The following is a 40616-nucleotide window of genomic DNA, read 5'->3' as shown; positions in this document are numbered from 1 at the left end:
AGCGGCATCCTTTTTAGTTGCGACCGGAGCGAAGCGCAGGTCGTAACTAAAAAGATACAGCGGAAAGCTGGAAATAGCTTCAAATAAGAAATTATCTGCTAATTCGAAAGAAATCCTAATTTCTAAAAAAAGATTTTCGGGGAAACTGTTTTAAGTTTGAAATATTGCGCAATAAAAAACCCGAAATCTCTACGACTTCGGGTTTTGATATTTCATTGTACTGTTATTCTAAGAGTGTACCAAACCACGAAGCCTCGCCTTTGCAAAAGGCAATCCTACTGTTGAAAGCTGATTGGATATGAACATTGCTTCGTTGTTTTTAATGGTTAAACTTTATTTTACATTGCAAATATATACATTTTTCTGAATATCAAAATTATTTTTTAGTTTTTTTATTAAATCTGTAATTCTTTTTTAATCGAAACTCCTTTTTTCACCTATCTCTTTTTATGATCTAAAAGATAAACTGATAAAAAAGTAAATTTATTTTACTAAAATAAATAAAAAGGTATAATATTTGCCTATAAGATTTTACATCTTAACAAATAATATTATGAGAAATTTCATTAAACCTCTACTGTTTTCAGGAGTTGCTATGCTTAGTATTATCTCCTGCGATGACAATGATGACAACATGATGACTGAGAAAACAACTTATGAACTGGTTTCTTCAGACAGTAACTTAAGCAGTTTAAAAGCTGCCATTGACAAAGCAGGTCTTTCTGCTACTCTAAACCAAAGCGGAACGTTTACATTATTCGCCCCAACAAATGCCGCTTTTGCAACATTTTTACAAGCAAACGGATATGCAAGTCTTAATGACGTTCCTACAGATGCTCTGAAAACTCTGCTGATGAATCACGTTCTGAATTCTGAAGTAAAAGCTGCAGCAATTTCTACCGGCTATGTTTCTACTCTTGCTATGGGATCTGCTTCTTCCACAAGACCAATCAGTATGTTTATCAATACGAATGGCGGTGTAAAAATTAATGGGGTATCGAATGTTGTTGCCACAGATATTGATGCCAACAACGGAGTAATTCATAAAGTAGATGCGGTAATCGGTTTGCCAACAATCGTTACTCATGCAACGGCAAATCCTCAGTTTACGTCTTTGGTTTCTGCTCTTACAAGAAGTGATATGCCGAATTTTGTTGGAATTTTAAGCGGAACTGCCAATTCTCCGTTTACGGTTTTTGCGCCTACCAACAGTGCTTTCTCTTCTCTTCTTACTGAAATTGGAGCGGCTAATCTTGCAGCGATTCCAAAAACGACTTTGGAAAATACTTTGAAATACCACGTCGTTACTGGAGCCAATGTAGGATCTAATAATCTTACAAACAATATGATGGTTCCAACTTTCCAGGGTGGAAGTTTTAAGATTACCACAACGGGCGGTGCAAAAATTACAGATAACAACAACAGAGTTTCTAATATTATTGTAACCGACGTACAATGCAGCAACGGAATTATCCATGCAATTGATAAAGTTTTGCTACCCTAATTGTTTTTTTTCATATAATATTTAGCAAAATAGGCTGCCTCATTTGTGAAGCAGCCTATCTTATTTTTTAATTTTTATATTTAATCTTTAGATCCCAGATCATCCATCGGATCGTCCATTCCTTTGATGATATTGGAATGGTAAACTCTTTCTGATCCTAAGAAGTAAATATTGTGCCTTGCTTTTGCTATAATTCCGTTATACTCTTCTTCCGTCATTCCTTCAGGAATATCTGTTTTTTCTTCCGCAGGCTTTCTATATACCTGCAAAGCTCCGTTCTTATTCAGCACTGAATTTGCGGAAACCGCCTGTTCGAGATTATCGGCATAAACAATTACATTATTTTTTCCGATGCTGTGCTTTCTGTAAGCATTAAGCATATCATTGTCATGCGCAAAGGTATATTCAAAAAATCCTTTGGTCTGCTCATCTTCCTGATAATTGTCGGTTGACAGTCCGCTTTCAAGGTTTGATCTGGAAATAATGATATTTGCTTCATCAAAGCCGTTTTCTTTTAAATCTTTTTTAATTTCTTCTGTATCTACCGTTACAGGAAATACGGAAACTACTGTATAAGCCATAATACTTTGTTTTTTGATTATGGAATACAGTACAAAAGCTGTGCAACTTATCTGGTGAAAAGGTTAATTTAATTTAAAAATTTATCCAGAATATCTACTGCGCACTTTGGAAGATTGGTTCCCGGACCAAAAATAAAATCGGCTCCGTTTGCATACAGAAATTCATAATCCTGCTGAGGAATTACGCCTCCTACAACAATGGTAATATCATCTGCTCCGAGTTTTTTAAGTTCTTCAACCACCTGCGGAACCAGAGTTTTATGACCTGCCGCCAAAGAAGAAACTCCTAAAATATGAATATCATTTTCTACTGCCTGTTTTGCCACTTCTTCCGGAGTCTGAAATAATGGTGCCACATCCACATCAAATCCCATATCTGCAAATGCTGTTGCTACCACTTTTGCTCCTCTGTCGTGACCGTCCTGTCCCATTTTGGCAACCATTAATCGTGGACGGCGCCCTTCTTCCTCCTCAAATTTCTGAGTAAGGTGTAAGGCTTTTTCAAAATATTCGTTTTTCCCTGCGTTCATGGCATAAACTCCTGAAATTGTTCTGATGTTGGCTTTGTATCTTCCGAAGCTTTCTTCCATCGCATCGCTCATTTCTCCCAGCGTTACTCTCCTTCTCGCCGCTTCAATACATAAGGCTAAAAGATTTCCTTTTCCTGATTTGGCACTTTCACGGATTTCATCTAAAATCTGATGTACCGCTTCAGAATTTCTTTCTGCCTTTATTTTATTTAATCTTTCGATCTGCTTTCTGCGGACTTCCGTGTTATCGATGTCTAAAATTTCAATAGCATCTTGCTTTAATTCTGATCTGAAAGAATTAACCCCGATGATAAATTCTTCACCACTGTCAATTTTTGCCTGTTTTCTCGCTGCCGCTTCTTCAATTCTCATCTTTGGAATTCCAGCTTCAATGGCTTTTGTCATTCCGCCTTCCTGCTCTACCTCATCGATGTATTTCATCGCTTCTTCAATCATTTGCTGCGTTAAAGATTCAACCAGATTGCTTCCGCCCATCGGATCTACGACATCGCAGATTCCGCTTTCCTGCTGAAGAATAATCTGTGTATTTCTTGCAATTTTTGCTGAATAATCTGTAGGAAGTGCAATCGCTTCGTCCAAAGCATTGGTATGAAGAGACTGCGTTCCGCCCAACGCTGAAGATAATGCTTCAATCGCGGTTCTGGTAATATTATTGAAAGGTTCCTGTTCCGTTAAAGACCATCCTGAAGTCTGTGAGTGGGTTCTTAAAGCTAAAGATTTCGGATTCTGAGGGTTAAACTGCTTTAATAATTCTGCCCAAATATATCTTGCTGCCCTCATCTTTGCAATTTCCATGAAGTGATTCATCCCGATTGCCCAAAAAAATGAGAGTCTCGGTGCAAAATCATCAACATTCATTCCTGCTTTTATTCCTGTTCTTACGTATTCTAAACCATCTGCAAGTGTATAAGCCATTTCCAGAACCGGAGTGGCTCCGGCTTCCTGCATATGATAACCGGAAATTGAGATGGAATTAAACTTCGGAATATTCTGAGAAGTATATTCGAAAATATCTGCTATGATCTTCATGGAAGGTGCAGGCGGATAAATGTAGGTATTTCTCACCATGAATTCCTTCAAAATATCATTCTGGATGGTTCCTGAAAGCAAATCCTGAGAAACGCCCTGTTCTTCTGCCGCCACAATATAGAAGGAAAGAATCGGCAGAACGGCTCCGTTCATCGTCATGGAAACTGAAATCTGATCCAAAGGGATTTCATTGAATAAAATCTTCATATCCTCCACAGAATCAATCGCTACTCCCGCTTTTCCAACATCGCCCACAACTCTCGCGTGATCGGAATCATATCCTCTGTGTGTCGCCAGATCGAAGGCAACGGAAAGACCTTTTTGTCCCGCCGCCAGATTTCTTCTGTAAAAAGCATTGGATTCTTCTGCCGTGGAAAAACCCGCATACTGACGGATCGTCCATGGTTTCTGAACATACATTGTAGAATACGGACCTCTTAAATAAGGTGCAATTCCCGGAGAAGTCTGCGTTAATTCCTGATTTTTAACGTCTTCTGCCGTATAAGAAGATTTTAACTGTAAGCCGTCTTTCTCAAAAGGATAGACCTCTGTTTTCTTTTCGGTAATAGTGAATTGAGGAGTTTTATTCTGAACTGCCCTTCTCATAATTTCAGATTTAATAGATGGCTAAAATTACACATTTTTGAGGGAATATTTTTTAAATAAAAAAAGCGAAACTGCAAAACTGCAAAATTGCTTTTTATGTACTCACTAATCGTAATTTTTTAATATCAATTAAAGAAATAAGTACAAACTACAAACAACTGCTAAAACCTTCTTCTGAAATTTAATGAAGGAGAAAAACATTTCCCTTCTGCAATGGCGGTTTTCATATCTGTACATTATATTCTTCCAACTGTACATTACATTCTTGCAACTGAAAGTAATATTTTAGCACCTGTAAGTTATATTCTTGCGCCTGTAAGTTATATTCTTCCTACTGTAAATTACATTCTTGCAACTGAAAGAAGTATTTTAGCGCCTGTAAGTTATATTTTTATATCTGTAAACCATATTGAGATATACAGAAGTATGGTTTTCATTAGATTCTATATTATTTAATACACTTTTTTACATTTTCGGGAATGTCAGATAAAAAAATAATCCGGATAAAGTTTATCCGGATTATTTTGAATCTATGTTAAGAATATTACTTCTTGATTAACTTAGTACTGTAAGATTTCTCCCCATTTTTAATCGCAATTACATATACCCCTTTTACTAAACTGGATACATTAATAATCTGATTGCTAAGATCTCCCTGAAGCACCAGTCTTCCATCGGCACTGTAGATTTTATAATCTGCTTTACCTTTGATATTCTTCACCCCAACAAAGTCTTCTGCCGGATTCGGATATATAGAGATATCGGATTCTGCATTATTTTTAACCTCGTCCGTAGCAAGAACTGTATCGGTAATCTTCACTCTGAAGTCCATTGTTCCTCCTGCAGGACTTACAGAACCACAAGCTGAAGTAAGAGGCGTATTAAAATTACCCGCAACTCTCATTAAAGTCGTTTTATCTCCTGAATAAGCAGTTGTAGGAACTGTAAAGCTAACAGAAACCGCTCTTACACCGGAAGCATTAGGCGTACCACTGTTTGAAAGAACTTTTTCTGAAGCTTCGAATACACCATTTCTGTTATAATCGATCCAAACATTAAGTCCCATCGGATTACTAACATAATCTGAAGTAGACAAACCATATACTGCTACAGAATATGCTGTTCCTTTCACAAGATTAATTACATTGGCAGGAACCTCAGTAATATCTTTATAAGATCTGAAAGTAGCATCCACATAATTAACATTTGACAACTGAACACGCCCTATTGCTCCAAAGTAAGGAAGCGGACTGTTCAGTACACAATAATCATATCCTGTTCTAAGACCTTTTGTTTTGAAAGTATAAACTCCTGATAAAGTTCCGGGAACATTATTTACCACAGCAGAAACTCTTACTTCATAGCTGGTTTCATCTTCAAGGCCCGTTAAAGAAATTGAATTAACACTGCTTGAAGCTGTCATCCAGGTTGTATCGCCTACTTTTCTGTAGTTTACTGAATATGTTGCTCCGGGTACTGCATTCCATCCTACAATAGCTGATGTTCTCAGTACGTCCAGATCTCTTGTTTTCAAACCTGTAGGCGCATTCGTAGTAGAAGTCGGCGCAGCCGCCACTGTAATTTGTGGAGAAACCGCATAAAATACATTTCCAATTGCAGAAATTCTTAATTTAACAGCACCAGTTAAACTAGCAGGCATTTGCCCTATATAACTTCCAGTATTTGGTGTTGATGCAACCAAATCTGTCCATGTAGTTCCATTATCCGTTGTATAATCAATCTTTACATTTGATACATTATATGGTGCAGCATTTGTATTTACCGCATCCCATAAGATTGTATTTGAAGCGTTGTTGTAAAGTACTGTAGCATCAGTAATTCCATTAAATTTAAATGGCCCGTCGTTACCCACTGTAACTGTTGTTTCTGAAGAAGAAACCATTGGTCTTACCGGGTTTTCGTCTCTTACAGTAACTGCGTATTTTAAAACTCGGGGAATATAAGATACTGTTTCCCAATCAGTTTTATTAATTAAATTACCTGCCATTACAGTAGATAATTTAGGGAAATATCTTCTTCCGCTGGTTGTTCCAAAGTATGATCTTGTTAATGCTCCCACCGGATTGAATCCCCATCCGCTGTCTCCGGAAATAGAATTGGTTGTTCCTACAGTATCATACTGCTCCCAATTGTATTTAAACACATCATTCTGTGCATCAGTAGCTGAAGCTTCCAAATAATAAGCTGTTCCTTTAGGAATGGTGTAAGCTGTAAGAGGTGCAATAACCGGAGCGGTGTTTGTAGTGATCGTCTGTTCCGTACCACAAGCACTTTTGCTATCAAGATTTGTTAGAATCTGATCAATTGATGAATAGTGAAAATACGCATCAGAATTCAATTGAACGTTATCTGGGGTAATTCCCGCATATGCCATAATAGTTGTTCCTCCTCCGGGTTCAACATTTACAGCCGTTCCTTCTGTAATATTAGAAAACGTATGGTTTCCTCCAAGCTGATGTCCCATTTCGTGTGCAACATAGTCGATATCAAACGTATCTCCTACAGGATTTGTATTCTGAGTAAATGCTGATCCTTTTGCTAAAGTAGTGCTTGTTGCAGGATTTGTACAAATACATCCTATACAGCCTGCATTCCCATTTCCTCCTGCCGCATTGAAAACGTGACCGATGTCATAATTTGCATTCCCAACTTGGGAAGTTAGGGTTTGCTGTAAATTTAAATTTAAATTACCGGTATAAGGATCTGTCGTTGGATCTGTATAAATAATTCCCGGTAAATTCTGGACAAGTAATTTTATACCAAATTCTTTTTCGAAAACACCATTCACACGGGTCATTGTTGCATTCATTTGGGTTACTGTATTTGTAATTCCTCCTGAAGGGTCAAACAGTTTTGTATATTCTCCCGTTGTAGAAAGCGCCAAACGATACGTTCTGTATTTTGTAATAGAAGGTCTGTTTGTAATTCCTACACTAGAAAGATTTTTTTTTCCGTTTTCTAAAAGAGATTTAATATCCTTGATATTTTTTTCTTCTGTACCACATTCAAACCCTTGGTCGCTCTGTGTTCTCTTGGATTTATAAAAAACGCCGTATGTTTTTTTATCCTTAGTAATAGGTTCTATAAACTGAAATACACCATCTTTAATAATCATTGTCTGGATTTCAGTAGGCGATGTACTAAATCTAAGATATTTTGAAGGATCATCCACTCCTACACCTACGTAAGATCCAAGCCCGTAGGTATCTGCCATAGATTTTTCCATAACAGGATTGCTATATACCGCAAACTTTTCAACTTTACCCTCTACAGTCGGTAAAGAAATAATAACAGGTTTTGCTCCATTTCCTGTCTCAACAGCATCTTTCAAAAGGTTTCTAAGTGTTGGTAAGTCTACTTTGTAAGCATACTTCACTTCAACTTCTTTTCTAATTTCAGAAACTTTCTGAGAAGATGGCTCCCATCTTTGTGCATAAGCAGAGGTAGCAATACCCGCTAAAGCACAAACCAGTAAAATTCTTTTTTTCATAATAGCCAATTAATATTTTTAAATATTCTAAACAAATATAACTTGAATGGAAAATTACAAAAAAAATGGCTAACATTTAATATATCAGCCATTTTTAACATTTTGATTATTTTTTCAGGTTTTTAATCCCCATTTCATACAAGGCAAAAGAAATCAGATCTGCATTTTCTCCGATTACCTGTTCTGTAGATCTTCCGGCTCCGTGACCTGCGTTTTTCTCAATTCTTAGTAAAATCGGGTTGTTACAAGCCTGTTTTTCCTGTAATTCTGCACCAAATTTAAAAGAATGCGCCGGAACTACTCTGTCGTCGTGATCACTGGTGATAATCATGGTTGAAGGATAACACGTTCCTGCTTTTACATTATGAACCGGAGAATAAGATTTTAAATAGTCAAACATTTCTTTGTTGTCTTCCGCAGTTCCGTAATCGTAAGACCAGCCTGCTCCTGCGGTAAATTTATTATATCTCAACATATCCAAAACTCCCACTCCCGGAAAGGCAACTTTGGCTAAATCCGGACGCATCGTCATCGTAGCTCCTACCAGCAAACCGCCGTTTGATCTTCCTGAAAGTGCCATAAACTGTTTGGAAGTATAGCCTTTGCTCTGTAAATATTCTCCTGCTGCGATGAAATCTTCAAAAACATTTTTTTTCTGCATCTTCGTTCCTGCATCATGCCATTTTTTACCGTATTCTCCGCCACCACGAATGTTCGGAACGGCATAGATTCCGCCATTTTCCATCCAGATCGCATTTACAACAGAAAACGCAGGCTGTAAACTGATGTTGAATCCTCCGTAAGAATAAAGTATCGTAGGATTTTTACCGTTAAGTTTTGTTCCTTTCTTATAATTAATCATCATCGGAATTTTAGTTCCGTCTTTTGAAGTGTAGAAAACCTGTTCAGAAACATAATCTTCGGGATTGAATTTCACTTTTGGCTTCTGATACACTTCAGATTTCCCTGAATCTGCGTTAAATTTATACGTTGTTCCGGGAGTGATGTAATTCGTAAAAGAAAAGTACAGTTCTTTCTCTGTTTCCTTGCCTCCGAATCCGGAAACATTTCCTTTTCCGGGAAGGGAAATTTCACGAATCAGTTTTCCGGTTCTGTCATATTGTTTTACCTGATCAATGGCATCAATCATGTAAGTTGCGAAGAAATATCCTCCTCCTGTTGTAATTCCTAAAACATTTTCGGTCTGAGGAATAACATCTTTCCATGTTTCGGGAGCCGGATTTTTGATGGAAGTTTTTACCAGACGCATATTCGGAGCATCTTTATCCGTAAAAATATACAGATCATCACCCTGCGTATCAACAATGCTCACATTGATATCAAAACCTTTATTAATCTGAACAAAATCGCCGCCGTTCTTCAGATCCTTTATATACAGTTCATTTCCGTTGGTTGCGTTGGCTGCAGAAATAATCAGATATCTTTGATCTTCGGAAACTCCCGCTCCTAAATATCTTCTCGGTGTTTTTTCTCCGCCAAAAATCAACTGATCATCGGATTGTTTGGTTCCCAGTTTATGAAAATACACTTTGTGCTTGTCTGTCATTCCGGAAAGTACGGTTCCTTCTTTTGGTTTGTCATAGCTTGAATAATAGAAACCTTCATCACCCTGCCATGAAATTCCGCTGAATTTTACATCAACAAGGGTTTCATCAATCTGTTTTTTTGTAACAGCATCGATGATGATGATTTTGTTCCAGTCGCTTCCTCCTTCCGAAATAGAATACGCAGCCAAATTTCCTTTTTTGTTGAAAGAAAGCTGTGAAAGTGAAGTGGTTCCTTTTTCTGAAAATTTATTCGGATCCAGAAAAACTTCGATTGCTTTTGTTTTGTTGTGGGTTCTGTATAAAACCGACTGCGCCTGCAATCCATCATTTTTATAATAATAGGTATATTCTCCTTCTTTGAAAGGTGCCGAAATCTTTTCATAATTCCAGATGTCTCTCAACTGGTTCTTGATTTCGTCTCTGAAAGGAATTTTCGAAAGATAATCCTGACTGTGTTTTACCTCATCATCTACCCACTTTCTGGTGGCTTCAGAATCATTCTCCAAATCCCGGTACGGATCTGCAACGGCAGTTCCGAAATAGGTATCGGTTTGTGTTCCTTTAACTGCTTTTGGATAATTCATTTTTTGTGAATAAAATGTTGCCGAAAAAAGAACTCCGGCTGTTAATAAAATGGGTGTGATTTTCATATTAAGCTATTTTGCCAAAAATAAGGAATCTGTTTTAAATAAAAAAAGCTGTCCTAAAACAGCCTTAATTTTTAATTGAAATTTCTCAGATAAAATTCATTTAGCTTCCAGTTTAATTCCTGTGGACCTCCGTTCCAGTAGTAAATGGCGTCATCAACCTTAATCTGATAAAGGTTGAATTTCTGTTCTGTGGAAACGATTTTGTCTGCTTTTTTTAACTGATTGGTAACATCAATAAGGTATTTCTTCATTTCTCCTGCACCTATTTTTTTAATATCTCCCATATTAAGCATCAGATTATGAGAAGGCACTTTAAAACTTGCTTCGTATGTAACTTCAGAGAATCCGTTTCCTTTAAATCTTTCATCATTTACGGTTTTAATTTCTTTTATCCTGTATTTCGCCTCGGCAAAATTCTGCATTAAAGCGCTGAAATAATTTTTAACTTCAACGGAGCACGCAGATGCCACATTTACAGAAAGACCGGAAAGAAAAAGTTGGGTATAATCATCAATCTTTTCGTTGTAGGTGTCTTTAAGTTTCATTTTGTGGGTACTTTCTTTTCCCAGAAAATTAATAAGATAACTGTTGAGTTCTTTTACAGATTCATCATCATATTTAACGAAAGAATTAAAGTAAAGATTAAAAACACTTTCAGGCTTTAGAATATTTTGGGATTTTAAGCTTTGAAAGCAAAAGAGAAGTATTGCCAGAAAGGCAATATGAAGTTTTTTCATAAGTACGTTACATTTTTCAATTTTAGTGTATAAAAACACCTGAACGATCAAGAGTTGATGTAAAAGTACATTAATTATACTATGAAAACTTTTTTTTCCTAAATTATTTTTAAACAAGCATTTACAAAACAACATAATCAATTGATTTAAAAACATTTAAACATCACATAATTTAAACAATGAATTAAGCTCAAAATAAAAGTCTCCGAAATACTCCGGAGACTTACAAAAGATTTTATGGTAAAGATTTTATAAACTTTCTTCTTCGCCTTTCATTTTTTCGGCATTTTCTGCCATGATAACGGCATCGATCATCTCAGAAATATCTCCGTTCATGTATGCATCTAAGTTATACATGGATTTGTTGATTCTGTGATCGGTAACTCTTCCCTGAGGATAATTGTATGTTTTGATCTTTGCAGAACGGTCTCCCGTAGAAACCATTGTCTTTCTCTGTGCCGCAATATCTCCCTGAACTTCCTGCAATTTGATGTCGTACAATTTTGCACGAAGCATTTCCATCGCCAATTCACGGTTGGCTAACTGCGAACGAGCCTGCTGACAAACCACCACCAATCCTGAAGGTTTGTGCGTAAGCTGAACTTTAGTTTCCACCTTGTTAACGTTCTGCCCTCCTGCTCCACCGGAACGCGAAGTCTGCATTTCGATATCTGCCGGATTAATTTCCACATCCACTTCTTCAGCTTCCGGAAGAACTGCAATGGTAATGGCAGAAGTGTGAACTCTTCCCTGAGATTCTGTTTCAGGAACACGCTGTACACGGTGAACTCCGGATTCGAATTTCATGATTCCGTACACGCCTTCACCTTCCACTTTCATGATGAGTTCTTTATACCCTTTCGCCGCTTCGTTGGAATCTGTAACCTCATGTCTCCATCCTTTCGTCTTGAAGTACATGGAATACATTCTGTAAATGTCTTCCACGAAGATGGCTGCTTCATCACCTCCAGTTCCGGCACGAAGTTCCACGATAACGTTTTTGTCATCAGCAGGATCTTTAGGAATTAATAAAACTTTTAATTCTTCTTCCAGTCCCGGAATTTTTTCCAGTGCTTCATTTTTTTCGATTTTTGCCAGTTCCACGAAATCTTTATCAGATCCGTCGGCAATAATTTCGTCGGACTCTTCAATCGTATCCAACGCTCCTTTATATTGATCGTAAACTTTTACAATTTTCCCCAAATCGCTATATTCTTTGTTCAAAGAAGAATATCTTTTTTGGTCTGAAATAACATCAGGCTGTATAATAAGGTCTGCCACCTCATTATATCTCTGTTTTATAGCTTCTAATTTTGGAATTAATGATTTAGACATTATGAAAATTTTGTGGGTGCAAAGATACGGATTATTAATTCAATTTTAAAACTAATAGTTTGTCATCCTGAATGAAGCGTATGCGTATTGAAGAATCTTTTTTTAACTCAATGTTTGCAAGAGTTTTTGAATTTGTTGCTTTTTAAGCGCAATGTTCACAAGGATTTTCTTTTAAATGATAGCAATTACTTTTCGGTCGCAAAGGCGTTTCACTCAGCAAGTGATAAAAATGTGTAAATGATTTCTTACGTAATAGCTTGGTGAAATTAAGGCGTCTCCAAACGATATCAAAAATATAATTCTGCTATCATTGGCTGAGTGAAACGCCCTTGCGAACAATTTTTTTCAAAGTTGGTTCCATTATCCTTGCGAACCCTGCGTTAAAAACAACATGTAATTGTAATGATTTAACACCAAAATTTAAAAGTTCAAATAATATTCTTAATGATTCAATTCTTTTAACGCAATGTCCGCAGGATTTTTCTTTTAAAATGATGATGTTGATTTCGGTCGCAAAGGCGTTTCACTCAGCGAATGATAAAAATGTATAAATGATTTCTTACGTAATAACTTCTTGAAATTAAAGTGCCTCAAATGATTTCAAAAATATAATTCTGCTACCATTAGCTGAGTGAAACGCCCTTGCGAACGGAGTCTTTTTCAATGCTGGTTCCATTATCCTTGCGAGCTGTGGGTTAAAAACAATTTTTGATTGTTTTATGATTAATTTAAATTAGCGTGATAATTTATTATCAATTATATACAAAACAATTCCCACCGCAACAATTCCTAATCCGATGATGCTTTCTTTAGGATTATGAATCAGCGTGAAATACAAAATGTAAATGCTGAATAACAAAAAAACTGTCGGAAATACGTAAAACAGATTGGATTTGAATATCTTTCGGTCTTCTTTTTTAATGAAATACGCCGTAGAAATTGCCAGACTGGCAAATAACTGCAGAATAAAGGCGGTATAAACAAAGATCTCCTTAAAACTTCCCGTTAAAATAATCAACGTTGCAATCACGGCATGGGCAAAAATCGCACGGACAGGAATTCCCTTTTTATTTCCGACCGATAGAGACTTCCAGAGTCTGTTTTCTTTTGCAAAAGCCTGTGTCAAACGGGAACCTACCCACAAATAACCGCTGATGGTGGCGACTAACTGTAAAGCAATAAAAATATTAACTATTTTACCAAAAGTATTTCCCAGCATATTATTGGCAGCTTCTCCCATTACATCTTCTTTTCCCGCCAACTGATCTACCGGAGCATGCTTCAGCATGATAAAATTAACCAAGAGATAACAAACGGTTACGAAAACAGTTCCTACAATGAGTGATTTTGGTAGGTTTTTCTGAACATCTTTTATTTCTCCCGCAATGTAGGAAGCAGAATTCCAGCCGGTGTAAGAATACGTTACAAAAACCAAAGACGTTGCAAAAGCCGGAAGCATGATTTCCTTTTGCCATGAATCATCTAATTTCAGGCTGTTCCCAATTGTTTCTGAGTCTGAAATTCCGATTCCAATGATAATGAGAACAATGATGAACGCAATTTTTATCAATGTAAAAAAATTATGAAATCTGCTTGAAGCCTGTAAGCTGAATGACAAAAAAACGGAAACCAGAAAGATGATTCCGATGGCAAAGCTGTTTCCAAAAGAAACATCGAAAGCAGAAAGATATTTCGACATCGCCAAAGCTGCCAATGCAACGGGAGAGGAAAACCCGATGATGAGGGAAATCCAGCTCACGAGATAGCCTAAAAGCGGGTGATAGGTTTCTTTCAGATAAATAAAATCTCCGCCGTTTCCTTTGAAATGAGAACCTAATTCGGCATAGCAAAAGGCTCCGAACAAAGCAAGAATTCCTCCAATGAACCAAAGGAGGAATATGCTGTAGGTATTCGTAATGTCGGTAAGCTGAAAACCGAGTGTTGTAAAAATTCCGGTTCCGATCATATTCGAAACAACAATTGCCACTGCGGTTTTCCAGCCGATCTGGTGTGAAGTTGAATTCATTAATTAAAATGTAAAATTAAGCCTTCCGAAGAAGTAATTTCCGAGTGTTCCCATCTGCACCGGAGCATATTTGAAAACCCCAAAATACGAATTTTCATAAATCTGAAGATCCGGAAAGACATCAAACACATTATTGGCTCCGACGGTTAAGTTAATATTTTTTGTGAAATCATATCCTACACTCACATCGGTTACTACTTTGGGATTAAATTCCTGAACTCCTCCAAACGGATATCCGTCGCGGATCACTTTCCCGAAGTAAGTATTTCTCACCAGAAAATTAAATTTTCCAACTCCGTAATTCAATCCTAAAGAAGCTTTGGTTTTGGGTGATAAACTTTCGATGATATTGATCTGATCCGGTCCGAAAAATTCATTCTGCGGTGTCTGAAGATTAGCAGGGAAATGGAAATCTGTAATTTTTGTTTCGGTATAATTTCCGGCAAGATTGATATTTAAATTGCCTCCTCCTATTTTCCAGTCGTAGGCAACTACCAGATCTACTCCTTTGGTTTCCGTATCAACGGCATTGGCAAAAAATCTTCCGCTTTCCACACCATAAACCGCCAATCGGTCATCTGTAATATTACTTGTAATCACGATTCGGTCTTTCACTTTAATTAAATATCCGTCAACCGTAATAGAAAGTTTATTTACCGGCTTTAAAGTAAATCCAACGCTTCCGTTCACCGAAGTTTCCTGTTTTAATTTGTCGAAGCCAAGTGCTTTTGCTGCTTCGCTGTCGTTATTAAAAATTCCTTTGGTAACAATTGAATTTCCTGTGGTGGAAATATCTGCATAAGAATTGTTAAAATACTGCTGCTGAAGAGATGGCGCTCTAAAGCCTGTTCCCACCGCAGCACGAACTGCATAATTTTTTACAAATTCGTACCTTACCGCCAATTTTCCGTTCAGTGTACTTCCAAAATCTGAATAGTTTTCGAATCTTCCGGCAAGGTCTACATTTAATTTTTTATCCAGATCATAAGAAACATCGGCATAAACCGCAGTTGAATGTCTGGATTTTGAAAGTGCGTTTTGTGGTGAAAATCCAATAAACGACTGCGCTCCTCCTGCTCCGGAGATATTATCCGGATTGGTAGTTGCCGTCACAGGATTTCCGAAAATATCATATCTCATATAGGAAGCCTGATCTCCTGCTTTAATGTCGTACTGCTCAAACCTGAATTCTCCACCGAATGCGATATTGAAGTTCCTGATGTTTTTTGAAACATCAAGATTAATTGTATTCTGAAGAAAACTGTGTGCTCCCGCATAAAAATCTGTTGGTGACTTGGCTCCTAAAGATGCATTAACGGTGTTGCTTACATCATAATTGAATGTATTGCTTCCGAATGTATTGCTAAGGTCAAAAAACCAGTCGTCTTTATTATATTTTGCTCCGACTGCATAAGAAATGTCATAGATTTTCGAGCCTAAAGCCGGCTGAAAACCGTTCGGATAAATAGAATAAACATTGTTTGAAGTTTCACTCGGCAATCTTCTGAAACCGTAACCCTGCCCTTCTTTAATACTGAAGCCTCCGAAGGAATATATTTTAAACTGATCGTTCAAAGGATATTCGGAATTAAAAAATAACTGCGCCTGCTTTATTTTTGCATCACCGATCTGGAAATTAAAATCATCCCGGGTTAAACCATTGGCAAGAATTTTCTGATCGTCCAGCGCTTTTGCAGCATTAAAATCCGGAGCAAAATCATACGCGAAATTATCACCGTAAATATCAAGATTATGATTCTGCGTTCTTGTTGTTTTTCCTCGTTGGTTTAATTGCAGGGATAAACTGATATAGCCGTCTTTTTTCCCTAAAGAAGTTCCGTAGTTGGCTGCTGCCTGATAGGTTTCGCCATCATTTCTTCCGGAAATTCCGTAATTAAGGCTGGCTGTTCCGCCAAGATTCTTTTTGAGGATAATATTAATAACTCCTGCAATGGCATCGGAGCCGTATTGTGCTGCTGCACCATCTCTCAGAACTTCAATTCTGTCGATGGCGATTACCGGAATGGTGCTTAAGTCTGTTCCTACAGAGCCGTTTCCGACTGTATTCTGATAATTAACTAAAGAAGTAGTATGTCTTCTTTTTCCGTTAACGAGAACCAGAACCTGATCAGGTCCCATTCCTCTCAAAGTAACAGGATCGATATGTTCTGTACCGTCTGAAGCCGACTGCCGGACTGAGTTGAAAGACGGGATAACATAATTCAGTAAATCCTGAACGGTAATTTGCGGTGAAGACTGCTGTATTTTTTCGATGTTGATGATGTCTACCGGAACCGGTGTTTCCAGTTTTGTGCGTTTTGCATTTCGGTTTCCTACAATTACGACATCTTCTATCTGCTGTTCTTTTTCCTGTGCCGATAAAAATCCTATTGCTAAAAGGAGTACGCTTACGCTGAGTTTTTTCATTCTATTCAGTGCTTTAAAAAAATTAATTTAAAATGGTTTGCCGAAACAAACATAAAGACCTTCAAGAAGCTGGAATTCATACGGAATACAGAATCACTTATCTTCCCCCAATCGGGTTGGAATTAGCACCTTTTCATCAGAAAATGTCGGTTGCTAAGGTTTCTCAGGGCCAAATCCCTCCACCTTTCTTGATAAATCTACTGCAAAAGTAGACTAATAATTTTTAATCTGCAAACCAATTTAGAATTTGAATTTTTCAGAGCTGCCAAAATTGTGAATAAGATGTGGATAACGCGTGAATTATGTATTAGGAACATATTAATTTCATGTTGGTATGCAAAAATTAATTGTAGATAAACAATTTTTCAATTGTGAGTAAAATATGAATAACCTATTGGTAAAGTATGAATATGATATGGAAAACCTTCTATTTTAGTGTGGAAAAAATTGTGAATAAAGTATTGAAAAGCCGTTAGTATCGTATTAACAAACTCTGTTTTCACTGCGGATAAAATATGAATAAACAAAAAAAGAGACCGCTTTCGCGATCTCTCCATATAAACTTTTGAAGTTATCCACAGGTTATTTCACAATCATTTTCTGGATTGAAACTCCCGTATCTGATTTTAAATGAACCAAATACGTTTCTGCAGGATAATTTGTTTTTAATTCGTACGTTCCGTTTTCATTATTCAATTTAAATGAATCCATTTTTTTACCGCTCATATCGTAGATAAAGACTTCCCCATTCTTCGCTTTGTGGTAAATTAATTTAGCCACACCATTTTTCACAGGGTTATCCGCAATCTGTAAAGAAAGCTTATTTTCGGCATTCATGTCTGTTGTGGATAAAATTCCCACATAATTACCGAAAATTCTGAATTCTCCCGGCTGAAGAGTAATCGGAGCCGTTGTAGAAGTTACATTAGAAACAGAGTTATCCATTAGATTCTGCCACTGACCTACATACGGAAAATACGGAACCACACTTTGAGCTGCCGTTGTGTAATTTGCTAACACCACTACATTTTTCACTCCGTTCGTAATTGCGTTGTCGTAAACGTAAATTCTCGTAATTAATCCATTCGGATCGTTTGCCAGATTATTGGATTCTACAGTATATGTTTTTGACTTGAAAACCGGATAGATATTTCTGAAATTGATAATCTTCGCCCAGGTATCATAAACCGCTTTTCTGTTCACATCTGTATCATATCCTAAAGTAAATGCAATCGGCTTTTCATCGGTTCTGCAACCGTTATTAATGGTTCCGTTTGTACATCTGTTGATACTGAATTCGTATCCAAGTTCTCCGAACTGCCAGATCATTTTCGGACCGGGAATAGTGAAGAACGTCGCTCCGAAAGCTTTCATTCTGTCTAAAGCTGTATTAAGGTTTTTAACATCATAGCTTCCGTTTACCGCACCATAAGCAAGATTTTTAAACATTAATCTTTCTTCATCATGACTTTCTCCGTAACCTACCGCTCTCATTTCAGAGAATCCATGCAGCGTATGATTCATTCTGTCGAAATTACTGTTTTCTTTATAGCCCATTGTATTCTGGTTATAAGATCCGTTCTGGTTATTCCACATCATTACTCCTTTTCCTTCTGCAACTCTGTAGTTTGCCCACTGCTGCTCTTCGGCATCAGTTCCCAAATGTTCAAAAATCATGTAAGAATTCGGATCAAGAGCCCATTGTTTGTCTGCATAGTATTTCAGGATATCTACTCTGTCCTGCTGATAAGCGTTTGTACAGGTTTCGTCGTTTTCAGAACAGCTTTGCGTGAACCCTTTGGTTAAATCCCAACGGAAACCATCTACATGATATTCCGTTAACCATTGCTGAAGGCATCTTTCAACGTAATATTTCGTTGAAGTACTTGTATGGTTAAAATCATTGAATACATTATAAGAATGTTTAGGAACCTGATTGAAGTAAGGATTATTGGCAGCAATATCTCCGTAACCATCTCCATCCGGATCAACATTCCAAAGTCTTGCGAGCGGAGAACGACCTGTTGCATGATTGAAGGCAATATCCAGAATTACAGCAATTCCGTTCTGGTGACACAAATCTACAAATTCTTTGAATTTTTCCGGTGTTCCGTACGCTTTGTCTAATGCATAATGGAAAGACGTGTTGTATCCCCAAGAAAGATTTCCTTCGAATTCCATGATAGGAAGCAATTCGATCGCATTAATATTCAGATTTTTCAGGTATGAAATCTTACTAATTAAAGACTGCCAGTTTTTTTCCTGCGTAAAGTCTCTTAACAACAATTCATACACGACAAGATTTTCTTTTGCCGGACGCTGAAAATTCGTAATCTGCCAGTTATATGGAGTCTGCCCTGTTTTAAACATAGAAACCTCAAAGCCTTGTCCGGCAGGAAATGCTGGTAAATTCGGATAAGTTGTAGAAGAAATGTACTGATCGTCATAAGAAGAAAGAATCTGTGGAGAGTAAGGATCTGCTACTTTTCTCAAATCATTAGTCCTGTATTGGAAGGTATACAATTGCTGAGGCGTTAATCCACTCAGTTCGATCCAGTATAAATCCGGATTTGCAGTATCTCTTTTCATCAAATAAGCATCGTTCACAGCCCAGTTATTAAAACTTCCGATCACATGAACGAAATTTTTAGACGGAGCATACAAAGCCAATCCTACTTTTGTGTTATCGGTTGGATGATAATTGATCCCCTGTCTTATCCATGACGGAATTGCTTCTGAAATCACATTTCTCGGAACCTGCAAAATAAAAGTTGAGCTTTTTGAAGCCGAACCCTGCGTTGCAATCAGCTCCATATTAGCATCTCCTGTTACCGTGTAGTTATAAGAATACGAAGTTGAAGCCGCAGAAGTAGAATTTACAACCGTTCCGTTGGCTTTAAGCTGAAAAGTTGCATTCACATTGGTTGTAGCCGTGATGTTAATGGAATTTCCCGTCGGAACAGACGTTAAGCTGTTTGCAGCAGGATTTGTCATCGTTAAATTCAGAATTCCTACGTTGACAAAAATATCCGGAGTTGTCTGGTGTGCTCCGGTTTTATCTTTCAGTAAAAAACCAAATCTTCCGATCCCTGTTCTTGCATAAAAAGTAGTTGGCGTAAAAGACAGAGAGTACGTGTCCGTAGCAGCATTATAACTTAATCGATTAATTTCACTGGAATTATTCCAGCTTCCGTTCGTAGGGCAGTCCTGACTATTCTGATAGTTCGTATCTAAAGACCAAGTCCAGATATAAATGGCATTGTTTGAAACTCCCCATGCCGTTTCGTCAATCTGATTTCCGGGCACGGTTAATGTTATTGCATCCGTTTCATTAAACGGATTAGGGGTAATTGTATAGCTTATCTGACCAAAGATATTGGCTAAGATAAACAACAATATACCGGAATAGAATTTTTTCATATAATTCATCCTTTTAAGGTTAATTCAATACTAAAGTAAATTATTTTTCGAAAAAAAAATCAACTTTTATTGAAAAACAAAACTTTACACATATTAAATAATATGCTTTGAATAACACTTAACTGTTTGAATGATAGAAATAAAAAAAACCACTTATCTCGATAAGTGGTTTATATATGTTGTTTTGCTTTGATATTGCTTTCTCAGAATTCAGGTGAGAAAACAATGACAATCAATTAATGATGTCCGTGCCCGTGACTATCGTGCAAGAAAGGTCCGTTTCCTTTAGGATTGCTGTAGATTACTTCTACTCCTTCCTGCTCGTTTAGCTGCTTGCTTCTGATATCTTCCGGATTGAAAGGTTTAATTTTTCCGAAATATTCTTTCAAACCTTCTGTCAACCACATTGGAATTACCAACCCGAAGAACATAAAGATACACCAAAATCCTACAAGGAACATTGTAATGAAGAAAATTGTCCAAAGGAATTGGTAAAACGGCCAAAATGCTGATAAAATCGTTATCATTTTCTTAAAGATTTTAGGCAAAAATAGGACTTTTTATTTTTTTACACAAAAGATATACGTCCTATTTTATTATTTATTTTGATTTTAAACTATTATACCATTACTTCAAGCTGCTAATTTGACTATTTAAAACTAATTGAGCGATATCTTTTGTAATCTGTGTTGGGGAATGACAGTCGCAATTGCTGAATCCTAATACATATATATCTGCATCGGGAATATATACTCCCATAGATTTGAATCCGAAAATACTGCCTCCGTGCTCTCTTGTAGGAGTTCCGTTGATCTCTTTTAAATGCCATCCATATCCATAGGTAAACTCTTCTCCGCTGTTTAGTTTATTTTTTGTATAAAGTTTTTTAGTATGTATTTCATCAAGAATAGTATATCGATTAATAGCATCTTGCCATTTCAGCATATCTTCAACGGTTGACATTAAAGATCCGGAAGCGAATGGAACACTGTAGTTGATAACTGTCTTGTTTACAAACCCATCTTTCTTTTCATGATATCCATAAGCTCTGTTTTTGATTATCTTTCTGTCTGTAGCATAAAAAGAGTTGTTCATCCCAATTTTTTCAAAAATATTTTTCTTCACGAAATCTTCATATGTTTCTCCGGAAACTAACTCAATTAAATATCCAAGCAATACATAACCGGAATTATTATAATCAAACTTTTCTCCGGGACTAAAATCAACAGGTTCATTTTTAAAAAAATCAATCATCATTTTGGGAGTCATTTCCTTTTGTGCTATTTCTGAGATTGATTTCATTTTTGTAAAATCTTTGATTCCTGAAGTGTGGGTAAGCAAATGATGAATGGTGATAGACTTTCCATTCGGATAATCGGGAATATACTTAGAAATAGGATCTTTTATATTTAATTTACCTTTGGATTCTAAAAGTAAAATAGAAAAAGCTGTAAATTGCTTGGTCATAGAGCCTATCTGGAATACATTTTGGACAGTCATATCCGTATTCAGTTCCAAATTAGACTTACCAAATGCTTTTTCATAGATAATTTTTCCTTTTTTAGAAACAAGGAAAACACCACCGGGAGCATCTGAATCTTTAAACTCTTTTTGTATCAAACTGTCAATCTTAGCATCCGTCTGAGCAAAAGATATACTGAAAACAGTTGTACTAAATATAAATGTAAGTAAAAAATTTTTCATAATACTATTTTGTATTGCAAAGATAACTTTAAATAAGGTACCATGCAATACAAAGTAGTAATTATTTATAAACTAATTTTAGTGCGCAAGATCTGCAAAGAAATCATTTCCTTTATCATCCGTAATGATGAACGCAGGGAAATCTTTTACTTCGATTTTTCTTACGGCTTCCATTCCTAATTCCGGAAAATCTACCACCTCAACAGAAAGAATATTGTCTTTCGCTAAAATAGCAGCCGGACCTCCGATGGAACCTAAATAAAAACCTCCGTATTTGTTGCAGGCATTGGTAACGTCTTTTGTTCTGTTTCCTTTTGCCAGCATAATCATACTTCCGCCGTGGCTCTGGAATTCATCTACATAAACGTCCATTCTTCCCGCAGTTGTAGGTCCGAAACTTCCTGAAGCCATTCCTTCCGGAGTTTTTGCTGGTCCCGCGTAATAAATCGGGTGATTTTTGAAGTATTCAGGCATTGGCTGTCCTGCATCCAGTAATTCTTTGATTTTTGCATGGGCAATATCTCTGGCTACAATTAAGGTACCGTTCAGCTTCAGTCTTGTTTTGATCGGATATTTTGAAAGTTCGGCTAAAATATCAGACATTGGCTGATTCAGGTTGATTTCTACTGCTTCTTCCAGATGTGGCGGTGTTGCCGGTAAAAATCTCTTCGGATCCTGCTCCAACTGCTCTAAGAAAATTCCGTCTTTTGTAATTTTTCCTTTGATATTTCGGTCTGCTGAACAGGAAACTCCCATTCCAACCGGACAGGAAGCGGCGTGACGCGGTAATCTGATTACTCTCACATCGTGCGTTAAATATTTTCCGCCAAACTGTGCTCCGATAGCACTTTCCTGACAGATTTTCTGAACTTTTGCTTCCCACTCCAAGTCTCTGAAAGCCTGTCCTGCTTCATTTCCTTCTGTCGGAAGATTGTCGTAATATTTTGCTGATGCTTTTTTAACAGCAGCCAAATTGGCTTCCGCAGAAGTTCCGCCAATTACCAAAGCCAAATGATAAGGCGGACAAGCAGCCGTTCCCAAATCTGAAATTTTCTCTTTAATGAATTCTTCCAAAGATTTTTCGTTCAGTAAAGACTTTGTTTTTTGATACAAAAAGGTCTTGTTTGCCGAACCTCCTCCTTTCGTTAAAAATAAAAACTCGTAATAATCTCCTTTTTTAGCGTAAATATCAATCTGCGCCGGAAGATTGGAACCTGAATTTTTCTCATCAAACATCGTTAAAGGAACCACCTGAGAATATCTTAAATTTCTTTTTTGGTAAGTATTGTAGATTCCTTTGCTTAAATATTCTCCGTCATCTACGCCTGTAAAAACGTTTTCTCCCTTTTTACCCATCACAATTGCAGTTCCGGTATCCTGACAAGATGGTAAAGCTCCTTCTGCGGCTACTGCTGCATTCTGTAATAAATTATAAGCCACAAATCTGTCGTTGTCCGTAGCTTCTGGATCATCAATAATTCTTCTTAAACTTTCAAGATGCGAAGAACGAAGCATGAAAGAAACATCCGCCATTGCTTCTTCCGCCAAAAGCTCAAGCCCTTTCGGATCAATGGTTAAAATTTCTCTGTCTCCTAATTTTTCAACTTTTACATAGTCTGAAGTCAATTTTTTGTATACCGTATCATCCTTTAGAATCGGATACGGATCCTGATATCTGAAATCCATTTTACTTTTTTCTTTGGGTGCAAAAATACGGCTTACTCAAAAAAGCATGAGTAAAATCAGTAACTTAGATTGATATTTATAATGATTATAAATTGCGAGGGTTTTCTTTTCTCATTAACTTTATACGAAGATATTTTAACCACAAAAGACGCAAAAGCTTTTAAACACTTTAGTTATTTTAAGTTTAATAAATAATGCTTTAGAAGAACACATTAGTTTTAAAAATCTTCGATTTTCGTTTTGTAAAATTTAATTTTTTAAAATTTAATAATTCTTTGTGCTTTTGGGGTTAAATCAAAACTAAACAAATTTCAATCACATGAATTACAGAATAGAAAAAGACACCATGGGCGAAGTGCAGGTTCCTGCAGATAAGTTTTGGGGAGCCCAAACGGAACGTTCAAGAAATAATTTTAAGATTGGTCCGGAAGGTTCCATGCCTCATGAAATCATCGAAGCTTTTGCTTATCTTAAAAAAGCGGCGGCATTTACCAATACAGATTTAGGAGTTCTTCCTGCAGAAAAGAGAGATATGATCGCGAAAGTCTGTGACGAAATTTTAGAAGGAAAACTTAACGATCAGTTTCCTTTGGTCATCTGGCAGACCGGTTCGGGAACACAGTCGAATATGAATGTAAATGAAGTGATTTCCAATAAAGCACACGTTAACAATGGTGGAAATTTAGGTGAAAAATCGGAAATCCATGCGAATGACGATGTGAATAAATCGCAATCTTCCAACGATACTTATCCGACAGCAATGCACATCGCGGCTTATAAAAAAGTAGTGGAAACCACCATTCCGGCTGTCGAAAAACTAAGAGATACTTTAAAAGAAAAATCAGAAGCGTTTAAAGATATTGTAAAGATCGGAAGAACACATTTGATGGACGCAACGCCTTTAACATTAGGTCAGGAATTTTCAGGGTATGTCGCTCAGTTAAATTATGGTTTGAAAGCAATGAAAAATACTTTACCTCATCTTTCTGAGCTGGCTTTAGGCGGAACTGCGGTTGGAACCGGCTTAAATACACCTCAAGGTTATGATGTAAAAGTAGCAGAATATATTTCGAAATTTACGAATCTTCCTTTTGTAACCGCAGAAAATAAATTTGAAGCTTTGGCGGCTCATGACGCGATTGTAGAATCTCACGGGGCTTTAAAACAACTTTCGGTTTCTTTATTTAAAATTGCTCAGGATATCCGATTATTAGCTTCCGGACCTCGTTCCGGGATCGGGGAAATTCATATTCCGGAAAATGAGCCGGGATCATCTATTATGCCGGGAAAAGTTAATCCTACCCAAAATGAAGCAATGACGATGGTCTGCGCTCAGGTTTTAGGAAATGATACGACCATTTCTTTTGCGGGAACGCAGGGAAATTACGAACTGAATGTCTTCAAACCTGTGATGGCTTATAATTTTTTACAGTCTGCCCAACTGATTGCCGATGCATGTATTTCCTTTAACGATCACTGTGCGGTCGGAATTGAACCGAACTATGAAAGAATTAAAGAACTGGTTGATAAATCTCTGATGCTGGTAACGGCTTTGAACACGCACATTGGTTATGAAAATGCTGCAAAAATTGCCAAAACCGCCCATAAAAACGGAACTACCTTAAAAGAAGAAGCGGTAAATCTGGGACTTTTAACCGCAGAACAGTTTGACGAGTGGGTAAAACCTGAAGATATGGTAGGAAGCCTGAAATAAACTAAGAATTAAATTGTTAAATATTGTAAAAAACCGCAGGACAAATTTGTCCTGCGGTTTCCTGTTATATATAAATGTTACGTGTTTTTACCATTTGTAAGCAAGACCTATAACCAAAGCTTTGTCATTTTCAAATTGATTATCCTTGAAAAAATTGCCGAAATCTTTCTTCACGAAAATGCTGAAATCGCTGTATGAAACGGTAAACTGCGCTCCATAAATGAAAGGATTTACCTGATAATTCCCTCTTTCTCTCTGGCTGATTTCTTCGCCTTTAATAATGTTGTTTGTCGACATTCTTACTCCTCCATAAACATTTGCGCCTACTTTAAAGCCCTTCTGATAATCTCTGTACTGGATATCCATTCCTGCACTTTTCAGTTTAGAAAAATTATACTGCAACCCCAAAGGAACGATGACGTAGCCTGTTCTCAATTTGCTTTTGCTTAAATTTTTATCATAAGTCGAAAGATAAACATCCGAATTCATGTCTTTGGCAAAAAACCGGTTATTATCAATATTTAAGGTTCTCCATGAAAATCCAAGCCCGGAAATTAATCCCCAATGACTTGTTCTGCTGAACTGATAATTGAATTTCAGCCCAAATTCAAGATTTCCTGCGTATCCTAAATTTTTATCCAGATCATTATCTGCTTTATTGTTGGTGAGAATCATGGCTCCGTAAGAAAAATAGGCGGTGAAGTTCTTAGTAGGACGGAATTTCTTTAGAAGTTTTTCTTTAATTTCTTCGTTGGAAGTTACATCAGAATTCAGAAGAGAATATCTTACCTGCTTTTGAATCACAGAATCCAGATCAAAACCGAGCTCTTCAATTCGCTGATCAATTTTTTCTGAAAAACGATCGGCAACAAGAGCCTTTTGTTTGTCGAATTCAGCTTTATCCAGATTTTTAGCCTGCAGAATCAGCAATTCTGCTTCCATCAGCTTTTTTTCTTCCTGAATAATTGAATCAATTTTTCGGGCATATTCATCTACTTTTTCTTTTACTATCGGGCTTACTTCCGTATCTTCTTTAGGCTGAAGATTTAAGGTAAGATTTTTCTGAGAATAGGCTGTACCTGATAAAAGGCACAATAGTCCCATCATGATCATTTTTTTAATCATAGTATTATTTTTTTAGTTGTTAAAAATTTGAAGTATTATTTTCCGTTCAGATCAATGGTTGCCACGTTGCTTTCTTTGGTTTTCATGATAACATCTTTATGCTCTACCGAGAACAGTAATGTAGAAGGATCAACATATCTTTTTCTTTTCCCCTGAGTTTTTGCAGAATCTGACTTTGCTATAATTTTTTCAGGCTCGGTTTTAGCAATATTGGCAATAATTTCAGGAGCGTTTTCTTTTGTTAAAGGCATTTGTTTTTTCTCAACAATAATTTGTGACTTTACAGCTTCATTCTTTTTTTCAGCCTGAATATTTTCTGCCGCAAAAGCTTCTTTTTGTTTCTGATCTGAAGTTTCAGGAGACTGTACTGTTTGTTCCTGAGTTTTATTCTGAATATCTGAATTTTTAATTTTAGCAATTATTGCAGATTTTTCGGTTCCTTTACTTTCTTTATTAAAAAACAGAACTGCTCCCAAACTGAATGTTAAAACCAGACAAGCCGCCACCAAATACCAATTTATTTTTGTTTTTGAGTTTCTTCGTTCTGACTGGGCTTCAATTTCAGACCATAAATTTCTCGAAGGAGCAATTTCTCTTTCAGAAATCTGCTTTTTGATATGATGTTCTATATTATTTTTAGTAGTGTTCATTTTTCAGTGCTTTTTGTTGTTGAAAGTAAATTTTTCTCATTTTTTCCTTTGCCCGAAACAGTTGTGTCTTACTTACGGCAACTGAAATCTGCAAAGTATCTGCAATTTCCTGATGCGAATAATCTTCGAGAACATAGAGGTTAAAAACCATCCTGTAAGCATCCGGAAGCTGATCCAAAAGTTCCTGCGCATTGAAATCAAAAGCAATATCCTCTTCATAAATTTCTTCCAGATAAGACTGGTTGATGTCGTCCAGATAAAAAACGGTTTTGCGGCTTTTAATAAAGTTCAGACATTCGTTCACCACAATTCTTCTTGCCCAGCCTTCAAAACTTCCGTCATTTCTAAAGGTCTCAATACTTTTAAAAATTTTACAGAACGCTTTTATTACACAATCTTCAGCCTGATACAAATCTGTAACGTAACTTCTGCCGATGCTCAGAAATTTCTTTACATTCTGATCATAAAAAACTTTCTGCGCTGCCGGTTCCTGCCTTTTGAGGCGGCTCAGCAAATCATCTTTTTTATTTCCAAACAGAAGCTTCATAATTATTTGTTTCTATTAGTAAGACAATTAAAAACTGAAAAGGTTACACCGAAGGAAATTATTTTTTGAAATTTATTAAAAAATATCATTTTAAATATTTTTCATATCTTAGGGACTTATTACAAACTACTATAAAACAAAACATTATGAAAAATCTAAAAAAAATCCAAAGAGAGAACTTAAAACAGGTTTTAGGCGGCCATACCTGTCCTGCCAATACGTACCACATCACATATAACGGATATCATGCATGCTGTCTTCAGATTCCGAGCGGAAACCCGTGTCTTTCTACAAAATGTCTGGTTCCGATAGAAATGTGCGATTCAGAATTAAATTAATAATACATACAAAAAGAAAACGGTCAGAAATTTCTCTGACCGTTTTGTATCTTAAAAAAATCTAAGTCTAACTTAGCATTTTCTGTGCTTTTTTAACGCCTTCTATCAAAGCATCAATTTCACTGAATGTATTGTACACCGCAAAACTGGCTCTTACGGTTCCCGCGATATTAAAGAAATTCATAATTGGCTGTGTACAGTGATGTCCCGTTCTTACAGCAATTCCTAATTTATCCAGAATCATTCCCACATCGGAAGCAATTCCGACACCTTCAAGATTGAAAGAAACAACGCCGGTTCTGTTGGCTTTTTCACCATAAATTTTAATGCCTTCCAGTTCCAAAAGCTGTTTTTGAGCATAGTCCAACAAAGCATTTTCATGGTTCTGAATATTTTCCTGCCCTACTTTCAGAATAAAATCCACGGCAGCTCCCAAAGCAATGTTTCCACCTACATTGGGTGTTCCTGCTTCATATTTAAAAGGAAGACCTGCGTAAGTAGTTCCGTCAAAAGAACAGGTGGCAATCATTTCTCCTCCTCCGTGGAATGGAGGCAGATCTTCAAGAATCTGCTGTTTTCCGTACAGAATTCCTGTTCCCATCGGAGCGTACATTTTGTGTCCCGAGAAAACAAAAAAGTCGCAGTCCATTTTCTGAACATCAAGGGTAAAATGAGGCGCAGACTGAGCTCCGTCGATAACGATGTAAGCATTGGTATTCTTTCTTGTTTTTGCAATGATTTCTTCAATCGGATTAATAATTCCTAAAGCATTAGAAACCTGATTAACGGAAACTACTTTTGTTTTTTCACTCAGAAATGTTTCAAATACGTCAAGCTGAAGAATTCCGTTTTCATCCATAGGAATGACTTTCAGCTTCGCTCCGGTTCTTTCACAAAGCATCTGCCACGGAACAATATTGGAGTGATGTTCCAGATAAGAGATAATAATTTCATCGTCTTTTTTTAATTTCTGGGTTAAAATATAGGCGATCAAATTGATTCCTTCGGTAGTTCCCTTGGTAAAAATTACCTCAAAATCATGTTCAGCATTGATGAATTTCTGGATTTTTCTTCTTGAAAGTTCCATTTCTTCAGTTGCCAACTGGCTTAATGTATGAATTCCACGATGAACATTCGCGTTGATTTCAGTATAGTATTTGTTCCAGACCTCCAAAACGGAATCCGGTTTTTGAGAGGTTGCCGCATTATCCAGATAAACCAATGGTTTACCGTTCACTTTCTGATCTAATATAGAAAACTGACTTCTGATTTCCTGAATGTCAAACATTTATTAACTTTTTAATTAAACTGTTCTTATTTAGAACTCTTCAAATTTACGTCTTTTTTTCGGATTGTGGCTGAGAGTTGATTGTTGTTGTTTGATAGAAAAATTCGATGTGAAATATTCTTTTTTGCTTTTAACGCTAAGATCGTTGAGAATTTTTATTTTATTAGACATTTTTGGTTCGCAAGGGCGTCTCACTCAGCGAGTGATAGCAATGAAAATGATTTAAATAAATTTTGATTTCTATATTTTTTATTAATTGATGTTTTTAGTTTTACAAAGACGTTTCACTAATAAAAGATTAACCAAGATTTGAACTCATCATATTTATCTTTTAGTCATAAAAAAAACCTGCCAAAATTTGACAGGTTTTATATTTTTAAATAAGAAATTCTTATTCTGCTGCTGCTTCTGTAGCTTCAGGAGCTGCTCCTTCTTCAGTTGCAACTTCTTCTTCATCTTCATCATCCATTGCTGCTGCACCTCCTTTCATTGCATTTCTAGACATCTTAACAGCTACTACAACTGCGTTGTCCGGGTGCATGAAAGAGTATCCTTCAGTTTTGATACCTCCAACATAAAGTTTGTTACCAATTCTTAACGGAGTAACATCTACAACGATCTCATCCGGTAAGTTTGCAGGGATTGCTTTTACTTTCAGTTTTCTGAAAGACTGACGAAGAACACCACCAGCTACAACACCTTTAGAACGACCTGTAATTCTTACAGGAACTTCCATGATAACTGGCTTATCATCAGATAACTGATAGAAATCTGCGTGAAGAATTTTGTCTGTAATCGGGTGAAACTGAATATCCTGAAGAACAGCCGGAATTGTTTGACCATCAACCTCAATAGATACCGTGTGTGCTTCAGGAGTGTATACCAAACCTTTGAAAGATTTCTCAGTAGCAGAAAAATTCAAAGGAGTTTCACCTCCGTAAACAACACAAGGAACTAATTCAGCATCACGTAAAGCTTTTGTAGACTTTTTGCCCACGCTTTCTCTTTTTGTACCTTGAATTGTAATAGATTTCATTTATAAAAAATTTAAAAAATTGTTTCAAATTAAATTTGCAAACCTCTAAATATCAGTTAAATAACAAACTTACTGCTAATTGACTGATGCTCGTGAACCATCTTCATAACGTCCGCAAATAATGGGGCGCAAGATAGCACTTTTATTTTAGATGACAAATTATTTTTAACAGGAATTGAGTCAGTTACAATAACTTCCAATAATTTTGATTTCTCAATATTCTCGTAAGCTTTTCCTGAAAGCACTCCGTGCGTTGCCATTGCTCTTACAGATTTCGCTCCTTTTTCCATTAAGATGTCTGCTGCTTTACAAAGTGTTCCGGCAGTATCGATCATATCATCAATAAGGATAACATTCTTCCCGTCCACATCTCCGATAAGGAACATTTCTTCTACAACGTTTGCTTTTTTTCTTTCCTTATAGGCAATAACTACATCTGCACCCAAGTGACCTGCGTAGTTTTTCGCTCTTTTTGCACCTCCCATATCCGGAGAAGCAATGGTAAGATTTTCCAGATTGAGATCTCTGATGTAATCTACGAAAATTGTAGAAGCATACAGATGATCCACCGGAATTTCGAAGAATCCCTGAATCTGATCTGCGTGGAGATCCATTGTCATGATTCTTGTAGCTCCTGCTGCTGTTAAAAGATTTGCCACCAATTTAGCACCGATTGGCGCTCTGGGTTGGTCTTTTCTGTCCTGTCTTGCAAGTCCGAAATATGGAAGCACTACGGTAATGCTCTTAGCAGAAGCTCTTTTGGCAGCATCAATCATCAGAAGAAGCTCTAATAAATTGTCTGCCGGCGGGAATGTAGATCCAATCAGGAAAACTCTTCCCCCTCTTACGGATTCGTCTAAAACAGGTTCGAATTCTCCGTCGCTGAATGTCTGAAAGTTGATTTTTCCTAATTCTTTCCCATAATTTTGGGCAATTTTTTCTGCCAAGTCCTTACTCGTCCTTGTAGAAAACAGATAACTTAACTGATCGGCCATTTTTACTTTTTAAAGATTTTGCAAATTTAAAAAAAAACCACAAGAATTGCTCCTGTGGTTTCTAAGTTTTTATTTATCCAATTATTATGGGAATTTTACGCCGGAATAATTATTTGGATTTACCTGTGGTAAGGTAGATTTATATTTAGCATTGATAGCTTTAATAAATTCATTGGCAATAATAGCATAGCCTCTTCCTGTAAGGTGAACCCCATCCAGAGAGAAAGCCCCGCCTGTTACGAATTTTGCTGTATATCTTATTCCATCATACAAAATTCCGGATTGAGAATTAAGCTCTACCATTTTAGCATTTGCATCTACAAATGCAAGTCCTTTAGCATCTGCAATAGACTTAATTGAAGTATTATAGGCAGTCATAGCTGTTGTGACATTTGCCGCTTCAGTTTTTGAAAGCACGTGCTGGTTTTCTAATGGATAAGAAATACCATATACATTAATTGCATCAGGAGCATTCGGATTCGTAGATCCGATTACCGCTCTGGTCGTAAGAAGGATATAATCTTCTGCAGTTGCCTGTCTCGCCTGTCCGTAGATCTGTCCGAAAGCAGCAGCTGTAGCCGCTCCTAAAGACGGCGTAAGTGCCGCAGTAAGCTGTGCTGATAAATTTGTTAAAGAAACATCTCTGATCAAAACAGGATTTGAGGCAGTAGAAGATAAAAGGTTGATCCTGTCTCCTGCACCAAAGGCTGTAAGCGCCTGTTTAAGCGGACCGTACAAACTTGTGTTAAGTGTATTAAGATTGGCACCTAAAGCAGCCGGAGTTAACGGATTGTAAGGAACCGTTGTAAAGAAAGGAATAGCGGTTACGCTTGGAATATTAGCAATTACTCCTTTCGCACCGTTCGCTGTAAGCGCTGTTACATAAGAATTGATGCTGGACGCTACCACGTTAGGATCAGAAATATCATTAGATCCATACGTTGCGGGATTAATATTTCCTGTCTGAACTACAGCAGGTGTGTATGTTGTAACGCCGCCTGTGGTTGTAGAATTTGTTCCTCCACTGGTTGCGTAGCTTAAAATATCGTTATTTCCGATCCATAGAGAGAAGAAAGTAGGATTTTGAGCTACTGCCGCCGCTACAGGACTTACCCCTGTAGAAAATCTTGCATAAAACGGATTAAGAGATCCATAGCTCGCAATACCCAAATGGAAAGATTTCGCTCCCGGAATCCCTAAATTCTGATAAGGTGCACCTGAAGAAATGTTATCTAACGCCGCTGCAGGAGCAGATGGCACCGGTGTAAGTGACCCATTTACTACACTAAGAACCAGTTTACCTGAAAATCCCGGAAGATTATTAAATCCACCAACGTTATTTGGCATTAAAGGCTGTTTAAAATCTCCTCCTCCTGCAAGTTTCATCTGCATTGCAATCATTGAAGGATAAGATTCATTTTGTCCATCCAAATAAAGAGCTCCGTCTCTATACCCTGAAGTAAGAGAGTTTCCTAAAGATACGTATTTGGAAAAATTGGCTTCTCCGGAAGTTACTACCACATCCTTTACATCAGTATCGAAGTCTGTATCACAACTTACATTTAACAACAACGCTGAAATAGCGAATGTAGAAATTAATATTTTTTTCATAATTCTTGATTAAAAATTAAAATGCGTTATAAGACAAACCTAAACCAAAGTAAAATGCCTGTGCTTTAGCCTGCCCGTAAAGGTTATAAAATGCATTGTTTATATTTCTTGACTTCTGGAAGTTGTAAGCTCCTGAAAGGTCTACTCCTAATTTATTGAGTTTAAATCCAATCCCTCCGGTAATTACATTAGCGTCAAAAGATGGTGTTTCCGGACTGAAGTGTGCGTCGTCATAAGGTGATTCATCATGATAATATCCTAATCTTCCTGCAACTTTATCTGTAATCATATATTGCGTTCCGATTCTGAAAGCTTTAGAATTGTGGAAGTTTTTAGGCGTTACATTTTTGGTAGGATCATCAGCCTGATTTCCTGCCAATGCGTTTTCAAAATCTAATGTAAGTTTATTATACTTCTCCCATCCGTAGTAATTGAAATCTCCGGACACCTGCCATTTCGGTGTTATTTTATAGGTAACCCCAATTGTATATTCATCCACCAAAGGAAGAACAGCCTTAAAATTATCCTGTCCGTTAGCGTCTAATCTTACTGAAGAATATAATGCCTTAGAAATATTAAATGTAGCTTTTCCTTTGTCTGCATTCATATAAACCGGAGATCTGTAAGCAATACTTACATCCAGTTTTTCTTCAGGTCTGAAATAGAAACCTAAACCAAAACCGTGTCCTGAAGCCTTATCATCTTTTAGATTTAAATTTCCTCCTAATTGAGTAACTGCTTTCGTCCAGTCTACACTTCCTTTAGCATAGATATAGCTCGCTCCGAAAGAAACCCAAGGTGATAATTTCACAGAAACCATCGGCTGAAAATAAAACGCCTTCAGTTCTATATTCTCTACAATTTCTTTTCCAGCCCAGTTATCCGGCCATTCTACCGTACTTCCGTAAGGCGTTGAAAAATTAAAACCTAAAGAAAGATTATCTAACACTTTGTAAGCTACCGCAGCATAAATAGGAGTTCCCATAGGATTATCCGTAGAATAAGATTCCAAAGTAGTAAGATTCTGATAGGTTACTTTAGAACTTATCCCGAATCCGCCCGCAGCAACACTAAGTTTTGAAGGAATGAAAGACATTCCCGCAGGGTTAAAGAACGTAACACTCGCATCTTCAGCATGTGCACTGGTATGCGCCATTGCCAATTGTTTCACCCCTTGCAGAGAAACTCTGAAGCCTCCTGCATAAGATAATACGCCTGCCAATAAAGCTGTTGATATCAATATTTTTTTCATAGACTATTATTATATAATCCAAATATAAAATTATTTTAGATACATCTGTTAATAAATCATAAAATTTTAAACATCAACACAAAAGAAAACTATGTTTAAAATAGCACTTTAAGTAAACTCTTTTGTAAATACATCACAGTTAAACATTTAATCAAAATTAAATCATCCGGATACGATTTTGTTTAGTTTTAAACAAAGCTATTCCCGATAATTTGATTATTTTAGACCTCATAAAGATAAAAATCATAAATTTGCAAATTAAATATATTATATATGAGTTGTGGATGTAAAACATCCGGCGATTCTGCACATTCTTGCGGACCCAAGAAGACCGCGAATGGCTGTGAAAATGTAAATACCTGTGGTAATAGTTATAAATTAAGTGTTTTTGACTGGCTTTCTAACATCAACAATCCCGCACCGAACCGATGTGATTTTGTAGAAGTTAGGTTTAAAAATGACAGAAAATCGTTTTATAAAAACGTAAACAATATCCCTTTACATATAGGTAGTGTAGTAACAGTAGAATCGAGTCCCGGACACGATGTAGGTGTGGTAAGTCTCACCGGAGAATTGGTAAAGATTCAGATGAAAAAGAAAAAATGTTCTGAAGAATCGGCACTAAAAATATACAGACAGGCGAATCAGAAAGATCTGGAAGTCTGGCAGGAAGCAAGAAAAAAAGAGGACAGCGTAAAAATAGACGCCCGAAAAATAGCACACAGATTAGGTCTTGAAATGAAGATCACCGATGTGGAATATCAGGGAGACGCCTCTAAAGTCACTTTTTATTATACGGCAGATAACCGTGTAGATTTCAGACAGTTGATTAAAGAATACGCCGGAGCTTTCCGTACAAAAATCGATATGAAACAGATCGGTTTCAGACAGGAAGCCGCAAAAGTAGGCGGAATCGGATCTTGTGGAAGAGAACTTTGCTGTTCGACTTGGTTAACGGATTTCAGATCTGTAAATACCAACGTGGCAAGATATCAGCAACTGAGTATCAATCCTCAGAAACTTGCCGGGCAATGTGGTAAACTTAAATGCTGTCTTAATTATGAATTAGACAGTTATCTGGATGCTTTAAGCAATTTCCCGTCTTCTTCCACCACTCTGGATACCGAGAAAGGAAGAGCTTTCTGCATTAAAATCGACGTTTTCAAAAAGAAAATGTGGTTTGCTTATGTAGAAAATTCAATTGCGTGGTACGATTTTGATATTGATCTGGTTAAAAAGCTGATCTCCAAAAACAAACGTGGAGAAAAAACACTTCCACTGGAAGAGCTGAAACAGCCGGAAACTCCTTTTGCAAGCATCGACCTGATTCAGGAGAATAACGTAGACCGTTTCGAAAAGAAAAACAGAGGCAACAGAAATAAAAACCAAAACAGACCGAATAGCAACAATCAGAACAGCCAGAATCAGCAGGGTCAGAAGAAAAACAACAACCGACCTGAGAGACAGGAACGTCCTGAAAGAAATGAAAAATCTGTTGAAAAGCCTCAAAGACAGGAAAAACAGCAACAAAATCCAAAAGCCAATTCTAATAATAATCAACCGAGAACGCAAAAGCCTCAACAGCCTAAACCTCAGTTGGAAAAAGTAAATGCTTCTTCTGGTGGTGAAACCGAGAAAAAAACCAACCCGAATAAAAAGAAATTTAAAAAGAAGTTTCCTCCAAAAAAAGATAACAATGCGTAAAATTTTAGGATTATTTACTCTTATTCTTTTCTTTAGCTGTAATTCTTCCTCCGAAGGAGAAGTTTTTATGAATTCCGTTGATAACAAATGGAATAAGAAAAGTGAACAAAAATTTAATCTTGAAATTTCAGATCCTCAAAATCCGAAAAATATTATATTTGTTGTAAGAAATAACGACGATTATCCTTACAGCAATATAAGGTTTATTGTCAATTTTACCGACCTTCAAAGCAAGAAAAAACAGACCGATACATTGAATTATGTATTGTCAAAACCAAACGGAGAATGGCTCGGAACAGGTTTTGGGGACACAAAGGAAACTTTGTTTCAATATAAACTGAATTATAAATTTCCCGCAAAAGGAAAATATGAAATCGGTCTTACTCAGGCAATGAGAAACGACAACCTTCCGGGAATTGAAGACATTGGAGTAAAAATAGAAACGGCTAAACCGTAATCATCAATGGAAGTGAACAAACAAAATACTGGGAACAAAGGGAAAACCTTCCCTCTTCCTCCTAAAAAGAAAGACACTACCTGGAAAAGGTGGGTTAAATTTATCTGGATCGGATTCTTTGCTTTGGTTTTAGGAATTTCAGGGCTATTCTTTGCCGTATCGCAAGGTTTCGTAGGAGAAATGCCGGATGTAAAAGAGCTTGAAAATCCGGATATTTATGTTGCCTCACAAATCTACTCTTCAGACGGAGTTCTTTTGGGTAAATTTGAAAAAGAGAAAACACAGCCTATCATTTATAAAGATCTCCCGCCTTACTTAATCTATGCTTTACAGGCAAAAGAGGACGAACGTTTTAAAGAACACTCAGGAATTGATTTACAATCAGTTGTAAGAGCGGTAGCTTATGGAGGTAAAAGAGGCGGTGGATCCACAATAACCCAACAGCTTGCAAAATTACTTTTCACCGGAAATGCTTCTCAAAACAGAATTGAAAGAGCATTCCAGAAATTAAAAGAATGGGTTGTTGCCGTAAGTCTTGAAAAAAGATATACGAAAGAAGAAATCATAACACTGTATTTCAATAAGTTTGATTTCTTATTTAATGCTAACGGAATTGAAATGGCTTCGAAGATTTATTTTAATAAAAAAACTTCTGAGCTTACTTTACCGGAGGCTGCAACATTTGTTGCCATGCTTGAAAATCCAAGAAAAAATAATCCATACAGAAATCCTGAAAGAGCAAAAACAAGAAGAGATGTTGTTTTGGATCAAATGCTGAAAACAGGATATATCGATCAGGCAACATTTGATAAAGCTACAGCAACGCCAATTACAGTTGATTTTCATCCTATAAGTAATATTACAGAAGGCTATTCCGCTTATTATAAGTTTTATCTGAAAAAAGAAATCGACAAATATCTTGACGATTACGAAAAAGAAACCGGTAAAAAATTAAACCTTTACAAAGACGGTTTAAAAATATATGTAACTCTTGATTCCAGAATGCAAAAATATGCAGAAGATGCAATCAGAGAGCATTTAACGGATCTTCAGAAAAGATTTGATGCTGAACAGAGAGGAAGAAAAAACTGGCCATTCTATTACCTGAATGATAAGCAGGTGAATGATCTGATGCTTCAGGCAATGAGAAGAACAGGACGCTACAAACTTCTTAAAGCAGACGGAATGCCGGAAGATTCTATTTTAATGGAATTTAAAAAACCTGTTAAAACCTCAAGATTTACATGGGCTGGAGAAGAAGAAGTAGAAATGTCTCCTTGGGATTCTATCAGATGGCACAAGAAAGTTGCTCAGGCAGGATTGATGTCTGTAATTCCGGGAACAGGAGAAATTAAAGCCTGGGTTGGAGGAATCGATTGGCAGCATTTCCAATATGACCACATTAAACAAGGTAAAAGACAGGTAGGTTCAACATTTAAGCCTTTCGTTTATGCAACTGCGATTATGAAACTAGGTTTAACCCCTTGTTCTACCATTTCTAATGCAACATTTACAAAAGGAAACTATCGTGTTCCGGGAAGAGGCGGAATGCTTACTTTAAAAGACGCATTGGCGCACTCACAAAACCCTGTTGCACTTCGTCTTGCCGAAATGACGGGAACACAAAGTGTAATTCAGACGGCAAGAGATTTGGGAGTAACAGAAGAAATCTCCACAAGCTTACCAATGGCTTTAGGAGCTTCGGATATTACCATCTACGAAATGGTAGGAGCTTACAGTACGTTTGCTAACTACGGAAACTACAACAAACCGGAGATGATCTGGAGAATTGAAGACGCCAACAGCAGAGTAATTAAAGAAGTAAATGTAGAACCTAAAGAAGTGATGAATCCACTATACGCTTATACCATGATTGAACTGATGAAAGGTGTAGCGCAATACGGAACCGCTTCTGGAGAACTGGGAAGAAAAGGAATTTCAAAAGATATAGAAATTGCCGGTAAAACAGGAACTACCCAGAACAACTCAGACGGTTGGTTTATGGGAATCGTACCGAAACTGGCAACCGGAGCATGGGTTGGATGGGAAGACAGAGCCACCCACTTCTACGGAACAGGAGAAGGACAGGGAGCTAAAATGGCATTACCGATCTGGGCAATCTACATGAAGAAAGTCTGGGCAGATAAAAGCTTAAAAATCTCTCCGGATGATAAATTCGTGAAACCTTCAGAATGGAAAGACGGCTGTTCAAATCTTAAGGGATTAGGTGCAGGTTACGGAGATGATGGCGGATTACAGACTCTTGATGAGATCAAAAATCCGAAACCGGCAGATCCAAACGGATCGAAAACACCGGGTAAAAAAGAAGAAAATGTAAATGAAAACCTAAATACAGGTGAAGACATAGACTTCAATAATAAATAAATTCTTTTTTAGAAATATACAAGACCTTTCAATCATTTGGAAGGTCTTTTCTTTTTAATTAATACCTTTGAATTATGAATCTTGAAAACATACAACAACCCTTTATAAAAAAGTTTCCCGGAGATTTTTCCGGCAATACCCTACAGAGAAATACTCCGAAGGTTTTATTTTCCACTGTTCAGCCGGTTGGCTTTGATCATCCAAAATTAATCGCTTTCAACGAAAAACTTTCAGAAGAAATCGGGCTTGGCAAATTTGAGGATAAAGATCTTAATTTTCTTGCCGCAACACATCTTCCCGAAAATATCAAAACCTACTCCACTGCTTATGCGGGACATCAGTTCGGGAACTGGGCAGGACAATTAGGCGACGGAAGAGCCATTCTTGCCGGAGAAATTGAAAACAATTCAGGAAAGAAAAACGAAATACAGTGGAAAGGAGCCGGAGCAACGCCTTATTCCAGACACGCAGATGGAAGAGCCGTATTAAGGTCGTCTGTTCGTGAATATCTGATGAGCGAAGCGATGTTTCATTTGGGAGTTCCTACAACCAGAGCATTAAGTTTAGTATTTACAGGAGAAGACGTCGTAAGAGACATTATGTACAGCGGAAATCCGGAACTGGAAAAAGGAGCTGTGGTCATCAGAATCGCAGAAAGCTTTCTTAGATTCGGTCATTTTGAATTGATGTCTGCTCAACAGGAATACAAAACATTGCAGGAACTTGCAGATTATACCATTCATCATTATTTCAAAGAAATTTCTTCAGAGGGGATTCAGAAGTACAAAGATTTCTTCGAAAATGTATGCAGAAGAACAGCAGATCTTATGGTAGAATGGTATCGTGTAGGATTTGTTCATGGGGTAATGAACACAGATAATATGTCGATTTTAGGTTTAACGATCGATTATGGCCCTTATTCGATGATGGATGAATACGATTTAAATTTCACCCCGAATACCACCGATCTTCCAGGAAGAAGATATGCTTTCGGAAAACAGGGACAGATTTCCCAATGGAACCTATGGCAATTGGCAAATGCACTTCATCCTTTAATTAAAGATGAAAAGTTTCTGGAAGATGTTTTAAATGATTACGGAAGCTATTTCTGGGAATCGCACGACAGAATGCTGTGCAGAAAATTCGGTTTTGATCAGTTACTAACAAGCGATGAAAAATTCTTTACCACATGGCAAAGTCTGATGCAGGATCTTCAATTAGATTATACCTTATTTTTCAACGAACTCGAAAAATATGATGACCAGAAAGATCTCAGACAGCAATTTGAAAACGTTTCTTACACATTTTTAAATGATGAGAAACTTTCGAAACTGGAAGATTTTATGAAAGCTTATCAGTCAAGACTAGAAAAAAATATTATTTCAAGGGAAAAATCTTTGAAAATCATGCATAAAGCCAATCCTAAATTTATTTTAAGAAATTATCTTCTCTACCAGTGCATTGAGGAAATTAATGAAGGAAAAACAGAAATGCTGAAAAAATTAACTCACGCTTTAGAAAATCCTTATCACACCATTTATCCGGAATTTTCAGCAAAAAGACCTTCTGGCTATGATGGCGTTTCGGGATGTTCCATGCTATCGTGCAGTTCGTAAATTTAAACAATATCCATTTAAAATGTTAAATTTTTATTAAATAAGAATTTTATATGTATATTTAATAAAAATTTTGATCATGAAAAAAACTTTACTTTTATCTTTTTTACTTCTTGGGATTATAATAAGTTCACAAACACTTTTATCAGAATCATTTGAAGGAACAACATTCCCTCCAACTGGATGGACAAGATCAAACACAAACAGCTCAAGACCATGGGATTTTACAAATGTAAATTTCACTTCTGGCTCTGCACTAGAAACAACTTTTAAAATTACAGGTACTAAATCTGCTTGTATAAACTGGATTGCTTCATCTAACACCGCCAACCTAACAAGTCCTGCCTTTAGCCTAGCAACAGCTTCTAATCCAGCATTGAAATTCAATGTAAAGGTTGGTTGGTCTTATATGATCAATCAAAATGCCGGTAATTTATTGTTACAAGTTTCTACAAATGGAAACACTTGGACTACTATTTGGAATGAGGACACAGAGCCGGGGTTTACAGATGATGGGGATGCAGATCCAGATACAGATTTGTACAATACAGTTGCTGTACAAA

Annotated in this window: 29 protein-coding genes and 1 riboswitch (1 of these 30 cut by a window edge); of the genes, 9 read left to right on the top strand and 20 right to left on the bottom strand. The window is 36.9% G+C overall.

Features of this window, described 5'->3' with window-relative positions; translation table 11 throughout:
• Positions 1–553: 553 nt before the first annotated feature.
• Entirely contained in the window at positions 554–1504 is a 951-nt protein-coding gene (locus QWT87_RS07130) for a fasciclin domain-containing protein (RefSeq protein WP_116096649.1), read from the top strand.
• An 80-nt stretch (positions 1505–1584) separates the two neighbouring features.
• Here the strand turns inward: QWT87_RS07130 and QWT87_RS07125 are convergent, their stop codons facing one another.
• Positions 1585–2085 (bottom strand): hypothetical protein, encoded by a 501-nt coding sequence (locus tag QWT87_RS07125; protein ID WP_302715192.1) that lies wholly within the window; start codon positions 2083–2085, stop codon positions 1585–1587.
• 68 nt (positions 2086–2153) lie between these two features.
• A complete protein-coding gene (gene scpA / locus QWT87_RS07120; protein WP_116096647.1) occupies positions 2154–4271 on the bottom strand; it encodes a methylmalonyl-CoA mutase in 2118 nt (705 codons plus the stop codon).
• Between the two features lie 213 nt (positions 4272–4484).
• Between scpA and QWT87_RS07115 the strand changes: the two genes are divergently transcribed.
• Positions 4485–4727, top strand: coding sequence for a hypothetical protein (locus tag QWT87_RS07115; RefSeq protein ID WP_302715188.1), 243 nt, complete (start codon positions 4485–4487; stop codon positions 4725–4727).
• A gap of 88 nt (positions 4728–4815) precedes the next feature.
• On the opposite strand, the gene QWT87_RS07110 is transcribed toward QWT87_RS07115, so the two are convergent.
• The 10 genes from QWT87_RS07110 to QWT87_RS07065 all read right to left on the bottom strand — a co-directional run bounded on the left by QWT87_RS07110 (position 4816) and on the right by QWT87_RS07065 (position 23335).
• Positions 4816–7782 (bottom strand): reprolysin-like metallopeptidase, encoded by a 2967-nt coding sequence (locus tag QWT87_RS07110; protein WP_302715185.1) that lies wholly within the window; start codon positions 7780–7782, stop codon positions 4816–4818.
• A gap of 106 nt (positions 7783–7888) precedes the next feature.
• On the bottom strand, positions 7889–9934 hold the full coding sequence (locus QWT87_RS07105; RefSeq protein WP_302715196.1) for a prolyl oligopeptidase family serine peptidase: 2046 nt from the start codon (positions 9932–9934) through the stop codon (positions 7889–7891).
• 137 nt (positions 9935–10071) lie between these two features.
• Positions 10072–10737: a hypothetical protein gene (locus QWT87_RS07100; protein WP_302715183.1), complete on the bottom strand. Its 666-nt coding sequence runs from the start codon at positions 10735–10737 to the stop codon at positions 10072–10074.
• Positions 10738–10986: 249 nt separating this feature from the next.
• Positions 10987–12072, bottom strand: coding sequence for a peptide chain release factor 1 (gene prfA, locus QWT87_RS07095; protein WP_087708166.1), 1086 nt, complete (start codon positions 12070–12072; stop codon positions 10987–10989).
• Positions 12073–12805: 733 nt separating this feature from the next.
• A complete protein-coding gene (locus QWT87_RS07090; RefSeq protein ID WP_302715180.1) occupies positions 12806–14098 on the bottom strand; it encodes an APC family permease in 1293 nt (430 codons plus the stop codon).
• Positions 14099–14101: 3 nt separating this feature from the next.
• A complete protein-coding gene (locus tag QWT87_RS07085) occupies positions 14102–16525 on the bottom strand; it encodes a TonB-dependent receptor plug domain-containing protein (RefSeq protein ID WP_302715178.1) in 2424 nt (807 codons plus the stop codon).
• Between the two features lie 94 nt (positions 16526–16619).
• Positions 16620–16723: riboswitch (SAM riboswitch) on the bottom strand.
• A 384-nt stretch (positions 16724–17107) separates the two neighbouring features.
• Complete coding sequence (locus QWT87_RS07080; protein WP_302715176.1) at positions 17108–19945, bottom strand: alpha-amylase family glycosyl hydrolase; 2838 nt, start codon at positions 19943–19945, stop codon at positions 17108–17110.
• A 236-nt stretch (positions 19946–20181) separates the two neighbouring features.
• The gene (locus QWT87_RS07075) at positions 20182–20472 is read right to left on the bottom strand and encodes a hypothetical protein (protein ID WP_185117444.1); all 291 of its coding nucleotides are present in this window, start codon (positions 20470–20472) and stop codon (positions 20182–20184) included.
• Between the two features lie 100 nt (positions 20473–20572).
• Positions 20573–21649: a serine hydrolase domain-containing protein gene (locus QWT87_RS07070; protein ID WP_302715169.1), complete on the bottom strand. Its 1077-nt coding sequence runs from the start codon at positions 21647–21649 to the stop codon at positions 20573–20575.
• Between the two features lie 78 nt (positions 21650–21727).
• On the bottom strand, positions 21728–23335 hold the full coding sequence (locus tag QWT87_RS07065; RefSeq protein WP_302715166.1) for a fumarate hydratase: 1608 nt from the start codon (positions 23333–23335) through the stop codon (positions 21728–21730).
• 319 nt (positions 23336–23654) lie between these two features.
• On the opposite strand from QWT87_RS07065, the gene fumC reads away from it, so the two are divergent.
• The gene (fumC, locus tag QWT87_RS07060) at positions 23655–25049 is read left to right on the top strand and encodes a class II fumarate hydratase (protein ID WP_302715164.1); all 1395 of its coding nucleotides are present in this window, start codon (positions 23655–23657) and stop codon (positions 25047–25049) included.
• A gap of 87 nt (positions 25050–25136) precedes the next feature.
• Here the strand turns inward: fumC and QWT87_RS07055 are convergent, their stop codons facing one another.
• The 3 genes from QWT87_RS07055 to QWT87_RS07045 are packed head-to-tail and all read right to left on the bottom strand — an operon-like array spanning position 25137 to position 27371.
• The gene (locus QWT87_RS07055; RefSeq protein WP_302715162.1) at positions 25137–26174 is read right to left on the bottom strand and encodes an outer membrane beta-barrel protein; all 1038 of its coding nucleotides are present in this window, start codon (positions 26172–26174) and stop codon (positions 25137–25139) included.
• Between the two features lie 35 nt (positions 26175–26209).
• Positions 26210–26824: a hypothetical protein gene (locus tag QWT87_RS07050; RefSeq protein WP_302715160.1), complete on the bottom strand. Its 615-nt coding sequence runs from the start codon at positions 26822–26824 to the stop codon at positions 26210–26212.
• Positions 26811–27371, bottom strand: a complete 561-nt coding sequence (locus QWT87_RS07045; RefSeq protein WP_076393870.1) for an RNA polymerase sigma factor — start codon at positions 27369–27371, stop codon at positions 26811–26813. The genes QWT87_RS07050 and QWT87_RS07045 overlap by 14 nt, the downstream gene beginning before the upstream one ends.
• A 146-nt stretch (positions 27372–27517) precedes the next feature.
• On the opposite strand from QWT87_RS07045, the gene QWT87_RS07040 reads away from it, so the two are divergent.
• Positions 27518–27709: a bacteriocin-like protein gene (locus QWT87_RS07040; RefSeq protein WP_302715157.1), complete on the top strand. Its 192-nt coding sequence runs from the start codon at positions 27518–27520 to the stop codon at positions 27707–27709.
• A gap of 67 nt (positions 27710–27776) precedes the next feature.
• On the opposite strand, the gene QWT87_RS07035 is transcribed toward QWT87_RS07040, so the two are convergent.
• The 5 genes from QWT87_RS07035 to QWT87_RS07015 form a co-directional block, all read right to left on the bottom strand.
• On the bottom strand, positions 27777–28997 hold the full coding sequence (locus tag QWT87_RS07035; protein WP_302715155.1) for an aminotransferase class V-fold PLP-dependent enzyme: 1221 nt from the start codon (positions 28995–28997) through the stop codon (positions 27777–27779).
• Between the two features lie 391 nt (positions 28998–29388).
• On the bottom strand, positions 29389–30033 hold the full coding sequence (locus QWT87_RS07030) for a 50S ribosomal protein L25/general stress protein Ctc (protein ID WP_302715153.1): 645 nt from the start codon (positions 30031–30033) through the stop codon (positions 29389–29391).
• Positions 30034–30089: 56 nt separating this feature from the next.
• A complete protein-coding gene (locus tag QWT87_RS07025; protein ID WP_076393878.1) occupies positions 30090–31028 on the bottom strand; it encodes a ribose-phosphate pyrophosphokinase in 939 nt (312 codons plus the stop codon).
• Positions 31029–31112: 84 nt separating this feature from the next.
• Positions 31113–32639 carry an SGNH/GDSL hydrolase family protein gene (locus QWT87_RS07020; RefSeq protein ID WP_302715149.1) on the bottom strand — a complete coding sequence of 509 codons (1527 nt, stop codon included), beginning with the start codon at positions 32637–32639 and terminating at the stop codon, positions 31113–31115.
• 16 nt (positions 32640–32655) lie between these two features.
• Complete coding sequence (locus QWT87_RS07015) at positions 32656–33891, bottom strand: OmpP1/FadL family transporter (protein WP_185207937.1); 1236 nt, start codon at positions 33889–33891, stop codon at positions 32656–32658.
• A gap of 273 nt (positions 33892–34164) precedes the next feature.
• On the opposite strand from QWT87_RS07015, the gene ricT reads away from it, so the two are divergent.
• The 5 genes from ricT to QWT87_RS06990 all read left to right on the top strand — a co-directional run.
• Positions 34165–35595 (top strand): PSP1 domain-containing protein, encoded by a 1431-nt coding sequence (gene ricT, locus QWT87_RS07010; protein WP_302715143.1) that lies wholly within the window; start codon positions 34165–34167, stop codon positions 35593–35595.
• A complete protein-coding gene (locus QWT87_RS07005; protein ID WP_288459606.1) occupies positions 35588–36052 on the top strand; it encodes a gliding motility lipoprotein GldH in 465 nt (154 codons plus the stop codon). The genes ricT and QWT87_RS07005 overlap by 8 nt, the downstream gene beginning before the upstream one ends.
• A gap of 6 nt (positions 36053–36058) precedes the next feature.
• Positions 36059–38437: a penicillin-binding protein 1A gene (locus tag QWT87_RS07000; RefSeq protein ID WP_302715139.1), complete on the top strand. Its 2379-nt coding sequence runs from the start codon at positions 36059–36061 to the stop codon at positions 38435–38437.
• 74 nt (positions 38438–38511) lie between these two features.
• Positions 38512–40053 carry a protein adenylyltransferase SelO gene (locus QWT87_RS06995; protein WP_302715137.1) on the top strand — a complete coding sequence of 514 codons (1542 nt, stop codon included), beginning with the start codon at positions 38512–38514 and terminating at the stop codon, positions 40051–40053.
• Between the two features lie 79 nt (positions 40054–40132).
• A protein-coding gene (locus tag QWT87_RS06990; protein WP_302715135.1) for a T9SS type A sorting domain-containing protein crosses the window boundary here: on the top strand, positions 40133–40616 show its 5' portion. Its footprint extends 356 nt past the window's final position; only the first 484 of its 840 coding nucleotides appear in the window; it begins with the start codon at positions 40133–40135; its stop codon lies off the right edge, out of view.

It is taken from the genome of Chryseobacterium urinae (genome assembly GCF_030518295.1).
Lineage (GTDB): Bacteria > Bacteroidota > Bacteroidia > Flavobacteriales > Weeksellaceae > Chryseobacterium > Chryseobacterium mucoviscidosis.
This window is presented reverse-complemented; position numbering and strand designations above follow the sequence as displayed.

What these genes read in the sequence shown, in the direction of transcription:
- QWT87_RS07130 (WP_116096649.1), top strand. Translation starts at nt 554, where the DNA reads ATGAGAAATTTCATTAAACCTCTACTGTTTTCAGGAGTTGCTATGCTT.
- QWT87_RS07125 (WP_302715192.1), bottom strand. Translation starts at nt 2,085, where the DNA reads ATGGCTTATACAGTAGTTTCCGTATTTCCTGTAACGGTAGATACAGAA.
- scpA (WP_116096647.1), bottom strand. Translation starts at nt 4,271, where the DNA reads ATGAGAAGGGCAGTTCAGAATAAAACTCCTCAATTCACTATTACCGAA.
- QWT87_RS07115 (WP_302715188.1), top strand. Translation starts at nt 4,485, where the DNA reads ATGGCGGTTTTCATATCTGTACATTATATTCTTCCAACTGTACATTAC.
- QWT87_RS07110 (WP_302715185.1), bottom strand. Translation starts at nt 7,782, where the DNA reads ATGAAAAAAAGAATTTTACTGGTTTGTGCTTTAGCGGGTATTGCTACC.
- QWT87_RS07105 (WP_302715196.1), bottom strand. Translation starts at nt 9,934, where the DNA reads ATGAATTATCCAAAAGCAGTTAAAGGAACACAAACCGATACCTATTTC.
- QWT87_RS07100 (WP_302715183.1), bottom strand. Translation starts at nt 10,737, where the DNA reads ATGAAAAAACTTCATATTGCCTTTCTGGCAATACTTCTCTTTTGCTTT.
- prfA (WP_087708166.1), bottom strand. Translation starts at nt 12,072, where the DNA reads ATGTCTAAATCATTAATTCCAAAATTAGAAGCTATAAAACAGAGATAT.
- QWT87_RS07090 (WP_302715180.1), bottom strand. Translation starts at nt 14,098, where the DNA reads ATGAATTCAACTTCACACCAGATCGGCTGGAAAACCGCAGTGGCAATT.
- QWT87_RS07085 (WP_302715178.1), bottom strand. Translation starts at nt 16,525, where the DNA reads ATGAAAAAACTCAGCGTAAGCGTACTCCTTTTAGCAATAGGATTTTTA.
- QWT87_RS07080 (WP_302715176.1), bottom strand. Translation starts at nt 19,945, where the DNA reads ATGAAAAAATTCTATTCCGGTATATTGTTGTTTATCTTAGCCAATATC.
- QWT87_RS07075 (WP_185117444.1), bottom strand. Translation starts at nt 20,472, where the DNA reads ATGATAACGATTTTATCAGCATTTTGGCCGTTTTACCAATTCCTTTGG.
- QWT87_RS07070 (WP_302715169.1), bottom strand. Translation starts at nt 21,649, where the DNA reads ATGAAAAATTTTTTACTTACATTTATATTTAGTACAACTGTTTTCAGT.
- QWT87_RS07065 (WP_302715166.1), bottom strand. Translation starts at nt 23,335, where the DNA reads ATGGATTTCAGATATCAGGATCCGTATCCGATTCTAAAGGATGATACG.
- fumC (WP_302715164.1), top strand. Translation starts at nt 23,655, where the DNA reads ATGAATTACAGAATAGAAAAAGACACCATGGGCGAAGTGCAGGTTCCT.
- QWT87_RS07055 (WP_302715162.1), bottom strand. Translation starts at nt 26,174, where the DNA reads ATGATTAAAAAAATGATCATGATGGGACTATTGTGCCTTTTATCAGGT.
- QWT87_RS07050 (WP_302715160.1), bottom strand. Translation starts at nt 26,824, where the DNA reads ATGAACACTACTAAAAATAATATAGAACATCATATCAAAAAGCAGATT.
- QWT87_RS07045 (WP_076393870.1), bottom strand. Translation starts at nt 27,371, where the DNA reads ATGAAGCTTCTGTTTGGAAATAAAAAAGATGATTTGCTGAGCCGCCTC.
- QWT87_RS07040 (WP_302715157.1), top strand. Translation starts at nt 27,518, where the DNA reads ATGAAAAATCTAAAAAAAATCCAAAGAGAGAACTTAAAACAGGTTTTA.
- QWT87_RS07035 (WP_302715155.1), bottom strand. Translation starts at nt 28,997, where the DNA reads ATGTTTGACATTCAGGAAATCAGAAGTCAGTTTTCTATATTAGATCAG.
- QWT87_RS07030 (WP_302715153.1), bottom strand. Translation starts at nt 30,033, where the DNA reads ATGAAATCTATTACAATTCAAGGTACAAAAAGAGAAAGCGTGGGCAAA.
- QWT87_RS07025 (WP_076393878.1), bottom strand. Translation starts at nt 31,028, where the DNA reads ATGGCCGATCAGTTAAGTTATCTGTTTTCTACAAGGACGAGTAAGGAC.
- QWT87_RS07020 (WP_302715149.1), bottom strand. Translation starts at nt 32,639, where the DNA reads ATGAAAAAAATATTAATTTCTACATTCGCTATTTCAGCGTTGTTGTTA.
- QWT87_RS07015 (WP_185207937.1), bottom strand. Translation starts at nt 33,891, where the DNA reads ATGAAAAAAATATTGATATCAACAGCTTTATTGGCAGGCGTATTATCT.
- ricT (WP_302715143.1), top strand. Translation starts at nt 34,165, where the DNA reads ATGAGTTGTGGATGTAAAACATCCGGCGATTCTGCACATTCTTGCGGA.
- QWT87_RS07005 (WP_288459606.1), top strand. Translation starts at nt 35,588, where the DNA reads ATGCGTAAAATTTTAGGATTATTTACTCTTATTCTTTTCTTTAGCTGT.
- QWT87_RS07000 (WP_302715139.1), top strand. Translation starts at nt 36,059, where the DNA reads ATGGAAGTGAACAAACAAAATACTGGGAACAAAGGGAAAACCTTCCCT.
- QWT87_RS06995 (WP_302715137.1), top strand. Translation starts at nt 38,512, where the DNA reads ATGAATCTTGAAAACATACAACAACCCTTTATAAAAAAGTTTCCCGGA.